This is a genomic window from Streptomyces sp. NPDC008125 (assembly GCF_042957125.1).
Lineage (GTDB): Bacteria > Actinomycetota > Actinomycetes > Streptomycetales > Streptomycetaceae > Streptomyces.
Map to the genome: position 1 here is coordinate 1 of NZ_JBIBHR010000028.1, position 57671 is coordinate 57671.

A 57671-nucleotide genomic window follows, 5' to 3' on the forward strand; every position below is an offset into this window, starting at 1 on the left:
CCGGCACGTCTCCCACACGTCCGGCCCGACGCTCTCCCCGACCCGCTCACCCATCGCCACACAACGAGTCTGGCCCTGCCGCTCACGCGGCAGGGCCAGAAGCCTAAGATCTTCATCAGTCTTCTAGGCCGTGTCTGATAATTCGCGTCGGTTCGGCGGGCGGTGTCCGGTGCGGTGCATCGCAAGGCGGAGGATCGCCTGTGTACTGGATGTACTCGGGCGGTCCGACAACGCCGCGAGGTGCCGTGCCGGGCGCCGCCCGCCCGGCGGGAATTGTCAGACACGGCCTAGTCGTCGCGCGGCACGGGGACTGCCGGAGATCTGCGGGCCGGTGTCCCCTCGGCCCGACGAGCGCGTCGCTCGTGGGCCGGGGGGACCCGTGCGCCTGGTACCGCGGCAGACGACCGGGGGGCAGAAGCATCAGGTACCGGTCCGTGCTCTCCGGCCGGCGCGGACCGGGTCCGACGGCCGTCGCGCGGCACGTGGTCACGACGGCAGAGGGTTACGACGCCTTGCAGTTCACCTTGATCGGAGCGGCGGCGGCGTGCCGGTTGCCGGAGGTCTTTCCGCGGTTCTCCAGCACGATGGAGATCTTGCCCGTGCTCACCGGGAACGTTCCGGCGTTGACCCACTGACCCAGGTGCGAGGGCTGGTCGATCTCGAAGGTGCCGATCTGGGTGCTCGGCTTGGCCTCGAAGTAGCGGTGGACGGCGTAGTGGGCCGGGTTGCCGCCGACCCGGGTGATGTCCTTGACGTTCGGGACGTAGACAGAGACCTGGCAGGTGCCATTGGTCACCGACCCGGTGGGGAACTTCCACTGGGCGTAGCCGTTGGACGTCGAGGTGCTGTTGGACAGCGGAACGCTGTAGTAGAAGCCGCTGCACCCGTAGGACGTCTGGCTGCCGGTTCTGCCGACCCAGCCCTGGAGGCCGTCGCGCCACTGGTCGGACGTGGCGAAGCCGGGGGTGTCGCAACCGGGGCCGATGAGGTGGCTGTACGTGACCGCGGCCACCGGCTCCCGCTGGGGCGACACCGGTTTGGCGGCGCTGCTCTTCGTCGGGGCCGGGGCGTCGGCGGCTCCTGATTCGGCGTTCTTCCCGGATGCGGCCCTCTCAGCCCCAGGGCTCGGGGTCACTTCGGCCGTGCCCCGGGGGAGGTTCTCCGTGCCGGCCTCGTGGATCGCGTCCGTCGCCGTTCCGCCCGTACCGGAGCGGTCTGCCGCGGAGCCGGTGGTGGACGTGCCGTCGGACTGGCCGCCGGACTTCTGCGGGTTGCCACCGGGGGCGTTCTGCCGGCCCGGCACGAAGCCCGGGCCGGAGCCGTCGGGGCCCATCCGGCTGCCCGCGGGCGCGAGCGCGGCGGGTACGGAGGTGTCGTCGGATCCGGACAGGCCGGAGATCAGGAAGGGCACACCGACCAGGACCAGCCCGCCGGCCACGGCTGCGGCGATCAGCGGCTTGCCGGGACGGCCCAGGGGCAGCACACCGGTACGGCGGGCGCGGGCAGCACCGGCGGTCGCCGCCACGGTGGTGCTCCCGGCGGATTCGGCCGTACTCGCCCCGGCGGCAGCGGGGACGGTCGAGCCGGCGGCGGCAGTGACCGCTTCCGGCCCGGGCTCGGACCCGGGCTGCTCTGCGGTCTCCGCTCCGGGCTGCGCCTCGGCCGCTGTCCGGGGCGCTTCGGCTTCCTCGCCCTCGCCTCCGGCGGCCGGGGCTGCGGAACCGGACACCGTGGCGGGGGTACCGCTGCCGCCCGGCGCCGCGGCGACCCCGGCCGTAGGCCTCACCGGGAACAGCCCGGTGGACGGCTCCTCGGCCAGGACCGTGACTGCCGCTGCGCGGGGGACCGGTGAGCCGGGAGTGCCGGACTCCGCACCGGCTGGGGCGGACTCGGCTGCGGCTGACTCGCTGGGTGCCATGAGATGCCTCTCGGACGGTTCAGGATGGGGAGCGGGAAAACGGGCGGTGGCGTGCGACCGCCGGCTCAGGTACGGCACGGGAAGTGGCCGGTGCAGCGGGCGGGCCATCCCGAGGCCGGCCCGCCCGCGTCCTGGCGGGCCGCCTCGTCGAGCCGGGCGACCGCCTCGTCCGACGGAGGCCGGAACTGGGTCGCCCCGCCCGGGATTTCCGCCAGCAGCACGCGCGCCGGTGCCTCCTCGGACGCCTCGTGCCTGGCCAGTACGGAGAACTCGGTACCCGCCGCGAAGACCGCCGTCGCGCTGCCCGCACCCGGGGCCGCGAGCACCGAGGTACGACGCGCGGTCACCGGCCTTATGACGTAACGGACATGGCCGGGCGGCGGCGCGGGCGCACCCTTCTGCTCGCGGTGCACGACGTCGAGCGGCGCGTCGCAGCGCAGCACGGCACCAGGAACGGCGTCGTCCGTGATCCCGGGCCCCGGCACGGCCCGGATCAGCGTGCCCCGCAGCGCGGGCAGCCTCCGCAGTCCCGAGGCGAGGCAGGCGGCGTACGGCGCCAGCTCGCCGCCCCTCGCACCCGCGTCGGCCGCGAGCGCGAGCGCTCCGAACCGTCCGTCGGGTGCCGACATGAGATACAGGTGGACGGCGACGAGGTCGGCCTGTGCCTGCTCCTCCTTGGGGCCGCGCAGGGCGGGCAGTTGCACGAGAGCCCGGTTGACCGCGCCGGTGTGCTCCTCCCAGACCGACGCGGCCAGCTCGCGGAAGGCGGCTCGGTCCGCGCCACTGCTGAAGCCGGTCGGAGCCGAGGCAGGGGCGAGGAGCCGGCGGGACGCGACGGCGACGGGGGCCGGAGGCGGCGCAGGTGTCGGAGCAGGCGGGCGCGGAGCCGGCGTCGGTGTCGGATTCGGCGTCGGATCGTGGGGCGCGGGCGTGCTCGGAACTGAGGCGACCTGCGGGGCGGTGCGGCCGGGCTGCGGAGCATCCGGGGGCGCTCCGGCTCCCGTCGCGGGGGGCTTCGGCGGTCCGGCGTGGCGGCTGCTGGTGGCCGGGCGAGTGGCCGGGGCCGCAGCCTGGCCGTGTGCGGGAGCGAGGACCGGAGCCTGGGCCGGGGGTGTCGTCGTGGTGCGCGCCTCTGCGGGGACCGGCCGGGGCGCGTGCGCGGCGGGTACGGGAGTGGCGGGCGCGGGCGCGGGTGCGGCGGGTGCCGGCGCGACAGGTGCGGGCGACGGTGCGTTCGCCGCGACTGCGGGACGCGGGCTCGGCGCGGCGAACATCAGCGCGTTCCGTACCGCGAAGCGCCGCAACGCGTCCACCGTCTCGGACCCCGCACCGGCGGGCGGGGCGATCTCGGCGTACTCGCGTACCTGACCGTCCAGCTCCGGCAACAGGGCGGCGAGTGCCTTCAGGAGTGCGCTCCGGGTCGGTCCGTCATCGCCCGCGTCCCCCACCTCGATGCGCATCGCGCGCTCCTCGGCGGGCCGCTCCCGGACCTCGGCCGGAGGAACGGGGGAGCGGCCCACCCACAGGCCGGCCCGCACCGCCACCACGTACGATCCGCCGGGCAGACGGCCCACGGCGGGTTCCGGATCAGGGCCGGTCACCGCGTCGGGCAGCAGCCAGTGCACCGGACGCGGGGCCGGCCGTGGGGCGCCCGGTCCGGCTTCCCCGGCTTCCTCCTCCGCCGGGGCGCAGCTCACCGCGGTGAGCAGGGCGGGCCAGGTGTACTCGCCCTCGGCCGACACCAGCCGTATCCGCTCCTGACGCGCGTCCCCCGACGCGTCCGGCACGGACAACGGGAGTCCCGTGCAGACCGTCACCTCCGTGCCGAGCAGGTCCGCCACACGCTGGGCGACGGGCAGCAGATCGGGCCCGCCGCCCGGGGCCAGCCGCACCCGGTCACGCAGTTCCGCAGGCAGCCGGGCGAGCAGTGTGGCCAGGTCCTCCGCGAGGTCGTCCCGGCTCTGCGCGCCGTTCACCAGCACGGTCAGCCGGTCCGGGTGCACGGCGAGGGCGAACGCCAGATCGCCGGGGCGGGGCGCAGCCTCGCCGGTGGGGTGCAGCAGCAGCCCCGCGGGTATCTGCCGGACCGTGTGGTCGCCCAGTTCGCCCAGCGGTACCCGGGCGAGCGCGCGCTGCCAGTGCGGGGCGGGCAGGCGTGCGCCCAGAGCCACGGGTTCCGTGCCCGGTGCGAAGCGCCACCAGCCGCCCGCCGGGGTCGCCGGCTCGCTCACGTACAGCCCGCCGCCGGGCAGCAGGACCGCTGCGGCGTCGGGCGCCTCGATCTCGAAGTCCCAACCGTCGGCGAGCCGTTGCGCCAGGGGGAGCCGGCCGTCGGGCTTCCGTGCGGCGGCGCCGGACATCACCAGCCGGGCTGCGGAGCGATGGTCGTCCCGCAGCCGGGCGAGCAGCCCGCCCAGCTCCTCGCCGAGGTTCCCCGCCGCGTCCGCGGCCACGTCGACGACGATCACCGGGCGTTCCCGCTCGACACGCAGGCGGGTGGCCAGCTCCCGCACGGAGGTACGGCGGTCGGCGGAGGAACGCAGCAGGAATCCGGACGCGCCGCCGGGGCCGGATCCCGCGCCGAGCTCGTCGAGGACCGTATGGGGGCCCTCCGGGTCACGGGCGACGGGGCCGGACCCGGCACGGCCGGGGGAGGGTTCCGCCGCCGAGTGCCGTCCGCGCCAGCGAGGCAGCCGCGAGGCCAGTCCGCTCACCGGGAGCCCTCCCGACGGGTGAAGCTGCTGCGCTGCACTGACCCTCCATCAATGATTGTGCCTGGTTGCGACGCTGACCCTAGCTCCCGGGACTTCATGCGGGACCCGCAGGGCCCGTGGTGGACCCGCCGGTGAGGATGTGCAGGGCGAGGTCCGAGAGCGCGGAGTGCGTGGGTCCGTGTTCCGGATGCTCCGCGGTGGTCTTCTTCGAGGACTCCGGCCCGGGCTCCGGCTCCGTCGCCGTCTGAGCGGCCGGTGTGGTGTGCAGCGGTACGACGGCGTTGTCACTGACTCGTTCGATGGTGGCGAGGTAGTCGTACGGGAGGTGTTCCAGACTCTCCTGGCGGGTGTGCGCCATCAGGCCCTCACCGCGCACCCCGCCGGCGTCGTCGGTACGCCGGAAGAGATGCGGGTCCTTCTCGGAGGCTTCGGAGTACTCGTCGGCGAGACCGAGGTAGTGGAGCAGTTCATGGACGATGACGGCTTCGTCGTCGTTGATGTCCCAGTGCGACTGGTCGGCGCGCCCAGGCACCGAATCGTTCGAGAGAGCCACTGCCTCGTCGTGCGTGGGCGCGTGCGAGAACTCGACGGTCACGCGCAACTGGTCGCCCGACTCGGGCAGCCGGTAGCCACGGTTGACGTGCGTGTCGAGGGTCTCCTGCACAAGCGCCTGGTGGAGGGAGAGATCGGCCGGGGTGAGCCCTTCCGCGAGCCGGAAGGGCAGGGCGACGACGAAGTGGCGCACGATGCGTCCGTCGGCGGTCTGCTCCCGGCGGACGCGGTAGCGGATGAGCGTGTCGGAACCGTCGAGGATTCCCGGCCGCCGGTCCAGCTGGAGCAGCTTCGGGTCGAACCGCTCGGTACGCACGGCGGCGGTGGCCGCGCCCTGGAACGCGGTCCGGTCTCCTGGTGGTACGGGGTTCTCCACGAGCTCGGCGCGCCTGCGGGGGCTGGTTGCGGGCGGGGCGGTGTTCCCGGCGGGGGCCCACGGCGGGCGCGGACCCCGCTCGACCTTCTTGCCCTTGTCCCCGGGGGTCCCGCTGTCGCCCGGGCCGGACGCCCCGGAGCCCCCGCTGTCCTCCGTGTCGGCCGACCAGCCCTCGCCCGCCCGCCAGCTGACGCGGAGCGGAGCGAGGTCCGTGGCGGGCCCGAGGGTGTGGATCCTCCCGTCGGGCCCCGTGACCTGGAGGCCGCGTCCGAGGGAGCTCGCGTAGAGGCCCAGCAGGAAGCGCGCGGAGTCGTCGATGGTGAACGTGACCGCGGTGGGCGTCGACAGGCCGGCCCCGGATTCAGCCCGTCCGCCGATGTACTCGTCGAGGACGTGGCCCATGGGGTGGACGCGGCCGGTGAACAGCCGGGTGGTCAGGTCCTCGACCGTCAGTCCCTGCCGTGCGGCGTCCGCGAGCAGTCGCTGGGCGCTGGGGGTGGTGGCGTACTCCTGCTGGAGGCTGACGAGCATCTGCCGCACGGTGTCGTCGAGGGGGACGGGGAAGGCGGAGGAGAGGGGATCCTGCCGCGCGGCCGTCCGAGCGCCGGGGTCCAGCGCCTGGGCGAGGGCGGCGAAGAACGATCCGGGCCGCGTGGTCAGGGTGAGGTCACCGGTCGGGGCGAGGTAGGTGGACGCGATTTCGTGGAAGCTCCTCTGAAGCACTCCCGCGTCGGTTCCGTACAGCAGGTTCATCGCGTACGTGTACGCGTTCAGCGCGCCCGGCTGGAGTCCGGCCCACAGGCCGCCCGGGGACGGCAGCGGTGTCGACAGCCTTTCCAGCAGATTCCGTCGCGCGAGGTCATCAAGGATCGTCGGTGTCCGGTTGACGTCCTCGGAGGAGGACGGCCGGGGCGGATTCGTCAGCGGCACCCCGGATTCGCGCAGGTCGGCCAGCGCCTGGTAAGTGGCGCTTTTCGACAGGGGCTTCTCGGCCGAAGGCTCCGGCTCCTGGAAGAGTTTCCCGTACGGGACCGGGTTGAGGTGGCTCTGCGGAACGCGCAGCCGGTGCCGGCTGATCTGCGACTCGGTGAGATGAGGCGACGGCTGGGGCGCCGACGTGCGCCGGGACTGGAGCATGCCGAAATACAGCCGGGACAGGTCGGTCTGTGTCGCGGCGTTCTCGAAGTCGATCACGAAGGCGGTGCCGCGCACGGCGGGACGCAGCATTTCGGCAGCCGTCCTCAGCGATCCGTCGGGATCCGTCCCGTGGTCCTGGACGATCTCCCAGGCCGCGAGGTGCATCAGAGACAGGGCCAGGCCGTTGAACTCGGCGCTGCCCGTGCTGAAGCGGACCGGCGGCGGCGTCGGTCCCGCACCTTCCAGCAGCGTGGCCAGCCCGTCGACGAAGAGGTTCGGCTCCGGTGAGTAGGCCTGGAACGGTGCCTGACCGGACATGCGGGCCCTGGCCCGCATGTCCTCCCTGATCTCCCGGTCGAACTCCTCGACCATCTCCGCCAGGTCTGCCGGAGGTTCCCCGAGACTCCTGTTCGGATTCTCCGCGTTGTACCGCTGCCACCGCTCGCGTGTCTCCCTGACGAGCTGGGCGCGCCCCGCGGCGTCGGTCCTGACGGGAATCCGGTAGCCGCCCGACATCAGCAACGGCCGCAACGGCGGTATCGACCCGGTGGAGCCGGTCGTCGCGTGCGGGGGGAAGGCGAGCTCGCGCGCGAAGTGGTCGAAGATGTGCGGGCCGGAGGGCACGGTGTGCGGGTACTCGTCGAAGTCCATGAAGGACAGGTAGGGGTGGCTGTTCCGTGCGACGAGGCCGTGCAGGGCCTGCCGGGTGGCGTCGCTCGTCAGGGTCGTGTTGCGCGCCTCCCCGAAGGGGAACGCCCTGGAGTTCCACCGCATGGGCACGGCGACGACGGCCAGCGGGACCGGTGAGTCGATGTTCTGGCTTCCGGCGGCGATGGCGTCGTGGAGCCGCGACAGTTCGTGCGGGGAAGTGACCCGCCCGTTGACCCCGATGACGATGACCGTGCGCCGACGCATCTCGGGTGACAGCCCGCGCAGCACCGAGTCGACGAAGCTCTGGAGCCGGCCTTCCTGCGCGAACGTCTGTCCGTCCACGATCGCGTTCACCACGTACGAGGCCGGGCGTCCCTGCCCGACGCTGGCGGCCACGTGGGCGCGGTAGCTCCCCGGTGTGAGGGTGCCGCGTCCGGCGGTGCCCCTGGTGAGGGCGGTGAAGGAGGCGTTGCGGTAGCGGACCTCCGGCACCAGTGGGGGCCGGGGCGTGGGAACCGGGTGAGGGGTCGCGTTGTTGGCGCCGCCCCTCCCGCGTCCTCCTCTCCCTCCACGTGAGCCGTTGGCGGCGCCTCGCGGCCTGTCGGGGGGCGACTGGCTGCTGGGCCGGCCGACGGTGCTCTCCGGGGCCAGCCGGGACTCGGGTCCCCGCGCCGCACCCTGCCGACCGGTGCCGGTGGTCGACGGCAGGGACTCCGTGAGCAGATGCGCGACCGATTGCGTCTCCGCGTTACGGGCACGCAGGATGTCGTGGCGCTCGTGTCCCGTTTCCGGGCCGAAGAGCGCGGAGAACTCCGCGAGGACCGTGTCCAGCTCTTCCTGCGCCGTGCGCAGCCGCTCCTCCAGTGCGGCTTTGCGCTGTTGGCCCTGCGGACTCTGCGCGCCCTTCGCGCGCGCGGCCTTCGCGATGTCCTGCTTCAGGCCCTCGACCGCGATGTGCTCCGTGTGGGCACGCTGCCCGATGTCCCGCACCTGCTCCCGCAGGCCGGTGGGGATGCCGTCACCGGGGTCGCCCGTCTTCAGGAAGGCGTCGAAGTTGGCGAGGTCCTCGTCGGTGAACCCCTTCGGCCGGGACGTGGTCAGGTGCTTGGCGAGTTTGTCCTCGACATGCCACCGCGCGTGCTTCTCCTGCTTCGCGCGCACGGACAGGTCCAGAGTCTTCTGGTGCTGCCCGGAGCGGGTGGGGGGCCTGCTCACCATGAGGCGTTCGTAGTTCGGGGCGAGGCCTCCCAGTACGGTGCGCCCAGAACCGTCCGGCCCGGTCCCGGCGGTGTGCCAGACGGTCATCCGATCGCCGCCCATCTCGCTGTTGGGCTCCTCCAGATAGCGGACGGGGAAGCCCATGAGCGCCATGGCTTCGAGGTTGCCGCTGCGGAAGCCGAGGTGCCGGGCCGTCGAGTGACGGTCGAGATAGTCGAACAGCCGGAACTGTCCGGTGCGGGTGGTGCCTCCCCAGGCGGCGGCCCCGGGGTCGTTCCAGAACTCGGTGAGGTCGACCACGCGCGCATTGAACGCGTCGTGGCGCACCCGCTCGTCGCTGCCGGGGAGTTCTCCCTCGTTGAAGTACGCCGCCATGGAACGGAACTTCTCCTTGCCGGGAGACAGCTTCTCCCCCCGGCCCGGCTCGGCGCCGGAGTCCCCCACGATCAGCACGGCCTTGACGTCACCGAGGCCCGCGATGATCTCTGCGATGCCGATGTAACCGGTGTCGTGCTCGATGTGCACTTCACCCTTCTTGCCGCTGAACCGCGACCACAGCACCGCGACCCGGTCGGTCCCGTCGAGGGTGACGCCCTTCGTCGCCAACCAGGACTCCACGGCCGTGTCTTGCTCCTGATCCAGGTTCCAGGACTGCTTGACGGTCTCGCGCAGCTCCGTACTGAACTGCTTCCCCACGATCCGGGTGGCGTCTCCGACCCCCAGGACCCGGTTTCCCCTCTCCTTGCTGCTCAGCTTCAGGTCATCGACGAACGCCTTGAAGAAGGCCTTGGAGTCGGCGGCGGGCATCACCTGGATCCGGTCGGCGGGGATTCCGGATTCCAGGTAGAACTTCCGGATCGTCTCCGCCTTCCGCCGGCTGCTGCCGGAGGTGCCGGTGTCCGTCGAAGCGGACTGCTCCTCTTCGAAGGTGATGACGACCGACAGCTTTTCGTCTGCCATGAGCGCCGCGGCGATGGCGAACTGGTCGCCCGAGGCGTAGTGCGGCTGCTTGAGGTAGGTCCGGCCGTCGTCCTGCTGCGGACTGTGGCTGACACTCTGCTGCGACGCGTCGCCGGGGTTGTCGTCCGGGTGACGGCCGCTCTCGTGGAACGCGGGCTCGTCGTCGTCACCGGAGAGTACGAGGCTCAGCGGGACGACCGCGTTCTCACTGACCCGCTCGATGGTGGCGAGGTAGTCGCTCGGAAGGTTCTCCAGGCTCTCCTGGAGGGTGTTCACCATCAGACCCTCGCGGCGCACCCCGCTCGCCCGGTCGTCGCGCCGGAACAGGTGGCGGTCCTCGCGCTGCTCCCGGGCATCGGAGTACTCGTCGGCCAGGCCCAGGTAGTGCAGGATCTCGTGCGTGAGCACCGCGTCGCCGTGCCCGACGTCCCACCTGCGCTGGTCGGCGCGGACCGGCGGACCGTCCGACTGCGAGAGCGTCACCGCCTCGCCGTGCTCGGGCGCCTGCACGAGCTCCACCGTGACGTGCAGTTGGTCGCCGGATTCCGGGAGGACGTATCCGGTGTTGACGTGGGCGTCCAGGGTCGACTGAAGGCGGGTCTGCAACGCGGCCAGGTCCTGCGCGCTCAATCCGTCGGTGAGCCGCACGGGCAGGGCCACGTAGAACTGCCGGACGGTCCGTCCGTCCCGCATGCGAATCCGCCGCACGTGGTTGCGGATCAGGGTCAGCGAACCGTCGAGGAGTCCCTCCCGGCTACGGGTCTGCTCCAGCTTCGGATCAAAGCGCTCGGTGTTCACGGCGGCCGTCTTCGTCTCCGGGAGCGCGGCCACCTCGTGCGGAAGCACCGGGTTCTCCGTCCGCCGGCCCACCTCGCGGGAACCGCCGGTTCCGGTCGGGGCCGGCGCCGCACTGTCGTCCGGGGTCCGGGGGGACGGCCACCGAGGGGTGAGCGAGGCGAGCGACTGGGTGGCCGGGTCCGAGAGCGGTGGCACCGGGAGGCCGGGCACCTCGGTACCACCGGCCCGGTGCGCCCGCGCGATGGCGGCGGCGAGCGTGAGCTGCTCCACCCCGATCTCGACGAGCCGTGCGTTCGCCCGCTCGACGCTCCGCGTCAGCCCGTGCCACTGGAGCTCCAGCTGGGCGGCTCGCTCTGTCAGCAGTGTCTCGTCCAGCAGGGTTTCGGCCGTGTGCCTGGACTCGCCGGTCACCCCGAGATCGTCGTACGCCGCGACGGTCCGCTCCAGCCGGGCCACCGCTTCGAGCAGTGTGGTCCGATGCGTGGTCAGCGTCCCGACCCGGTCGGGGGCCGCCGCGGCGAGCCGCTTGCTGGTGGACTCCAGCAGACGGGTGGCCTTCCGCAGGGCATCGCGCGCCTCGGTCTCCGTGCGGTCGAAGCCCGCCACGAGAGCCACCTGTTCCGCGTGGGCCCGCCGCGCCCGCTGGACGGCGAGATCGGCGGCGGTACGGAGCTCGGTGGCCTGCCGCAGTGCTTCCCACGGATTCTGGACCGGGGCGGGCGGCCGGCCGTGCTCCTGCTCGAATATCTCCAACTGCTCGCGTGCGTAACGCAGTTGTTCTCGCGCGCCGTCCCGGTCGGGAAACACGTCGCTGTCCGGGGCCAGGGTCCAGACGCGGGTGCCGTCGCCGTCGCGCAGCGCCAGCTCCAGGGTCTGCCCGCTCTCCTTGGCGATGGACTGCGCCCGGTGGAGCGCCACGAAGCGCTCGTCCGGGGTGGGGTTCGTCCCCAGATCGAGCCACAGCTGCACCACGGCTCCCTGAGGCAGCACGTCGTCGGAGGCGGTGATCAGCTGCGCGACCTGTGAGGCGGTCCGGCCCCGCACGTCCGGTGCGGACAGGTCCCACACCCCCTCGCCGCGGTGTGCTTCGGGGAGCACGCCGAGGCCCAGCAGATCGCGTTCGGGTACCCGCAGCAACGCGGTGCCCGTCGCGTACCGCACCTTCCCGTCCGGGCCGGTCAGCGTGGTGACGGTGTCGACCTCGACCTCGTGCGTGACCAGCCCCTGGTCGGCGCCGGGCATGCCTGCGGTACCGCTCTTCTCCCAGTGCCGGGCGAGTGCCGACACCCCGCCGCCCTGACCGCCCGGGACGGACTGGTACGAGAGCAGGGGCACCGATCCGCCGGCCTCGAAGCCGCCATCCGCGGTCAGGGTTCCGGACACACCCAGCGTGAAGGCGCTGCTGCGGGAGGTCGAGGAGCCGGCGCTCGCGCTGAATCCGGTCACCCGCACCCGGTCGACCGTCACGTTCCTGGTGGTGTCGATCACGCGCGGCCGGAACACCTGCGTCGACAGGGTGACCCGGGGGTGCTTCGCGGTCCCGGTGACGGTCCCTCCCGCTCCGGCCGCCTCCCGCACCGGGTCCATGGTGATGCTGCCGCCGTGCAGCAGCTCGGTCAGCCGCACCGCGGCCGCCTCCGACGAGCTTCCGGAGCCGGTACCCTTGCCGGCCAGCTCGGGCGCCAGCTCCTGCACCGCGTTCAGGAGGTCCTGCTGGTTGCTGAGCGCGTACGCGACCTCGTGCCCGGTGGGGCGGAGCGGTTTCGCCGTGGCCAGCGGACCGGAGAGCCTCGGGTCCTTGGTGCCGACCTCCTGGGGAACTTTCCCCGTCGGCTTCTTCGGGGCCTGCTCGCGGGAGGTGTCCCCGGAGAACCGCAGGGTGACCCGTCCGTCGACTTCCTCGGACGGACGCTTGGCGGGGTCGTTGCCTTCGACGTGCAGATCGGCGGTGAAGGTGTACGCGAGGGTGAACTCGTTGCCGCCCTCGACGCGTTGCCACAGTCGATCCTCGGCGGTGAGTGTCCTGCTCACGGTGTCCGAACGGGTCGTCGAGCCGCCGGCGGAAGGGCTCAGGATCGCCTTGCGGGATGTCTCGACGGACGTCGGCAGCACGATGCTGCCCGGCACGGTGAAGCCCACGCGGGTGGTACGAACCCGGCTCTCGGTGACGTTCGCGGGGGCGTGGGCGGAGAAGTTCTCCACCCCCGCACCCGCGTCGCCGCTGCGGCCGGTCACCAGGCGGAGCTGTTCCTTCGTCCACGCGGGCCTGCCATGCACCCGCACGGTGACGGTACGGGTGATCGGGCCGCCCGTGTACGGGAAGCTGAAGCTCAGCGCTCCGTCGGCGCCGCGCCCGGGCAGCGCGCCGAGAGCGGCGGGGGAGGTGTAGTCCGCGATGCGCTGGGCCAGCCCGGGGACGTAGTTCCGGTGGCCTGGGGTGAGGCTGCCCGGCGCGTGCTTCCGGACCAGGTCGGTGAGCTTCTCGCGCAGCAGATGGGGTTGACGCGGGTCACCGTCAAAGGGTTCCGGCTCCTCGGCCGTCTGCTCGGCGGAGCTCTGCTCCTGGGATGTGTTCTCGTCGGCCTGGGCCGGATGCGGATGCGGCTTCGACAGGAGCGTCGCCTCCAGCACCGCCGCCAGTCCGAGCGCGCCGTGCTCGACGAAGCGGTACGGCAGCCGGGCGGTGTCGGGGCGGGGCGCCCCCGTCTCCTCGCCGGCGATCGGCGCCAGCTTCGGTCCGCCGCGCCGGAGCTGATCGGCCGTGGCGAGGAACGTGATGCCGCCCGGCACGTGGACCGTGCGCGTCACCGAGTCCGCGGTCCGGTTCAGCGGGGAGACCCGCCGGTGTCCCCGGTGGACGGTCACCTCGTAGGTGATGTCCGCGCTGATCCGGTGGTGGGTACCGCTCTCGGTGGGGACCCGCGTCATGCTGGTCGACGCCGACGTCGTCACCGAGCTGCTGTTCCCCCGCCCGTAGACGCCCTTTACGCCGGCGCCGCCCGTGACCGGCTTCGATGCGCCGGGCGCGGACGGATCGGTGGCGGCAGGCTTGGCAGCGGCCTGTTCGGCCTCCTCCAGGCTCTGGCCGTACTTCGCCGTGAAGCCGGGGCCGCCCTGGTGCGAGGAGGTCTCCGTGACCTGGTGGGAGGCGCTGTCGGTGGCTCCGATGTCGGTCTCGCCGTACTGCTGGACCGTACCCAGATCCTGCGGATTGGTGAGTACGGCCTTCACCTCGACGACCAGGTCGGTGCCGCCCCACACCCCCGGCGCGAACAGGTCGTCGATGACGAAGACCCCCTTCACCATCTGGTGCGCGCGCGACATCAGCGCGGCGGGCGTCAGCTGCGCGTGCAGAGCCTCGTGCAGCAGCATGCCCTGGTCGGTGCGGTCCCCGGTGGACATGGTCTGCCGGACCACCGTGGCCATGGACAGCACCGAGTCGACGACGGACATCGCGGCCCCGGTCGCCGCCCCCCACCAGGTCGACGCCGGAGAGGTGTCGGCCCGGGCCCCGCCCACCGGAACGTCCGTGCGGAAAAAGGGCAGGGCCGGGCCGTGGCCGGGACCGCCGGAGTTGCCCAACTCGTTCAGCTCGACGTCGTCGGTGCGCTCCTGCTCCGCCTGGGGGGTCGAGAGGTCGCCCAGCATCGCGTCGACCGCCTCGTACAACTGCTTGCTGCCGCGCACGACGTCGACGAGAGAGCTGTCGGGGAGCAGGAACGTCTGCGCCTTTGGAGGCAGCTTGGTGCCCTGCGGCTGGAGCACCGCCTCCCCGTACGTCTGCGAGAAATTTTCGGTCCGCTTCTCCGGCACCGCCAGGTCGATGGTGACGGGTTCGGGCCGGGGCCCGCTCTGGGGCTCGGTGGCGGACGTGTACGTGGTGGCGGGCAGCGGACCGGACCCATCGGTGATCTCGACCGCGAACACGGCCGGGACCCGGAAGACCTCCGTCGTCTGCTGGGTGGTGATGATCATCTGGGAGTGCGAGACTCCCGCGGCGGTCGTCGAGGTGTCCGTCGTCTGCCAGGTGCCCTTGTAGTCGGCGGTGAACGCGCCCCTGCCGTGGCCTGCTGCGAAACCGGTCATCTGGGCGGCCACCTGGAAGGTGCCGGCACGGCCCGACGACTCCTGGCTGGTTCCGGGCACGGTCAGGCTGCTGGTGCTCGGCAGATGGACATGGTCCAGCGAGGTGCGATGGGTGGGGACGGTGGTGTCCCCGGGAGCGCGGTCCAGGGTGAAGCGGAGCCGGACGCGGTCCACACCGCCGCCGAACTTGGGCTTGTTGAAGTGCAGCACGAGGCCGCCGTCGACCAGCTCGTCCATGGCGCCGAGCAGGCCGTGCTGGGAACCCAGCAGGGAGAGTTTGCGCAGGTTCTCCAGACGGGCCTTGACCAGGCCCTCGCCCGTCAAGATGCTGCCCTGCAGGCCCTCACGCGGGAGGTAGCCGTTGTCCAGAAGCCAGGTCCGGGCCTGTTCGAGTACGTCGGTGACGCCCTTGCCGTGCACCGCCAGGGGGGTGGTGGTCAGGCCGATCGCGTCGAGCCGCGCCACCTCCGGGGGGGCCTGCTTCTGCGTGGCCGTCGTGGGTACGGTGCCGCTCACGGTCTGCGGGGTGAGCATCCTGAGCCGGACCCGGGTGGGTGACATCGACAGCGGACCTGTCCCCTTCCCGTCCGCCGCGATGAACTCCACACGGTAGACCACGTTCGCCGGGGTGAGTACGTGGCCGCTGTTGGTGCGGATGTTGTGTGTCACGCCGTGTGTGGCGCCCGCGCCGAGACTCTGGTCCTTCTGTCGGCCGTGACCGCCCTTGGGCAGCACGGAGCCGCCGAGATGGAAGTCCCGGAACGCTTTGTCGGCCTCCTCCGGCATCGCGTTGAACACGCCGCCGAATCCGCCCTCGATGTCGAACCCCCGGGACACCTTCGACAGCGAGTCGGTCTTCAGCTGACGTTCCAGGAAGCGCTCCAGGCTGTACTTCGGACCGACCAGGATCTCCCTGCCCCTGCGGTGGGTCACCTCCGCCGTGACCTTGAACAGGCCGATGGCGTTGCCGCTCTTGTCCAGCAGGACCGGCGACCACGTGCCCGTACTGCCGCCGGGGCGGCCTGTCGCCCGCTGCAGAGGCAGCGCCCCGAGGAGGTGTTCGGCGCCGAGGAACTTCTCCACGGTGGCGAGCGAGCCGGCGTCGAGGGAGCCGAACTGCTCGCCGAAACGGGTCCGGACCTCGCGCAGCAGGCTGCCGGGGTCGGCCATCGAGTCCATCACCCACAGCGGCGAATCGTCGAGTTGTTCCTGGAAACCGGCCGCCTCCATGTGGTTGAAGCCCTTGCGGGCCGCCGCGTCGTAGCCGGGTACGGCCAGATGTTCGGGGAACCACGCGGACACCGTGCCGAGTTCCCGCACGTCCGCCCGGTTCTGCGAGATCTCCTGGAACGGGAGCGGGGAAGCCTCCCGGACCCGGCCCAGCGCGGTGTAGTCGAAGGGGCTGGCCGGCTCGGAACTACGGAGCAGGCTGGTGGAGTTGACCGCACTGCTCACCGTCGTCGACAGAGTCTTCTGCTGATGGGTGATGTTGAAGTTCAGCGAGGCGGGCACGCCGGTGAGGAAGCCCTTGAGCACGCTGAAGGTGTTCGAGAACGGAGTCGGGGAGATCGTACGAACGGCGGTGGTGGATGCGGTGGATGTGCTGTCGAACGCGGCCGCGTGCCGCTGCTCGTTGTTGTGCGGCGGCATACGGTTGCCGACGCCGAACAGCGTGGAGGGCTTGGGGTTCTCCAGTCGCAGCTGTACGGCCAGCGAGCGCGGCTTGCCGCCGACGGTCAGGGTGATCGGGTGGCCGTCCTTGCTGAGCAGCATCAGACGGTTGTCCTGGAGCGCCTGCGGGGAGAGCAGCCCGGCCAGCTGCTCGCGCGCTTCCGCACGCTGTGCGTCGGTGAGGCGGCCGTTGGCCGGCTCCAGCGTGTCGAGCGCCTGCTGCTGGAGAGCCGTGGCGACCTGGTCCGAGATCGGCGCGAGGTGGACGCCGCTGACGCCTTCGGAGGCATCCGTACCGAAGCGTCGCACCTCGTCGGACAGCCACACATTCGACGGAGGCGGCGGCGGAGGAGGCGGAGGCGGTGGTGTGGAGTTGCTCGCGCCTTCGTGGGCGTGGCTGACGATGTTGGTGTTGGTGCTGGTGCTGGTGCTGGTGCTGGTGTCCGTGCTCGTGTTGTTGTCGGGTTCGATGGTGATGGCCGTGTGGGGCGGTCCCCCCGGTGCGTTACTGCTCGGATGGGCGGGGGCGCCCGTGTTGTCGGCGAGACGGGATTCGGCGGAATCGGGGACACCGGGCTGCGAGAGCGTCCGCGGCGTGGAGTTCTGCGTCGTGGGCGGGGAGGGCTTCTCCTGCTCCTCGTGCCGTTCCTGGTCCTGGTCCTGCTTCGGGTCCTTCTCCGGCTGTGCATGCTCCTGCGCGGCAACGGCCTCCGTAGAGGTCGTGTTCGGGCCGGTCGTCGGACCGCTGGTGCCCGAAGTGGTGTTCTGCTGGGTCGAACTCGTCGTCTTGGGGCCGCTGTTGGCCTGAACGGGCGCCGGTGGCGCCGCAGGAGTCTTCGGTGGTGCCGTGGCCTGGGCGTTGGTGCCCTGGGGCGTCGTCGGCGATGCGGTCACGACGGGCTGCTTCGCGCCCTTGCCGGTGGTGTCGCTCTCGTTGTCCTGCGACTGCCGACTCGCAGAGCCGGAGTTGTCCGTCAGGGCGCTGTCGTCGATCGCGGACGACAGGGGCAAGGTGGTGCTCCGATCAGGGATCGGAGCGGTGTCTTCCTCGCTCGTGCCTGCCGGGGCGTCCGTACCGCCGGCCATGGCGGTACCCGTGCCGCCGCCGGACTCCGGCCCCGTGTGTCCGCCCGAGGACTCCGGACCGGCGCCGGGCAGCCTGAACCCGGCCTCCAGCGTCTGGTTGCGCAGACTGGCCCCGAGCTTGTCGCCCGCGCCTTCGAGTATGTGTCCGACGCGGCCCTCCACCATGCCCGATCCGAAGGTCAGGCCCGAGGTGCTGAAGGTGTGGTCGTCGCTGAAGAACAGGTTGTAGAAGCCCTCGGAGACCGCCGCGTGCGCCCCCTCGGACACGCCCTCCGTGATGCCGTGGACGCCGGACTGGGCCATCGCCCGGATGGCGCTCCTGCCCAGCTGGTCGGCCGCGCCCTGGCCGAGGATCTTGCCCAAGGCGCCGTCGCCCTCCTTGGCGAGCGGCTTGAGCGCGTCTTCGAGCAGTTTGGGGAGGTCCTTCTTGCCGGTGTTCTCCAGCAGCGTCCTCGCCCAGTCGCGGCCGACGGCTCCCGCCTCGGGGCCGCCCAGGTGGTCGCTGAAGGTCTTGCCGATGTTGCGGACGAACTTGTCCCCGGCCGCCTTGCCACCGGGCCCGACGGTGGGGGGCAGGTCGTTCGCGAAGTTCTTGGCGAAGTCCTCACCGAACGTCTTCGGGGCCTTCGGCCCGGCGCCCTTCGGCCCCTTGGGGCCCTGCACGGGCGGCTGCGGGAACGCGTTGTCGAGCTCCTTGCCCAGCTGCTTCCCGCCCCCCTTGCCGAAGATGTCGGCGAGCCTCTTGCCCAGCTTGCTGCCCAGGAACTGGAACGGACCGGCCAGGAGCCCCTGGATCATGCCGGACAGTGCCGCACCCTTGGTCAGGTCGCCCTCGTACTCGTCGCGCGTGCCCTTGTTGAGCTGCGTCCACTGGACCAGCAGGTCCATCGCGACGCCCATGCCCACGTTGATCAGCTGGTGCATCAACAACGTCATCAGCGCCCGGCCGAGCCACGAACGGATCAGGAACCGGACGATCGCGCACTTCGCCAGGTAGGCCTGGATCGACGCCCCGAAGAAGAACGCCAGCGCCGCCGCGACGATCGCCTCGAACAGCAGCTCCACCAGCTGGGCGATGATCATGTACTTGGTGTACTGGAGCTGGGTGGCGGCCTTGCGGGTGAACGTCGCGAGCAGCTGCGCCTGGTCGGCGACCGCGTCGAAGTAGTTGAGCCCCTCCTCGCCGATGAAGCTCTTCATCGCCGCCTGGTACATCGCGGCGGCGTCACCGTCGAAGCTCTCGCTGGTGTAGCCGAGGGCAGCGGCGATCTGCTGCTTCATGTCGTTGTTCAGCTTGCCGTGCAGGTCCTTGTGGACCTCGGCCAAGGCGAACAGCTTGTCCTCGTCACCGTTCGGCGGTACTTCACCGGTCAGCGCGGCGAACAGCCAGGCGCAGTCGGGAGGGAACTCCAGGGACAAGGGTCAGCTCTTCCCGGTCTTGTGCTGGCCGAGCGAGTCGGTGATGTCGGTCTGGAGGTTGCCGAAGTCCGTCGAGGCGTCGCGCAGGCTCTGCCCGCTGCCGACCAGCGCGTCGCTCAGCGCGGTGATGCCCGTCTTGGCGTCCTCGACCGCGGGCAGGTACTTCTCCGCGAAGGTCATGCCGAACTTGTCCGTGCCCCAACACCCGTGGTACGAGGTGATCTTGTCCAGGTAGTCGTCGCGGATCAGCTTGATGTGGTCGGCCACCTGGTCCAGGTTCTCGCCGCTCTGGTCGAGTCCGTCCGTGTCGACGTCGAGCCCGCTCATCGCTGGGCTCCCCTGTCCGGGCCGGCCGCGTCGTCCTCTTCGACGATCTCGTCGAGCAGCGCGCCACCGGACGACGAGGCCGGCGCCTTCGACGGGGGTACCGGCAGCCCTTCCTCGCGGAGCGGGGCGAACAGGGCGTCCCAGTCCAGCTCCTGGAAGCCACCCTCGCCGGTCGGTGACAGGCCGGGTATGGGGCCGAACGGCCGGTACACGTCCGCGAGTTGCTCGGCCGCCTGGGCGCGGGCCGATCCGATGGTGGCCATCAGCACGCCGGCGAGCTGGGCCGGAGGCATGGTCCGGTACCTCGCGGTGGGGAAACGCAGGTTCGTCAACTCGCCCTGCGGCCCGACCGTGGCCTCCACGGAGCGGTCCTTCGCCATGACGGTCGCGGAGATCCGGGCGGCGGCGGCCCCGGCCTCGGTCAGCTTGGTCCTGGCCACCTCGAACTCGGCCAGCGCCTCGGCCAGGTGCTCTTCCATCGGGTTGCTCATCCGCGTTCCGCGCCCTTCATCCCGCTCATGACACTCGGTCCCTTCCTCCGGCTGGTAGCGGCTGTCACCGCCCGATCACCGCCGCCACGCCGCCCTCGTCCGTGCCCCAGGTTTCCTCGTCCTCACTCACCCAGGTGGACCGCTCGCGTTCGTCGCTCTGGGTGTTGCCGCCCGCACCGCCGCCCATGCCACCGCCCATCGGCGGCATCATCGGGGTGCTGCCGGACGAGGTGGTGCTGGGCCGCCGGCTCGCCGCCGCGGCCTCCTCCGCCGCGAGCTGGGCGGACTTGGCGTTCCGCGCCGCGGATGCCTCTCCGGTGGCTATCGCCCGGCCACGTTCCGCGGCCGGTCCGGTTCCGGCGGCGCCCGCCGAGGCGCCCGTGCCGCCTCCGGGCATGAGTCCCTGATTGCCGAGCGGGTTCAGCGGGAGGCTGCCGGACCCGCCGGCGCCGGTGTCACCGTAACCGCCCCCGCCCAGGGGGGAGTCGTCGCTTCCGTCGTCCGGGTAGTCGTAGTAGTCGAAGTCGCTGAGACCGCCACCGGTCTTGTTCGTTCCGAGCCCGGAGGTACCGCCCGTCGTGCCGGTCGTCCGTCCGTACGCGTCGGTGGTGACCGTGCGCCCGTCCGGGTAACTGATCTGGTGGCCGCCGTCCTTGAGCGTCTTGTCGACGGTGCCGTCCGGGTAGGTCGTCGTGGACGAGCCGTCCGCGTTGTGCGTCGTCCGCGTCTGCGAACCACTGCTGCCGGTGGTGTCGAGGTGCTCGGTCTGCTTGTGGCCGTCGGCGTCGGTGGTGGTGTACGTACCGTCGGGGCCCAGCTTGGTGGTGCTGCCGTCCTTGTACGTGGTGGACACCGTGCCGTCCTTGCCCACCTGGGACACCGAGCCGTCGGCGTACTGGACGGTGGAGGTGCCCTTGCCCAGGTGCGAGACGGTCTTGGTGCCGTCGGGGTCGATCGTGGTCACGGTGCCGTTCGCCGAGACGGAGGTCTTCGTGCCGTCCTCGTGCGTGGTGGTGGTCGTGCCGTCCTCGCCGTACGCCGTGGACGAACCGTCCGCGTTGTGCACGGTCGAACCGGGCAGCGGATGGCTGGTGGTGCTGTGGCCCTGGGCGTCGGTGCTGGTGAGCGTGCCGTTCGGGGCGAGCTTCGTCGAGGTGCCGTCCGGATACTGCGTGACCGTCGTACCGTCCGGGCCGATCGTGGCCTTCGTGCCGTCCTGGTAGGTGATGGTCTCGCTGCCGTCCTTGTTCAGGACCGTCTTCGAGCCGTCGGGATTGTTCGTGACGGAGGTGCCGTCGGGGTTGACGGTGGTGGTCGTGCCGTCCTTGTGCGTGGTGGTGCGTGAACCGTCGGCGTTGTACGAAGTGGTGCTGCCGTCGGGGCCCTTGACCGTCTTGACGGGATAGCTGCCGCTGTTGCCGCCCGTGATGTTGGGGGACAGGACAGGCGGGACGACGCCCGCGGGCGTGATCTCCTTGTGGCCGTCGGGGTAGGTGGTGGTGGTCGAACCGTCCGGGTTCACGAGGCTGGTGGAGCCGTCGGGGTTGGTGATCGGGAGGGTCGTGCCGCCCAGGCCGCTGCCATCGCCCGTACCGTTCAGGCCGATCGTGGGCGGGGGGACGATGCCGCTGCCGGTGTTCTGGCCGTCCAGGCCGAGGTCGCTGCCCGCCCCACCGCCGCCGAACTCACCACCGGTGTCGTTCTCCCCGATCTGCGGGGGGAGGTCGACGTCGCCGGCTCCGCCGTTGCCGTCCGCGTCCTGGTTGAGCTTGTCCATCTCGTTCTGGGCGTCCTCCTTCTGCTGCTCCGCCTCCTTCTCCGCCGCTTCCTTCTCCTTCTCCGCCTCCTCCTTGGCGAGCGCCGCCTCGTCGCCCGCGTTCGCCTGCGTGAGGCTGCCCGTACCGGCCTTGAACGGGAAGGACGAATCCGAGTTCATCCCGACCATGGCCTGGTTGAGTTCCAGCATGGCCTTGTTCGCTGCCAGATCGAGAGGAGCGAGGGTGGCGAGCCAGTTCGTGCAGGCCCGCGTGGCGAGGTTCTTCCAGTCGCTCTCGACGGTGAGGTTGCCGTAGACCGGGTGGATGTGCAGGAATCCGTCACCTGGGCGGTTGTAGCCGAAGTTCTGGCGCATCTTCATGATGTTGTTCTCGTTCAGCCACAACGCCAGATCGTCGAGCAGCGCGTCCAGGTGGGACGTGCCGAGCCACACGTTCGCCGGTCGGGCCCTGAGACCGGTGTACGCCTGGTCGACCGCGGTCTGCACGCCCGGGTCCGAGTTGTTCTGCCAGCCGTTCCAGGCCGTGGCGAGCTGGTCGGCCGCCGTCCAGATGGCCAGTTCGGCGTCGACGAGCTTGTCACCGACCACGGAGCGGGAGGTGTAGTCCTTGTTGCTCTTGAACTCCCTGCCGCCGCCCGGCTGGACCGCGCCGGTCTTCGGGGCGATCAGGGTGAGGAAGTCCTTGTAGCCGATGCCCACCGCGTCGATCAGATCGCGGAACACGTCGGCGCCGCTGCCCTGATAGGACGAGAACTCGCCGTCGAGCTCCTTCACCCATCTTTCGAGGTCGACGGATTTGGCGGAGAAGTAGTCGACGACCCTGTTGAACGCCTCGGCGATGGGGCTGAATTCCTTGAGATTGACCGCGTCGGCCGTGACGACCGCCGGGGTGTGCTCGTAACCACCGCCGAAACCGTCCGTGGTGAAGGTGTCCCGCAGCGCCTCCAGCGCCTTTCCGTAGCCCCAGTCGTAGGCCCCGGCGTTCCCGGTGTTGCTCCAGTCGGCGCCGCTCGACGAACTCCAGGGCAGTGAGATGGTCGCCTTGTAGACGTCGAGGTAGGTGCTGGACTGCCCGTCGGAGGGGCCGTAGAACTGGATGACCCGTTCGGGCGTCTCGCCCGCCTGCACCTCGTCCGTGGTGTTGCGGTCGTCGGACACGCCCGCCTTGGTGACCTTCTCGACCGTGACCCGCATCCACTCGCTGCCGGTTCCCGTCTTCGCGTCGGCACCGCCCACGGCCGCGACGTTGGCCCTGGTGCCGCCGTCGAAACCGGTGAGCTGCTTGACGACGGATTCCCAGCGTGAATCAACTGCCACGGGCAGGACTCTCCTTGTGCGACGAGCGGAGACGAGTGGAGACGAAAGGTGAGGGTCAGGTCTTCTGGGTCGGGGCGAGGTCCCCGTCGACATCGCCCAGGTCGTTCAGGAACTCCTGGCTCTTGATGTCCTCCAGGCTGCCCGCCTGGTTCTTCTTCATCGTCTCCAGCACCGTCCTCATGTTCTTCTGGATGTCGTTGAAGAGCTTGAGCTGGGCGCTGATGACGTCCGCCTGGGACCCTGCCGCGCCCGTGAGGTACTCCACCAGCGGATTCGCGCTCAGCGGGGTCGCGTCCTTCCCGACCAGCTTGCCGAGCTTGAGCACATGGCTGCTGAGGCCCACTTCGGGAGAGGCCATCTGGGCGCTGAGGAACTTCAACGAGGAGATCCCACCCTTCTCGGCATCCTTCTCCAGCGCGGTCAGCAGGTCGATGAACTCCTGCACGTCGGTGTCGATGAATTTCTGGAGGGAGTCCGTGTCCAGGTGCGACAGATTGGCCGGGTCGGCCGCCATGGCTGCTCACAATCGTCGGGGGTGGCGGGTCGTCTGGCGGAAGGCAGCGGTCCGGGCAGGCGGTGGTTCACCCGCCGACGCGGATGTTCCCCCACTCCGAGGCGCTGCGGTTCTCGTGCCTGCGGTACTGGTCCGAGATGTCGCTCAGTGTGGCGCTGTGCTTCGTCAGGACCTGACCCAGCTGTGTGGTGGCCTGGTTCCACTGGTTCTGCAGAGCGGCATACGTCGCCGCGTCCGCACCCTGCCAGGCGCCGTGCAGCCCGGCCAGCTCCTCGTTGAGGGTCTGCACCAGGGACTGGATGCGGTTGGTCTGCAGGCGCATGTCCTCGACGGCCTTGTCCACCCCGCCGTACTCGACGTGGATGATGCCGGAGGGATCGTTCGGGGTGGTCATGGCGAACTCCTGGAGAGGGGGAAGGGGCTGGGACGTGAAGCGGAGGGCGTCGGACGGGTGATCAGGTCAGCTGGCCGAAGACGTCGTTCGACCGGTTGCTGGTCAGGATGGTCTCCGTGGTCTGCCCCTGAAGTTGCTGCTGGAGCACGCCGGTCTCCTGGAGCTGTTCCATCATCTGGTTGATGTTTCTGGTGATGACGTCGACCTGGCCGCTCCAGTCCGCGAGCAGCCGCTGGTACGCCCCGCCGTCCTGGCCCCCGTACGCGGACGTGAGGGCGCTCATGGTCGTGCGCACCTCCTCCTGGGCCTGCTTGATACCGCTCTGCCCCTTGCTGAGGGCGTTGTAGCCCTTCTGGTTCTCGGACTGGGACGACGTCTGGAGGTTGCCGGGAGGGGCGGGGGGGTTCGACATGTCAGGTGTCCTTTCCAGAACGTGAGCGTCTGTCGATGCTAGGGATGGCGGTGTGGCGCAAGCAATGGTCTGAGGCGAGATCTGAGCTGAAATTGATCATTGCCCAACCGGGAAGGCTCTTGACGGCCCCGAGGGTGACTGGATCTGACGGCCTGGCCCGAAGTGGACGCCGCCCATCGACCGGCTTTCACCCGCAGGACTTCTCCGACGGGACGGCGGAAGCCGCTCGCTCACCGTCGGCCACCGCCGCGTCGAGCACCGGCCCCGTCGGCAGCATGTCCAGCAGCCGGGACGGCACCGCCTGCGCGTGCCCGCCCTTGAGGCCCAGCCGCTCCACCGACTCCGCGTCCGGCAGCCGGTACTTGATGCCCACATCGGTGACCAGATACGTCGTCGTGCCGATGACGGAGCCCCCCGCGCCCAGCGCCTGCACGAGCGCACCGCCCCCGGGCCGTACCTCCAGACCGTCCACGGCCAGGCACGCCCGCCGGATCTCGGGGCCGGAGGCGACCGGAGCCGCCCGTGCCGCCGTCGGCACGAGCGCCAGGGCCACCCGGGGCGCGGACCCCTCCGGCTGGATCCGGGCGCAGACCGACGTGCCGGGACCCGGGTCCCGTACGACGGGCGTACGGGACGGCCAGCCCGCCGGGTCTCCGGTCGCCTCGCCGGCCGGCGCCCGGTGCTGGGCCAGCTGGTCCGCGGTGAGCGGGAGCGCGACCGGGACCGACCCCTTGTAGGCCAGCTTCGCCGTCCGGTCGTCCCCCAGTACGAGGGCTGCCCCGGGAGTGCTCAGCGGGCGCAGGCCGCCCTTCTCCAGAAGGAAGTGCTGGGTGGTGGCGCCCGGCGACGCCAGTGCGTACACCTGGCCCGTCCGCCCGACGAGGCCGTCGATCCGGGGGCCGGCCGCGCCCCGGCCGTCCACCTCCGGCGCGGTCAGATCGGGTCCGGCCGGCACGCTGTCGAGGAAGGCCGCGGAGACGGGCACCGGCGTCACCCCGGAGTAGCCCAGCGCCTCGGCCGCACCGTGCTTGCCGAGCCGCAGCCGGTGATCGCCCCACAGGAGGTGCGTGGCTCCGTCCGGGCCCTGGACGAGGACGGCGCGGTCGTCTCCGGGGGAGACCCCGTCGGCGGGGATGCCCACGCGGAGCGACGTGACGGAGCGCCGTCCGGTGCGGTCGGCGCCCGTGCGGTCCGGTTCCTCCGCGCAGACCTGCCACGCCCCCTGCTCCAGGTCTCCGGGGCCGGGCAGCGCGTCGGGGGCGCCGGGGATGCCGACCGGGGTGCCGTGCCGCTCGCCCGCCAGGGACGCCCCGGACACGGAGACCACCTTGAGGTCGTCGGCCGCGATCAGCTTCGCCGAAGCCCAGTTGCGCACCGGGCGCAGCGTCTTGTCGAGATACAGGAAGCGGGTACCGGTGTCCTTCTGCACGATCAGGTTCGAGTCCTGCTGCCAGGTCTTGGAACCCGCGGGCGAGATCATGCCGAAGAGCAGGAACCCGACGGTGAGGACGACTCCGAGGCCGATTCCCCAGGCCATGCCCCGGTTCGTGCGGCCCACCGGGGACTCCGGGGAGTCCGGGTCGCTCCGCAGCATGCCGCTGGTCAGCCGCCCCATGACGAAGAGGTGGGCCTGGACCTGGTCCTTCCTGGACTGCATGTCGTCCCCCTCAGCCGTTGGCGGTGCGCAGGGCCGTGTACACGCCCAACACCCACAGGGACAGCGGGATCAGGGCGACGGCGAGCAGGGTGTGCAGGACGTCGGCCGCCCGGCCCCAGTAGGGCAGCATCCGGCGGCCGGGCACCGACCACGAGGCGATGGCCGCCGACACGGCGACCGCGACGAGCGCCGCGATCAGGAACGGGCGCTGCCCGGCGTCCAGCGAACCGGCGGCCCGCACCGCCATCAGGACCAGGCCGTACAGTCCCGGAAGCATGACCGCGGGCCGCTGCCACACGTTGCCGATGCCGCGCGCGTGCAGGAGCAGGAGCAGGCACAGGACTGCGGCGGTGACCACGGCGGCGGTGTCCGGGCGGATCATGACGAGGGCGGTCAGGACCACCGCGCAGACCAGGCCGGTCCCCGCGTACAGGGCGGTCATCCATTCCTCGGCGAGCGCGGTGCGGCTCACCACGATCTGGCTGGGGTGCGGTTCGATCCCTTCCTGGAGCTGCTCCGCGTTGGTCGGCAGGGCGGGCAGCCGCAGCCCGGACAGCCGGAACGCGATGCCCGGGACGAGGCCGCCGAAGACGACCGCCAGGACCGCGAGGACGCTCGCCGCGTGCGCGGCCGGCCAGTCGGTGACCAGTATCAGCGCACCCCACAGGGCACCCGCGAGCGCGACCGCCGCCGCGCTCAGCAGCAGTGGCACGAAGGCCGCGACGGCGGCCACCGCCAGCACCGCCCCGCCCGCTGCCGCCGCCGAACCGGCGAGCAGCCGCGCCCCCGTCAGGTGCGCGTCCGCGTCACCACTGGGCAGCAGCGCACCGGCCAGCCCCAGATACGGCGCGACCAGGACGCCGAGTGCGGCGCCCGCCGCGGAGTCGCCCACCGCCCGGCTCGCCGTGGCGGCGCCGAAAAGCACCAGCAGTCCGGTGCCGGCCGCGACCGCGGCCCGCAGCGGTGCGGAGCCGCCCGGCAGCGCCAGCACCAGCAGCCCCGCCGCGAGGAGCACCACCGCTGTGCCGCGCAGCAGCCACCGGCTGGTCCGGGCCTCCCAGCCGTGCGGGCGGTCGCGCATCGTCTCGGCGACCCCGTCCACCAGGTCGTCGAAGTGGACTGGCGGCAGCGCCTCGGCGCGAGGGCGGAGGAACAGCGTCTCGCCGTCCCGCAGCGCCAGGCTCTCCGGGGTGCGCTCGACGTCCAGGGGCTCCTCGCCCAGGCGTTGCAGCACCCAGCCGCCGTGTTCGATCCCCTTCTCCGCGAGGTCGTGGCCCGCGTGGTCGAGGAGGATGGGCAGCAGGTCGGACACGGGCACGTCGGCGGGAACCGCCAGATCGATGACCCGTTCCCGGGTTCTCACCGTGATCCGGCACAGGCCGGGGGCGGATATGTCTGTCATGCGGCGGGGCCACACCTCTCCGAGGGGCGGGGATACCAAAGTTGATGACCGCACACTACCTTTGATCTTGGGTCAGGCCGTCTGCCACTGGTGAGACCGTCCCGAGCGGCGCATTCGCGCCCTTTGTGCCGAACCGTCTGGACCCCCGCCTCCCCACCGCCTCAGAGGCGACGAGCCCGAGGAGTAATTCCGCGTGAGCACCGTTCTGTTCCGTCGTCCCGCCCGCAGGCGGGGCCCCGACATGCCGGACGGCGAGATCAGCCTCCAGGAACCGCCCGCCCTCCCGGAGGCGGAGCCGAACACCTCGGCCATGTGGATGTACCTCCCCATGGGCCTGACGTCGATCGCCATGATGATGATGTTCATCAGACCCGGCCAGGCCACCACCTTCAGCTACCTGGCCATCGGGCTGATGCTGCTCTCGTCCGTCGCGATGATCGTCGGACAGCTGATGCGCAGCGCGGGCGAACGCAAGCGCAAGCTCAAAGGAGAGCGACGGGACTACCTGCGGTACCTGGCCCAGACCCGGCGCAGGATCCGCCGCGCGGTGGCGGATCAGCAAAAGGCCCTGGCCTGGCGTCACCCGGACCCGGCCGGACTGTGGGCGCTGACCGGCACCAGCCGGCAGTGGGAACGCCGCCCCGCCGACGAGGACTTCGCAGAGGTACGTGTCGCCGTCGGCGAGCAGAAGCTCGGCACCCGGCTCGCCCCGCTGGCCACCAAGCCCGTCGAAGACCTGGAACCGCTCACCGCCCACGCCCTGCGCAGCTTCATCCGCGCGTACGGAACCGTGCCGGGCCAGCCCATCGCCCTCTACCTGCGCGCCTGGTCGCGGATTCTCGTGCACGGCGACGACGAGCGGGCCCGTTCCCTCGCCCGCGCCCTGATCGCCCAGCTCGCGGCCTTCCACGCCCCCGAGGAACTCACCGTCGCGCTCTGCGTCTCCGACGCGCGGCGCGCCGACTGGGAGTGGGTGAAATGGCTGCCGCACGCCCAGCACGCCTACCAGCGCGACGGCGCGGGCCAGGCCCGTACCGTCGCGGCGGGGCTCGTGGAGCTGGACGAGCTGCTCGGTGCGGACTTCACCGAACGCCCGCCCTTCGACCCGGAGACCGCGCCCGGCCGCGACGAGCCCTTCACCGTCGTCGTCGTGGACGGCGGCACCGTGCCGGGCGGCCACCGCCTCGAAGGAGCCGGGTACCGCAACGCCGTCGTCGTCGACCTGTCGCAGACGCTGGCCTGGAAGCCCGCCCGCGGCACCCTGCGGCTGCGCATCGACGACGACGGACTCCATCTGGTGCGCACCGACCGCGAACGCAAGGAGCAGTCCACCCTGCTGGGTGAACCCGACACGCTCGGTCCGCTCGCCGCCCGTACGCTGGCCGCCCGGCTCGCCCCGTACCGCCTCGGCGGTGGTGCGGTCTCGGCCGAGCCGTTCGTCTCCGACACCGAACTCACCTCTCTGCTCGGCATCGCGGACCTGCGCCGCCACGACCCCGCCAAGCTGTGGGACAGCCGTCCGCTGGAGAGCCGTGGCCGGCTGCGGGTACCGATAGCCGTCGGCGAGGACGGACTGCCCGTCGAACTCGACATCAAGGAGTCCGCCCAGGGCGGCATGGGCCCGCACGGCATGCTCATCGGCGCCACCGGCTCCGGCAAGAGCGAACTGCTGCGCACCCTGGTGCTGGGCCTGGCGCTCACCCACTCGTCCGAGACCCTCAACTTCGTGCTCGTCGACTTCAAGGGCGGCGCCACCTTCCTCGGAATGGACGAACTGCCGCACACCTCGGCCGTCATCACGAACCTGGCGGAGGAACTCCCCCTCGTCGGGCGCATGCAGGACGCCCTGCACGGCGAACTGATGAGGCGCCAGGAACTCCTCCGCCGGGCGGGGAACTACTCCTCCGTGCTGGAGTACGAGAAGGCCCGCGCCTCCGGTACTCCGCTGGCACCGCTGCCCTCCCTCTTCATTGTCGTCGACGAGTTCTCCGAGCTCCTCTCCGCACACCGTGACTTCATGGAACTCTTCGTGATGATCGGCCGCCTCGGGCGCTCGCTCGGCGTCCACCTCCTGCTGGCCTCGCAACGGCTGGAGGAGGGCCGCATGCACCAGTTGGAGTCCCACCTCTCCTACCGCATCGGGCTGCGTACCTTCTCGGCGATCGAGAGCCGCGGCGTGCTCGGTGTCCCCGACGCCTACCACCTGCCGCCCACCCCCGGCAGCGGCTACCTGAAGAGCGGCGTGGAAGCGCTGACCCGGTTCCGGGCCGCGTACGTCTCCGGGGCGTACACGAGCAGGCGCGGTGCCGCCCAACAGGCGCAGATAGCCCGCCAGGTCGTGCCGTGGGGCACCGACTGGGTGGTGCCGCGCACCCTGCCCGCCGCCCCCGAACCGGTGACCGAGGAGCCCGGCCCGGGCGAGTCCCTCCTCGCGCTCGCCCTCGGCCGGCTGCGCGACAGCGGGCCGCCCGCCCGCCAGGTGTGGCTGCCTCCGCTGGGCGCCCCGCCCGCCCTCGACGCACTGCTGCCACCCCTGGTCCCGGACCCCGACTTCGGCCTCACCACGACGGGTTGGGCCGACCGGGGCAAGCTGCGCGTTCCCGTCGGCATCGTCGACAAGCCCTTCGACCAGGTGCGCGACCTGCTCATCGCCGACTTCTCCGGCGCGGGCGGACACCTCGCCGTCGCAGGAGGCCCGCAGAGCGGCAAGTCCACCGTGCTGCGGACCCTCATCGCCGCGCTCGCCCTCACCCACACCCCCCGCGAAGTGCAGTTCTACTGCCTGGACTTCGGGGGCGGCGCGCTGCTCGGCCTGTCCGGACTGCCGCACGTCGGCGGGGTCGCCGGCCGTCTCGACCGGGAACGGATCTCCCGCACCCTCGCCGAGGTCACCTCGCTGCTCAACCGGCGGGAGCTGTTCTTCCAGGAGCAGGGCATCGACTCCATGGCCACCTACCGCAGGCGGCGGGCCGAAGGACAGTACCCCGACGAGCCGCTGGGCGACGTCTTCCTCGTCGTGGACGGCTGGTCCACGGTCCGCAGCGACATGTTCGACGACATCGCGGTCTTCAACGGCATCGCCACCCGGGGCCTCAACTACGGCGTCCACCTCATGGTCAGCACCTCCCGCTGGGTGGAGCTCTCCGCCGCCCTCCGCGACCAGGTCGGCACCCGCCTGGAGCTGCGGATGGGCGACCCGATGGACTCCGCCGTCGACATCCGCAAGGCCGGCACCGTGCCCGCCGTGCCCGGACGCGGTCTGAGCAACGAGAAGCTCCACTTCCTCGCCGCACTCCCGCGCATCGACGGCGGCGAGGACGCGGAGGACCTCACGGACGCCCTCGCGGACCTCGTCGAGGCCGTCGCGGAGAACTGGGACGCCCCGCCTGCCCCGCCCGTCCGCATGCTGCCGGCCCACCTCACCACCGCCGACCTGCCGCCGGCGGACCCGGAGCGGCCGCTGCGCGTCCCGTTCGGCCGGGACGAAGCCGAACTGGCCCCCGTCTGGCACGACTTCGCCCAGAACCCGCACCTGATGCTGGTCGGTGACACGGAGAGCGGCAAGACCAGTGCGCTGAGGCTGCTCGTCCAGCAGATCGTCGCGAACCACACCCCCGAGCAGGCGCGCATCCTGGTGGTCGACTACCGCCGCGAGCTCGTCGAGGCGGTCCCCGAGGAGTACCGGCTCGGTCACGCGGTGGCGGCGGACCCATTGCGCGAACTCGTCGACGGTGTCACCCGGGCGATGGTCGTCCGCGCCCCGGGCGAGGACATCTCCCCGGCCCGGATGCGGCGGGCCGACTGGTGGACCGGGCCGCGCGTGTTCGTGCTCGTCGACGACTACGAGATGGTCGGCACCGGCTTCAGCGGCCCCTTCGAACCGCTGCTGCCGCACATTCCGCTCGGCTACGAGGTCGGCCTCCACCTGGTCGTGGCCCGCGCGTCGACCGGCGCGTCACGCATGGACCCCCTGATGCGCAAGCTCCAGGAGGTCAACTCCCCGGCCCTCCAGCTGTCCTGCCCGCCCTCGGAGGGCTACGTCTTCGACAGCGTCAATCCGCGGATTCTGCCGCCGGGGCGTGCGCTGCGGATCGCCCGCCGCAAGGCCGCGCTGGTCCAGATCGCGCTTCCCCGTGAGGTGGCGCCGCCGAAGGAGGAACGGGAGGAGTAGCCGTCAGGCGCTGCCGCCGCTCCCGCGTGCGTCCCCGGTGCCCAGCCGGCCCGGCCGCCAGCCCCTGGCCCGCCCCCGCGGCATCACCACCGCGAGGAACGCCACGAGCAGCGCCACCCCCGCGGCGCCCGCCGTGACCAGCAGCGCGGTGTTCGTGGCGCCCGCGGTGTCCGGCGGCGGTACGGGCCGCACCGGGTCCGGGCGGCCGGCCGCCGCTCGCGCGGCCGGGGCCTGGGCGCCCGCCACCGCGCCGTAGGGGTCCAGCGCGGGCAGGTCCGCCGGGTACGCCGTGCGCACCAGCCTCTCCCGCACCTGGGCCGCGTCCAGCTCCGGGTGGTAGGAGCGCACCAGCGCCGCCGCGCCCGCCGTCACCGCCGCCGCCAGTGACGCGCCGGAGCCCGTCCACATGCCGCCGCCCACCGGGCCGGGGCCGACGAGCGCGTCACCGGGCGCGGTGAGGTCGGCGCGCGTGTAGGGCGGGGCATCGTCCGGACGGGTGCCCTGCGGGCCGGTGTCCAGTACGGCGAGGACGTTCTCCGGAGGGGCGGGAGCGGGTTTGGCCGGCGCGTCGGTGCCGGTGGACAGCGGCACACTGTCCGCCGCCGCCGGGGCCACCACCAGCGAGTCCTTTGCCGCGGCCACAGCCAGAGCCGCCCGTACCGCCTTGTCCGCGCCGTTCAGCGGCGCTGACACGACGATCACACCGGCCCCGCGCTCCGCCGCCGCCCGCACCCCGGCCGCCAGCCGGGCCGGATCGGGTTCGCCACGGACGCCCGTGCCCCGTACGGCCAGGATCCTCGCCTGTGGGGCGACCCCGGCAAAGCCCTGGCCGGGAGTGGCCGCCCCCGCGACGAGACCCGCCTGGAAGGTCCCCCGTCCCACGCAGTCCTCGTCCGCGTCGTCCACCGCGTCGACCCGGCCGGCCAGCACGGCGGGCCCGTCGCTCACCCCGGTGCCGACGATCGCGACCGTCACGCCCCGCCCCTGCGACAAGGTCCACACCTGGTCCAGGCCGAGCGCCTGGCGCGTCCAGGGGGCGTCGGAGGTGGCACGGCCCTCGGCGGTCGTGCACGCCTGCTGGGAGGACAGGCGCTCGGGTACCCCCGGCAGCACCACCTGTCCGTCGCCGTCGTCCGCGAAGGCGAGCCGGACCGGCAGGGCGGTGAGAGCGGTGCAGAGCAGCAGAACGGTCGTACGGCGGAGCATGCGGGGCGTTCCTCGGTTCCGTGAGGTCCAGGATGTACGGGGATCCGGAAGGTCCGGGGAGGACTGCGCGGCGGGGCGGCCGGGCGGCCTCAGGAGGGCTGCGGCAGACCGGTCAGGTCCTCCGGCAGCAGGAGCTGCAGATCCTCCAGGCTCGGCGCCGCGATTGCGCTCAGCCGCCCGGCCTGACGCGTCATCATCTCCTCCAGGGTCTGCCGCGCGAGACGTGCGTTGCCGAACGTGCGCCCCCTGGGCAGCCCGTCGAAGTGCGCGCGCAGCGCGGTGGCGGCACCGGGCGCGCACTCGTAGCCGTTGTCGACGGCGTGCTGGCGCACGATCGTGACCAGCTCGTCGGAGGAGTAGTCGGGGAACTCGACGTGCCGGGGGAAACGGGACGCGAGACCCGGGTTGGAGCCCAGGAAGCGCGCCATCTCCTCGGTGTAGCCCGCCGCGATCACCACCACCTCGTCGCGGTGGTCCTCCATCAGCTTCAGGAGGGTGTCCACGGCCTCCTGGCCGAAGTCGGACGAACCGCCGCTCCCCGCGGGAGTGAGGGTGTACGCCTCGTCGATGAACAGCACACCGCCGAGCGCCCGCGTGAACACCTCCTTCGTGAGCTGCGCGGTGTGCCCGACCCACCGGCCCACCAGATCGGCCCGCGACACCTCGACCAGCTGGCCGCGCGGCAGCACACCGAGTGAGGCCAGCAGTTCCCCGTACAGCCGGGCCACCGTCGTCTTGCCGGTTCCGGGCGGGCCCGCGAAGACCAGGTGGTTGCTGATGCGAGGTGCGGGCAGCCCGGCCTCGGCGCGGCGGCGTGCGGTGGCCAGCAGATTGACCAGGTCGCCCACCTCCCGCTTGACCGCGGCGAGCCCCACCAGTGCGTCCAGCCGCAGCAGCGGGTCGTCGTCGGCCTTGGGGTCCACGGCCGCGCTCACGCCGACGTCCTTCGCCGTCAGTACCGCCAGATCGCGTTCGTTGACCTCCGCCATGCCCGCCAGCCGGGACGCCTGACGGTCCACCATCTCCTCGAACACCTTGCGCGCGGTGCGCCCGTTGCCGAACGACGCGTCGCGCGGAAGGGCGTCGAAGTGGCCGTGCAAGGCGGTCCTGGCCGCCGGTTCGAGCTCGTAGCGGTGCCCCGAGCACATCCGCTCGACGATGGTGACCAACTCGTCCGAGGTGTAGTCGGTGAACTCCACGGTGCGGGTGAACCGGGATGCCAGACCGGGGTTGGAGGTGAGGAAACCGGTCATCTCCTCCGGGTAGCCGGCCGCCACGACCACCACGTCCTCCCGGTGGTCCTCCATCAGCTTCACCAGTGTGTCGATGGCCTCCCGGCCGAAGTCCGCGCCCGAACCACCGCCGTCGGACACCAGGGTGTACGCCTCGTCGACGAACAGCACCCCGCCCAGCGCCTTGTTGAACGTCTCGGTGGTCTTGATCGCGGTGCCGCCGACGATCTGGGCCACCAGGTCGGCCCGCGAGACCTCCACCAAGTGCCCGCTGCGCAGCACTCCGAGCGACGCGAGGATCGACCCGTACAGCCGGGCCACCGTCGTCTTGCCGGTTCCGGGCGGGCCCGCGAACACCAGATGGCGGCTCATCGGCGGGGCGGGCATGCCGAGGCTGGCGCGCCGCTGGGCCAGCCGGTTCAGGTTGATCAGCGTCAGGACCTGTTGCTTCACGTCGGCGAGACCGATCAGGGACTCCAGCTCGGCCACCGGGCCGGTGTCGTTGTCCGGTTCCGACTTCATCGGGACCGCGCCTCCCGGGAGGCGTCCGTCGCCCGCCGCCTCGGCACCCGCGGCGCTGCCCCAGGCATCCGGAGCGCCGTTGTCCGCACTGGTCAGGCCGTCGACGGCGAGCCGGTCGCCGGGCACCGCCTGGCGCAGTCCGCTGCCCCGGTTGTCCCGTACCGTGCAGCCGGTCAGCGAGGCCGGGTCGGTCCCCTCGACCCGTACGCCGTCGGCGGCGGAGCCGGACACCTCACAGGATTTCAGGGCCGCCCGCGCGCCCGCAGCGACCAGCACCCCGTGTTCACCCGCGCCGGTGACCCGCACCCGCGCGGCGGACAGCTCGCCCTCCGGATCGATGCGGACGCCCGCACCGGACGCGCCCTCGACGACGGTGTCGCGCAGGGTGACCGTGCCGAGCGCCCCGACGTGCACGCCCGACTCGGCCGCCGCCCGCAGCGTGCTGCCGCCGACGTACAGGCTGCCGTGTCCCGAGACGTGCACGGCCGAGCCGGCCGACGCCTCGACGACGCACTCCTCGAGCCGGCCTCGCCCGTCCTTGGCGACCTCCACCCCGTGCGACCCCGGCCGGGTGACGGTGGCGCGGCGCAGCAGCGGGTTGGCACCGGTACGGACGACGATGCCGGACCCGCCCGCGTCCCGTACCTCCAGGCGGTCGAACTCACCCGCCGAGTCCTCGTCGAGCAGCACTCCGACGGCCTCCGCGTCCGCCACGACGGTCCCGGTCAGTACCGGCGAGGAGAACCCGTTGACGCGGATCCCCGCGTCCCGCGCGGAGGTGAACACGCAGTCCTTGAAAGTGCCCCGGCTGCGTTCGGTCACGAACAGCCCGTGGCCCGCCGTCCGTTCCGTACGGCAGGCGGTGAGAGCGGGGGAGCTGCCGGCGCCCAGCACGAATCCGTGCCCGGTCGTGTCGGTGACCGTCACCTCCTCCAGCACGGTCTGCCCGGTCGAGCTGACGTACACCCCGACCACCGCCTGCCGGACCGAACCGCGCACCATGCGCACCGTGCTGTCCTCCTCGACGGCGACCCCGGGCTTGTCCGCCGCGGATATCTCGCAGTCCTCCAGGTGCAGGTACGCCTGGCCGTTCGTCAGCACCCCGTTGCCGCGGGTGTCGCGCAGCCTGCCGCCGCGTACGGTGATCCGCCCGTGTTCGCCGGCCACCACCGCGGAGGTGCCCAGATGCTCGACGACACAGTCCTCGACGAAGCTCTCGTTCCCGGACGTCGAGACCACACCTGCGCCCGCCGGATTGCTGACCCGGCACTCGCGCAGGACGAGGGACCCGCTGCCCCGCGCGAACAGCGCCGCCCACGCCGAGCCGTGCACCTCGCACCGGTCCATCGCGATCTGCCCGCGCGGTGAGTCGATGACCGGCAGTTCGTCGTCGTGGCCGCGCAGCACCAGATCGCTCACCATCACGGCGTCGCCGGTGAGGGTCAGCGCGGTCCCGCGCCGGGGCGCCAGTTCCACCGTTCCGGCACCCTCGGACGCGGTCAGCGTGATCGCGGTGGCAACGGTGAGGGACTCCTGGTAGCGGCCGGGGCCGATGCTGACGACGGCTCCGTTCCGGGCCCGTGCGACGGCCTCCGCGACGGTACGGAAATCGCCCGAACCGTCCACTGCGACGGTGAGCATCTGGCGTGACACGTATCTGACCTCCCGGCCCCCGGGGCCGGTGGGGCGACGGGGACACGCGGCATGTAAGGGGGTGTGCGGAACTTGAGTCCCCATCATGCCTGTTGCCGCAGGTCGACCGCCATGGTGGTCCAGGTCCGGCCAACCGTGCGGGCCCCGCTCCCGGGTGGCGGACGCGGAGAGCCGCGCGAGGACCTCACTGCCGGCCGCAGAGGAGACGACGGCCACGCCTGGCCCGCCGGAAGCAGCACGAGGGTCGTCAGCACGGCCGGTCCTGGGCCCGCCGCGGGGGCGCCCCGGCCGTGTTGCCGTACGCCTCGGAGAAGCTCCCCGTCCGAGCCCCGCGGCAGCGGCTGCCACGTCGCGGCGAGGCCGACGGCCGGATCACCGGCGCGGCGCCCTCGGCAGGAGCCGGTTCGCCCGGTGCTCCGCAGTGACCAGCACACTGTGTTCCTGAAGGCGCGGAACGGGTGGGCGCCCGGCGCCCGGGCAGCATGCGGCCCCGATGCTCAGGGCTCGTCGCGGACCAGGCCGGCGTCCCGCAGCTCGCTGACCCATATGTCCATGTCGGTCCGGGTGTTCTCGGGGTCGGTGTACCAGAGCGCGGCCAGCATCTCGGCGGCCGGGCCGAGTTCGCCGTTGTGCTGGCGCAGCGCGATCCACATGGCAGCGGCGACGGGGCTGCACCGGTAGATGGCGCCGTCCGCCGTGGTGAGGAATTCGAGGCACCCGTCCTCGGTGACGCGTGAGGTGACGCCGTGCTCTGGTCGTACCGGCATTCTGGCCTCCGTAGTCGATAGCCGGTCAGTGACGGCCAACCGGGGAGGAGGCGTGACCGTGTACACGGGGCGAAGATCGGTGTCTGTCCGGGCGGCGTAAGTCGCCGGCATTTCCCGGGACTGTCTCGCGCATCGGCTTGTTGAGGGCTGTCCCGCAGTTCCTGGCGGGCGCGTCACGACAGCCGCGGCACCTCGCCGCCCTGCCGGAACACCCGAGTACGTCCGATAGGTGAGCAACCCTCCGTCTTGCGATGTGCCGCATCCGATGCCGAGCGCTGGTTCGTCGGGAGTCGAGGGACAGCCCTTGGGGCGGGCTGTCCGACGCCGCGATAGACGCTAGTCTAGTACGTCCGTCTAGATTCTGGAGAGGGAAGCGGAACTCCGCCGCAACTCTGTCCGGAATACACTGCCCACTACATGAAGTCGGCCTGCCCCGGAAGCGATTCCGAGGCAGGCGGGAGTGGGTCCAGGAAGCGGACGCCGGTCACCGGCGCCCCGTGTGGAGCTCACCGGCGAGTGACCGGGACCGGCGGGCGGACGGCCCGCCGGTCCCGGTCACTCACGATCCGACCGCCGACGCGCTCATGCGGGCGCGGATCAGTTCGAGGACCGTGGCCACGTGGGAGTCGAGGAAGAAGTGGCCGCCGGGGAACACCTTCAGCTCGAACGAGGCCGTGGTGTGCTCGCGCCACGCTTCCGCCTCGTCGACCGTCACCTGCTGGTCCGCGTCACCGACGAGTGCGACGACGTCCAGCCCGAGCGGCGGTCCCGGTCGGTAGCGATAGGTCTCCGCGGCCTTGTAGTCGCTACGGATGGCCGGAAGGATCATGCGCAGGATCTCGGGATCGCCGAGCACCGCGGAATCCGTGCCGCTCAGCTGGGTGATGTCGGCGATGAGACGGTCGTCTCCCGCCTGGTGCACGCGCTCGTCGCGTACCCGGGAGGGTGCCCGGCGGCCGGAGGCGAAAAGCGTGACCGGCGGTGTCCCCCCGGCCTCCAGTCTGCGGGCCACCTCGAACGCGAGCGTGGCCCCCATGCTGTGGCCGAACAGAGTCAGCGGCAGGTCCCGCCAGGAGTCCAGCTCCCCGACGACGAGATCGGCCAGCTTCTCGATGTCCTCGACGCAGGGCTCGTGCCTCCGGTCCTGACGGCCGGGGTACTGGATGGCGAGAACATCGATCGCCGGGGACAGCGCACGCGACACCGGGAAGTAATAGGTGGCCGATCCGCCCGCGTGGGGGAAGCAGACCAGGCGGTTGCGGGCCGCGGGAGCCGGATGGAAGCGCCGGATCCAGGGGCCGGTCTCCCGTGATTCATCCGTCATCAGTGCTCTACGTCCTTCTGCTGTGGCTGTTGGTCGGAGCGGCCGAGGGGGCAGGGGTGGGGCAGCGCCGCGTCCTGCCTCACCGTGCCGCCCAGCTTCCGGGCGGCCGGTAGTGAAGTGGTGCGCTCCACCGGGGCGTCACGTCCCGGCGGATGCCGGGGACGGCTGTCGGAGCACGGTGCAGGCTCAGCAGCGCGGCCGTCACCGCGGCGATCTCCTCGACGGACGGCGCACCGCGGAGGAAGCGCAGCGCCGCTCCGGTGCGGTCCGGGGCCGCGGCGCCCGGTGCGGGGGAGTGGGGGGCAGTGGTCATGGTCGGTCCTCACGGGCTCAGGTCGGGGGGTTGCCGTGCTTGCGGGCCGGTACGGGTGCGTCCTTGGTCCGCAGCATCGCCAGGGAACGCACCAGCACCGCACGGGTCTCGGCCGGATCGATCACGTCGTCGACCAGGCCGCGCTCAGCCGCGTAGTACGGGTGCATCAGCTCCTGCCGGTACTCCTTGATCCGCAGCTCGCGGGCCGCCGCGGGGTCCGGCGCTGCGGCGATCTCCCGGCGGAAGACGATGTTCGCGGCGCCCTCCGCGCCCATCACCGCGATCTCGTTCGTCGGCCATGCGAAGGACAGGTCGGCTCCGATGGAACGCGAGTCCATCACGATGTACGCCCCGCCGTACGCCTTGCGAAGGATGACCTGGACACGGGGGACGGTCGCGTCGCAGTAGGCGTAGAGCAGCTTCGCGCCGTGCCGGATGATGCCCTGGTGTTCCTGGTCGGTGCCCGGCAGGAAGCCCGGCACGTCCACCAGAGTGATCAGGGGAATGCTGAACGCGTCGCAGGTCTGGACGAACCGTGCCGCCTTCTCCGACGCGTGGATGTCCAGCACCCCGGCCTGCGAAGCGGGCTGGTTCGCCACGATGCCGACCGTGTGGCCGTCCAGCCGGGCCAGCGCGCAGATGATGTTGGTGGCCCACAGCGCGTGGACCTCGAAGAAGTCCTCGTCGTCGACGATTTCCCGGATCACCGCACGCATGTCGTACGACTGGTTGGCGTGTTGCGGCACCAGGCTCAGCAGTGCCTCGCACCGCCGGTCCGCGGGGTCCTCGGTCGGCGCCTCGGGCGGGAGCTCGCGGTTGTTCGCGGGCAGCAGCGAGAGCAGGTGCCTGACCTCGTCCAGGCACTCCGCCTCGTCGTCGTACATGAAACCGGCCGCGCCGGAGACCGTCGCGTGGACCTGTGCCCCGCCGAGTTCCTCGTGCGTCACGCGTTCGTTGGTGACGGCCTGGACCACGTCGGGCCCGGTGATGTACATCTGCGAGATGTCCCGCACCATGAAGACGAAATCGGTGAGCGCGGGGGAGTAGGTGGCACCGCCCGCGCAGGGCCCGAGGATCACGCTGATCTGAGGGATCACCCCGGACGCCCGGACATTGCGGCGGAAGATCCCGCCGTATCCGGCGAGCGCCGTCACACCCTCCTGGATGCGTGCGCCGGCGCCGTCGCTCAGCCCCACCAGTGGCGCGCCGGCCGAGATCGCCAGGTCCATCACCTTGTGGATCTTCTGCGCGTGAGCCTCGCCCAGCGAGCCGCCGAAGACCCGGAAGTCATGCGCGTACGCGAACACCGTACGGCCGTGCACCTGGCCCCATCCGGTGATCACCCCGTCCCCGCTCGGCCGCCGGTGCTCCAGGCCGAACCCTGAGGACCGGTGCCGCCGCAGTGACTCCACCTCCTGGAACGTACCCGGGTCGAAGAGCAGCTCCAGACGCTCGGGCGCGGTCAACTTGCCCCGGGCATGCTGCTGTTCCGTCGAGCGCGGCCCCATACCCTCACGCGCCGCGTTCTTCAGCTCCGTCGCGTGAGCCACCAGAGAGCGCAGGTCCGGCCGGTGCTCCGCGGGGGTATCACCACCGCTGTCCGACGGGGCGTCCTGAATGACTGTCATGGTCCCACCCATCCACATGTCGACGGTGCGCGGTGGCTGCTCGCACCGGCGCAGGATGCGGTCAACCGTCCCTCATCGAAGGCCCGGTGCGATCCCCGCGTCCGCCCCTAAGTTGTCCGGAACCCCCCTAACCTCGCCGTTCCGGGGCCGAGCACGTCCGGGGCCACGCGAGTCGTCATCGCCTCGCCGCTCCGGCGCGGACCGAAACCCTTAGGGGCTCTACGGGGTGTCGCACGGTGGAAGCGAAGTGCCTTTGCGCCGCCTCGACGGCGGTGTGCCGGAGGCCGGAAGCGAGCGGGCGTCAACGGAATTCGGACCCGCGAACTTAGGGGTTTTGGCGGCAGCGGGCAGACCCCAGCCTGGGTCCCGACCGGTTCGGACACGAAGCGGCCCCACGGGCTGATCGCTCCTGAACGACGTGCTGAAGGGCAGGACACCATGAGACACGACCTCCGCACCGGTGGTGCGCTGGTCTTCCCCGGCATGAGCCCCACGCGCTTTCAGGACTCCGCCAAGTTCATGCTGATCAACCCGGTGGCCCGGCGGCTCGTCGCCGAGGCCGACGACGTGCTCGGCTACTCGCTCGTCGACCGCTACCGCGACACGGAGGGCGACTACAGCGAGTACGCGCAGGTCGCGTTCCTCGTCAACTGCCTTGCCCTCGCCACCTGGGCGCGGGACCGGTTCGACCCGGAACCCGCTCTCTGCGTCGGCCCCAGCTTCGGCGGAAAGACCGCGGCGGCCCACACCGGCGTCCTGGACTTCGCCGACGCGGTGCGCCTGACCGCCGGCTGGGCCAGGCTCCTGGAATCCTGGTTCGCGGAGAACCACCAGGACGTCGTCACCCACTCCTTCACCCGCGTCCCGCGCACCGAACTCGACCGGGTGCTCGCCGAACTCGACGAGCGCGGTGAGTGGTACGAGATCGCCTGCCACGTCGACGAAGACTTCTACATGGTGTCGCTGCGCGAGACCGTGCTGGAGTGGCTCGGCAAGCGGCTGCGTTCGGTCGGCGGCCTGCCGCTGTACACGATGCGCCCGCCCATGCACGCGAGCGTCTTCGAGCCCCTGCGCCGGCGGGCCGAGGAGGAACTCTTCGCCCCGCTGACCTTCCACGATCCCCGGATACCGGTCGTCGCCGACCAGGACGGCGCCCTGCTGACCACCGGCGACCAGGTCCGCACCATGCTCCTGGACGGCTTCGTCCGTCCCGTCCGCTGGCCCGCCGTCGTCGAAGCCCTGCTCGGACACGGTGTCCGCAGGCTGTACGTCGCCGGGCCGGACAGCCTCTTCGGCCGGGTTCCCGTCACCACCGGGAACTTCGATGTCGTCGCGGTGGACCCGAGGACAGCCCTTCAGCCCGTCCGCCGGAACCTCGCCGCCTGAGCGAGCCCCGGTCGACCCGGCCCCGACGCACACACACCCGGCGGGACGCGCCCAGGCCGGCGCCGCGCCCCTGCCGTCTCCACCAGGACCGGCCGCGGACTCACGAGCGAGAGGTACACCATGACCCTTCTGACCAGGACCGACCTGGGCTTCGCCTATCTGCAGCTGACCGGGTCGGCCTGGCAGGAGCCCGTCCGGTACACACTGGAAGAGCGCCTGGCGGCGCTGGCCGAGAACAACTGCGTCTCGATGGGCATGGGTGTCGAGGAGCTGGAGGCGTTCCTGGCCGAACACTCCGCGGACAAGCTGCGCGGCCTGCTCACCGAGTACGGGGTCCGGCTGCACGAGCTGGAGGTCCTGTTCGGCTGGAACGCCGGGCCGGAGGAGAGCGGCCCCGCCCTGGAGTCGGAGAACCGCCTGTTCGAACTGGCTGTCCTGGCCGGCATTCCGGCGGTCAAGTCCTGCGCCGTCTACCCGACGGGCGTGGAGATGCCCCCCACCGAGGTCCTCGCCGAGCGCTTCGGCGCGATGTGCGACCGTGCCGCCGCACGCGGGCTGAACATCTCCCTGGAAGCCATGGCCGTGATGCCCGGCTTCACCTACCAGGTCGCCTCCGACATCATCGTCGCCGCCGACCGTCCCAACGCCGGTCTCCTCATCGACATGTGGCACCTTTTCCGCGACCCGACGGGCGTCGGCGCGGTCGACCAGCTCACCGGCGCGCAGATCGCGGCCGTGGAGTTCGCGGACGCCCCGCGCACCCCGTCGCCCGACGTCATGAACGAGGTCCTCAGCGGCCGCCTGCTGCCCGGCGACGGCGACTGCGACATCACCGGGCTGCTGCACACGCTGGACGCGAAGGGTGTCGACGTCACCCCGTCCGTGGAAGTCCTCTCCGCCGAGCTGCGGGCGCTGCCGCTCAGCGAGAACATCGCCCGCACCGTCGCCGCCGTACGCGCCTCCCTCGAGAAGGCCCGCGGCTGAGAGAGCCGCCCCCTACCCACCGAGCGCAGAGACCTCTGGAGAAGGAACCATGTCCGATCTCGTCGACGCATGTCCGCACGCCCAGCCCCGCCCGTTCCCCCTGGAGCGCACCGGCTGTCCCCTGGACCCGGCACCGGAGTACGCGGTGCTGCGGGAGACCGAGCCGGTCTCCCGGGTCAAGCTCAAGTTCAACGGCCGTGAGGCATGGCTGCTCACCCGCTACGAGGACGTCCGGCAGATGCTGGTCGACCCGCGGTTCAGCTCCAACATGGCCGACCCCGGCTACCCACTCCAGTTCCACTTCCCCATGGAGCTCCTCGGCAAGGTCAAGCCGGCCCTGCTCCACATGGACCCGCCGGAGCACACCGCGCACCGCATGATGCTCATGCCGGAACTCAGCGTGAAGCGCGTCGAGGCGATGCGGCCGCGTACCCAGGAGATCGTCGACGAGTGCATCGACGCGATGCTGGAGCAGGGCGGACCGGTGGACCTCGTGTCCATGCTGTCGATGCCCGTGCCGTCCATCGGCATGTGCGAACTGACCGGTGTACCGCACGAGTCGCGCGACCTGTTCCACCGCTGGGTCACCCTCCTCGTCACCCAGGGCAGCGCCGAGGAGCACGCCTCGGCCAACGCCGAGGTCGAGGTGCTGCTCTACGAGCTGATCGCCGAGCGCCAGAAGAACCCGGGCGACGACCTGATCAGCAGCCTGCTCCAGCGCAACGACCGGAAGAAGGAACTGGAGCCGTCCGACATCAGCGCCCTGGTACGGGCCATGATCGCCGCCGGCCACGAGAGCACCGTCAACGGCATCACCATCGGTACCCTGGTCCTCCTCCAGCACCCCGAGCAGGCCGACTGGCTGCGCGCGCACCCCGAACTGTCGGGCCAGGCCGTCGACGAGCTGTCGCGCTACTCCAGCATCTCCGACCACGGCACCGTCCGTGTCGCGCTGGAGGACGCCGAGATCGGCGGCCAGCTGATCCGCAAGGGCGAGGGTGTCATCTGCTCGCTCTCCGCCTCCAACCACGACCCGGCGGTCTTCAAGGACCCCAACACCCTCGACCTGACCCGCCGCGAGGCACGCCACAACGTGGCCTTCGGCTTCGGACGCCACCAGTGCGCGGGCCAGATGCTCGTCCGTATGCAGCTGGAGGTCGTCTTCACGACCCTGCTGCGTCGCATTCCCGGGCTGCGCCTCGACGCGGCCCTGGACGAACTGCCCTTCAAGGCCAACGCCCTCATCGACGGCGTGCACGAGCTGCCGGTGACCTGGTAAAGGAGTTTTCCCATGCGTGTGATCGTTGACAAAGAGCGCTGCGTCGCGGCCGGTTCCTGTGTGATCACGTCACCCGCCGTCTTCGACCAGAACGACGAAGACGGCAAGGTGGTCCTGCTGATCGAAACGCCGGACGACAGGCTGCGCGAGGAAGTCACGGAGTCCGTCAACGTCTGCCCGGTCGGGGCACTGAGCATCGCCGACTAGGGCGTGTGTCGAAAGTGGCGCCGTTCGCCCGGAGGGCGGGTCCGGCGACGTCCGGTGCGTGCGATCGCAAGGCGGAGGGTCGCCCCGATACTGGATGTATCGGGGTGATCCCGACAACGCGGCGAGCGTGCGTGCCGGGCGCCGTCGGACAGGCGGGACTTTCGATACACGCCCCAGGGCGTGTCTGACAACGCCGCGAGGTGCCGTGCCGGGCGCCGACCGCCCGGCGGGAATTGTCAGACACGTCCTGGGGAACCGACCACCCCCGGACCCCGGGGCACGGACCCCCCCCAGGTCCGTGCCCCGGCCGCACCGGGACCTCCCCACGCCCCACGAGCCGACCCCTCGCGCGACGACGCGGTCGGCTCGCCACCCACTCCCGAAAGCGACGTTGGAACCGTGGAGAATCCGAACACCACTTGCGCGCCGACGGCGCACGGGAACGGCGGGACGGTCCATTCCCTGCTCGACGAGGCGGTCGCGGACACCCCGGACGGGGAGTGCCTGCACGACGCCGCCGGCCAGGTGACGTACCGCCGGATGGCCGAACTCAGCCATGGCTTCGCCGCCTGGCTCACCGAACAGGGCGCGGTACGCGGTGACCGCCTGCTCGTGCAGCTCCCCAGCCGGCGCGAACTGGTGGCCATGGTCTACGGGGCCTCGCGCGCCGGTGTGATGCTGGTGCCGCTCAACCCCGCGATGAAGGAGTACCACCTCCGGTCCGTCATCGAGGACGCCGAACCGTCCCTGATCATCGGCGAGGGCGCCACCACCGAGGTGCTCGGCCGGGCCGCGAACCTCCCCGTGCACGACCTCGCGGCGATCTGGCCCCAGGTGGAGGAGGCCGCGGGGCGCCCGGCAGCCGCCCCCCTCGACATCGGCACCGACGACATCGCGTTCCTCGTCTACACCTCGGGCAGCACCGCCGCGCCCAAGGCCGTGGTGTGCCCGCACGCCCAGGTCACCTTCGCCTCCCGCGCCATCCAGCAGGTACTCGGGTACCGGCCGGACGACGTCGTCTTCTGCCGCTTCCCGATCTCCTGGGACTACGGCCTGTACAAGGTGCTGCTCACCTGTCTGGGACGCTCCCAGCTGGTCCTGGACGGCGGCGAGTCCGATCTCGTACTGCTGCGACGGATGCGCGAGACCGGCGCCACCGTGGTCCCCATCGTGCCGTCGCTGGCCACGATGATCGGCACCCTCGCCGCCCGCGACCCCCAGGACCCGCCGCCGGTACGGATGTTCACCAATACCGGTGCCGCGCTTCCCGACCACGCGGTCGACGCCCTGCGCGAGGCGTTCCCCGGCGTGCGGGTGGTCCGCCAGTTCGGACAGACCGAGTGCAAACGCGTCAGCATCATGCCGCCGGACCAGGAGAACGAGCGTCCGCGCTCGGTGGGCCTGCCGCTGCCCGGCACCACCGTCCTGATCCTGGACGCGCAGGGCAGGACCCTGCCGGCCGGGGAGACCGGCGAGATCGTCGCCGTGGGACCGCACGTCATGCCCGGCTACTGGCGCCGGCCCGAACTCTCGGCGCGCACCTTCCGCACCGACCCGGAGACCGGGGCGCTGCGGCTGCACACCGGCGACTACGGCCGGCTCGACGAGGACGGTTACCTCTATTTCGAGGGCCGTCGCGACGACATGTTCAAGCGCAAGGGCATCCGGATGAGCACGGTGGAGATCGAGGCCGCCGCCATGGACATCCCCGGCGTCCGCACCGCCACGGCGCTGCCGCCCACCGACACCCGCGACCTGGTCATCTTCGCCGAGACCGAACTGCCGCCCCACACCGTGCTGAAGGAACTGGCCCAGCGGCTGGAGTCGGCCAAGGTGCCCGCCCTGTGCCGGGTCCTGGACGAACTGCCGTTGAGCCTGCACGGGAAGAACGCCCGGCAGATACTGACCGAGATGATCGACGGGGAAGGACGATGAGCCGCTACCAGGCACTGGCCGAACGCTACGGCACACCTCTGTACGTGTACGACCTCGACGAGGTCGACGCGGCACGGCAGCAGCTGTTCGAGGCCCTGCCCGAGGAGTTCACCCTCTTCTACGCACTCAAGGCCAACCCCCACCCGGACCTGGTCCGGGCCCTGCGGGAGGGCGAAGGCCGTCACTGCCGGCCCGAGATCAGCTCCACCGGCGAGCTGGAGTCCGCCCTCGCGGCCGGATTCCGCGGCGAGGACTGCCTCTACACCGGCCCCGGCAAAACACCGGGCGAGCTGGACGAGGCGATCCGTCTGGGAGTCCGCGTCTTCTCCACCGACTCGGTCTCCGACGTCCGCCACGTGGCCGACGCCGCCCGGGCGCACGGCGCCACCGCCGACTGCCTGCTGCGCGTCAACAGCGCGACCGCCAGCGCCACCAGCAGCATCCGGATGACCGGCACCCCCTCCCAGTTCGGCTTCGACAGCGAGACGCTGGCCGGTGTCCTCCCCGAGCTGCGCACCATCGAGGGCGTCCGCATCACCGGGATGCACTTCTTCCCGCTGAGCAACGCCAAGGACGAGGAGAGCCTCCTCGGCGAGTTCCGGCACACCATCGAACTGGCCGCCCGCCTCCAGGACGAACTCGGACTTCCCCTGCGCTTCCTCGACATCGGCGGCGGATTCACCGTGCCGTACGCCGTTCCCGGCGTCCGGGGCGCGTACCCCAAGCTGCGCGGCGAGCTCGCCGCCGCACTGGACACCCACCTCCCGCGGTGGCGGACCGAGGGCCCCGAGATCGCCTGCGAATCGGGCCGCTACCTCGTCGGGGCGAGCGGCACCCTGGTCGCCTCCGTCAGCAACGTCAAGATCAGCCGGGGCCGCAAGTTCGTCATCCTCGACGCGGGCATCAACACCTTCGGCGGAATGTCGGGCCTCGGCCGGCTGCTGCCCGTCGCCGTCGGGACCGATGCGGGGGAGTGTGTCGAATCCGCCAGTCTGGTGGGCCCGTTGTGCACCCCCGGTGACATCCTCGGCCGGGAGATCGACCTCCCGGCACTGGCCCCGGGCGACCTGGTGACCATCCCCAACGCGGGCGCCTACGGGCCGACCGCCAGCCTCTTGATGTTCCTGGGCCGCCCGGCCCCCACCGAGGTGGTGGTGCGGGGCGACACGGTGCTGTCCGTCTCGCGGATCGAGCACAGCCGCAGCTACGCGGCCGTGGACCGGGCGACCGCGCACACCGCTGCGGGAGGGACCGCATGAGCTCCGGCCTGATGCACGGCGTCACGGACACCGTGAGCTCCGCGGGCGCCCGGCGCGGCACCGTGGTCGTCACGACCGTGGCCTCCGACTCGCACACCTGGAACCTCGTCTTCCTCCAGCTGCTCATCGAGGAGCTGGGCTACGAGGTGATCAACCTGGGCCCGTGCACCCCGGACCACGTCCTCGTGGACGCCTGCCGGGAGACGGCCCCCGACCTGGTGGTGATCAGCAGCGTCAACGGGCACGGCCACCAGGACGGTCTGCGCGTCATCGAGGCGTTGCGCGCCTGCGGTGAGCTGGCCTCGACCCCGGTGGTCATCGGCGGCAAGCTCGGCGTCGCCGGGCAGCAGAGCGAGGCGGCGATCGGCGCGCTGCTGTCCGCCGGGTTCGACGCCGTCTTCGACGACGCCTCCACCACCATGGCGGAGTTCACCCGCTTCGCCGGTGCGCTGCCCGTGGCCGACCGCGCCGTGGAGCGTACCGAGGTCGTGGCGTGAGACCGGGCGCGCACCCGCTCCGGCGGACGGCCGGGGGCGCGCGCCCGGTGGACTTCGGAGCCTTCGTCCGGGCGCGAAGCCGCACCGGCGACCTCGTGGTGCAGCCCCGCATGGGATTCAGCGACCCCGTCACCATGCGCGCGGGGCTGGCCGCCACCAGGGCCGCCGATGCGGCGACGGTCGGCACGATCACTCTCGACAGCTATACGAGGGTCGGAGAACTGGCGTCCGTGGAGAACGCGCTGCGAGCCGGCGCCGGTCTCAACGGCTACCCCATCGTCACCCACGACCGGTCCGTGACCGAGCAGGTCCTCGCGGGCATCAGGGACGAGACGTTCCCGGTCCAGGTCCGGCACGGATCGGCCGTTCCCGGGGACATCTTCGCCGCGCTGCGCACCACGCTGATCAACGCCACCGAGGGAGGCCCCGTCTCCTACTGTCTCCCCTACGGACGTACTCCGCTGGACGAGTCGGTACGCAACTGGGTCCGCTGCACCGAGGATTTCGCGCAGTTGCGGGAATCGGGAGTGGAACCGCATCTGGAGACGTTCGGCGGCTGCATGCTCGGGCAATTGTGCCCACCGAGCCAACTGGTGGCGATGAGCGTGCTCGAAGCGCTCTTCTTCTGCCAGCACGGCATACGCAGTGTGTCGCTCAGCTATGCCCAGCAGACCCACCCGGGACAGGACCGGGAGGCGGTGGCGGCTCTGCGGCGGCTCTGCGGCGAACTGCTTCCGACGACCAATTGGCACGTGGTCATCTACGCCTACATGGGCGTGTACCCGACCACGGACGAGGGCGCCTATCTACTGCTCGACGAGGCGACGCGGCTCGCCGTCGCCTCCGGCTCGGAGCGGCTCATCGTGAAGACGGTGGCGGAGTCACGCCGGATCCCCACCGTCGCCGAGAACGTCGCCGCCCTGGAGGCGGCGGCCCGGACCGCGCGGACAACGGCGCCCGGCGGCCCGCCCTCCACCGAGTCCGACTCACAGACGTACCTGGAGGCCAGAGCCCTGATCGAGGGCGTGCTCGAACTGTCCCAGGACGTCGGGCACGCCTTCGAACTCGCCTTCCGGCAGGGGGCCCTGGACATCCCCTACTGCCTGCACCCGGACAACCACGGCCGGGCCCGCAGCTACATCGACGGGGACGGCAGGCTGCGGTGGGCGGGCATCGGAAGGCTGCCGCTGGCCGGGCTCGTCGGCCCGGCCCGCTCCCGCGACGTGACCTCGTCGGGGCTGATCGCCGACCTCTCCTACGTACAACGGGCGTTCGACAGAAGAGCGGTGGAATCCCCTGGCATCCGGGGCCGCGGCCGCGCGGATGTCGCGCTGCCGGATTCCAGTTTCTCTTAGGGGGGCTCTAGGGGCTGTGCGCGGCCCCGCGCCTTCATAGCGTGATCCGCATTGGTGCGGTTCCTTGGTGAATTCCGTCCGGCGACGGGCGACAATTGTGTGGAGTGCAGATGACTGAGTCGGGAAACTTCGTCTCTGGCACCGACGGTGTGCCGGACGGGGGCACAGAGCGGCAGGCCGCACTCGTGCGTGAGCTGGAATCCCTCCCCACCTCGGAGCAGACCCGGGTGCTGCTGGACCTGGTGCGCGAGAACACCGCGGCCGTCCTGCGGCAGACCCGGCCGGACACCACGCAGACCGTGGACCGGGAGCGCGCCTTCCGCGAGCTGGGGCTCGACTCCGTGGCCCTGGTGGCCCTGCACGCGCGGCTGATCGCGGCCACCGGGCTCGCACTGCCCCCTACCGTCGTCTTCGACCACCCCTCACCGGCCGCCCTCGCCGCCCATCTGCGCACCGAGGCCCTGGGGTTGCCCGACCTGCCCGACCCGGTCCTCGCGCCGGGCCACGCCACCGATGATCCGATCGCCGTCGTCGGCATCGGCTGCCGCTACCCCGGTGACGTGTCGTCGCCCGAGGACCTGTGGCGCCTGGTCGCCGAAGGCACCCACATCCGCGACGACTTCCCCGCCGACCGGGGCTGGGACCTCGACCGTCTCTTCGACGACGACCCCACGACCCCCGGCACCACCTACGCCCGGCACGGCGGATTCCTCTCCGGAGCCGCCGAGTTCGACGCCGAGTTCTTCTCCATCAGCCCCCGCGAAGCCCTCGCCATGGACCCGCAGCAGCGTCTCGTGCTGGAGACCGTGTGGGAGGCCGTGGAACGGGCCGGGATCGACGCGCGGACCCTGCGCTCCAGCCGGACCGGCGTCTTCGTCGCGGCGGAGCCCCAGGAGTACGCGATGCGCCTGCACGAGGCGCCGGACGGTCTGGACGGATATCTGCTCAGCGGCAACGCACCCAGCGTGGTGTCCGGCCGGGTCGCCTACACGCTCGGTCTGGAAGGGCCCGCGGTGACCGTCGACACCGCCTGCTCCGGTTCGCTGGTCGGCCTCCACCTCGCCGTCCAGTCGCTGCGGCGCGGCGAGTGCTCCCTCGCCCTGGCCGGCGGGGTCGCCGTCATGGGGAGCCCCGGCGTGTTCACCGCGTTCAGCAGGCAGCGCGGTCTCGCGGCCGACGGCACGGTCAAGGCGTTCGCCGCCGCGGCGGACGGCACCGCGTTCGCCGAAGGCGCCGGTGTGTTCGTCCTGGAACGCCTCTCCGACGCACGGGCCAACAACCACCCGGTCTTCGCCGTCGTACGCGGTACGGCCATCAACCAGGACGGCGCGTCCAACGGCCTGACCGCACCGAGCGGCCGGGCCCAGCGCCAGGTCATCCGCCAGGCGCTCGCGGACGCCGGACTCACCGCCGGTGAGGTCGACGCCGTCGAGGCGCACGGCACCGGCACGACGCTCGGCGACCCCATCGAGGCCCAGGCGCTGCTCGCCACCTACGGGCAGGGACGCACCGCGGGGCCGGCCTGGCTCGGTTCGGTGAAGTCCAACATCGGGCACACCCAGGCGGCGGCGGGCTCGGCCGGGCTGATCAAGATGATCATGGCTATGCGCCATCGTCTGCTGCCCGCGACGCTGCACGTGGACGCGCCCTCACCCAACGTCGACTGGTCGGCGGGAGAGGTCCGGCTGCTGACCGAACCCGTGCCATGGGAACCGGGCGAGCGCCCCCGCCGGGCCGCCGTCTCCTCCTTCGGCGTCAGCGGCACCAACGCACACATCGTCGTGGAGGAACCGCCGGCCCAGGACGCAGGGAGCGAAGGCGAAGGCTCCGGCGTCCCGGACGAGGACGGCAGGCCGCTGCCGTCGGTGCTCTCGGCGAAGAGCGAGGCCGCTCTGCGCGACCAGGCGAGACGCCTGCTGACGCACATCGACAACACCCCGGGCGCCCGGCCGCTCGACCTCGCCCACTCCCTCGCGACCACCCGTTCCGCACTGCCCCACCGTGCCGTGGTGCTCGCCGGGGACCGCGCGGGGCTCCTCGACGGACTGCGCGCCGTGGCGGACGGCCGCGACACCCCCGACGTGTTCACCTCGGTCTCCGCGAGCGGCGGCACCGCGTTCCTCTTCACGGGTCAGGGCAGCCAGCGCCTGGCCATGGGACGTCGTCTGTACGACGCCTACCCCGTCTACGCCAAGGCCCTCGACAACGCCATCGGCTATCTCGACCTCCAGCTCGACCAGTCCCTGTGGGACGTCCTGTTCGCCGACGAGGACACCCCCGAGGCGGCCCTGCTGGACCACACCGCGTACGCCCAGGCCGCGCTCTTCGCCGTCGAGGTCGCTCTGTTCAGGCTCCTGGAGTCCTGGGGCGTCCGGCCCGACTACGTGGCCGGGCACTCCGTCGGTGAGCTGACCGCCGCCCATGTCGCCGGAGTGCTCTCGCTCGACGACGCCGCCACTCTCGTCGCCGCACGCGGCCGGCTGATGCAGGCACTGCCCGAGGGCGGCGCCATGATCGCCGTGGAGGCCGCCGAAGAGACGGTGGAGCCGCTTCTCACGGACTGCCGCGACACCGTCAGCATCGCCGCGGTCAACGGACCCCGCTCGGTCGTCCTGTCCGGTGACGAGGACACCGTCACCGCCCTCGCCGCCCGGCTGGAGGCCGACGGCCACCGCACCAAGCGGCTCCGGGTCAGCCACGCGTTCCACTCCCCGCTCATGGCACCGATGCTCGAAGAGTTCCGGCAGGTCGCCCGGATCCTCACCTACCGCGCGCCGAAGCTCCCCGTCGTCTCCGCCCTCACCGGCCGGCTCGCCACCGCCGGTGAACTCACCGACCCCGAGCACTGGGTGCGGCACATCTGCGCGCCCGTACGCTTCCACGACGCCGTCGCCTCGCTCACCGAACGGGACGTCGCCACCTTCCTCGAACTCGGGCCCGACCCGGTGCTCTGCGCCATGGGCCGTGCCGGCGCCGACCCGTCCGCCGTCTTCGCCCCTCTGCTGCGACGCGGACACGACGAACCTCGCCAGGTGCTCGGCGCCCTGGCCGTCGCCCACACGCGTGGCACCCGCGTCGACTGGCACGCCTTCTTCTCCGGGACCGGCGCCCACCGCGTCGACCTGCCCACCTACGCCTTCCAGCGCGAGCGGTACTGGCTGAGCGCCCCCGGCGCCGCCCAGGACGCGACCGCCCTCGGCCAGATGGCCGCCGACCACCCCCTTCTGGGCGCGGTGGTGGGGCTCGCGGACACCGGCGGCGCCGTCCTCACCGGACGGGTCTCCCTGCGCTCGCATCCGTGGCTCGCCGACCACGTGATCGACGGCCACGTCCTGCTGCCCGGCACCGCGTTCGTCGATCTCGCGGTCCGGGCCGGTGAACGGACCGGCTGCGAACACCTCGACGAGCTCGTCATGGCGGCCCCCCTGACCCTGCCCGCCACGGGCGGCGTCGCCCTCCAGATCGTCGTCGACGCCCCCGACCCCGCCGGCCTTCGCGCCATCACCTTCTACTCCCGCGACGAGGACGCCCCCGCCGACGCCCCGTGGATCCGTCACGCCACCGGCCGACTCGCCCCTCACGGCCCCGCCGGGCAGCGGGCCGAGAACTTCGCGGCGGGCACCTGGCCGCCCCCCGGCGCCGAGCCCATCGACATCACCGGCCTCTACGGAGACCTGGCCGCGCAGGGGTACGGGTACGGTCCCGCCTTCCACGGACTGAGAGCCGTCTGGAGGACCGGAGAGGGCGAGGTGTGCGCGGAGGTCCGGCTGCCCGACACGGCCGGGGACCCCGCCTCCGCCTACGGACTCCACCCCGCGCTCCTCGACGCGGTCCTGCACGCCACCGACTTCGCCACGGCGGCAGCCACCGACACCCCGGACAACCGCGTCCTGCTGCCCTTCGCCTGGACCGGAGTCACCCTGCACGCCGCCGGTGCCACCGCGTTGCGGGCCCGCGTCACCGCCACCGGCACCGACGAGGTCGCCATCGAACTGGCCGATGCCACCGGCGCCCCGGTGGCCTCCGTCGACTCCTTCCTCGTCAGGCCCGTCGCCGCCGGCCAACTGGCCGCCACCGCCCACCCCGACGCGCTCCACCACATCCGGTGGACCCCGCTGCCGGCCCCCGCCGCCACCGGGCCGGACCCCGACGCCCGCCTCCATGTCTGCCCGGAACCCACGGGGCCCGACATCGCGGCCGACGTCCGTACCGTCCTCGGCGCCACACTGACGGCCGTACGGGGCTGGCTTGCCGACGAGACATCAGCCACCGCCCGGCTGACCGTCCTCACCAGGGGCGCGGTCGCCGCCGCCGAGGGGGAGCCGGCCGCACTCGCCCAGGCGCCCGTCTGGGGCCTGGTGCGCTCGGCCCAGGCCGAACACCCCGGCCGCTTCCTCCTGCTCGACACCGACGGCTCCCTCGGCACGGACGAACTGCTGCGCCTCACGGCCGGCACCGACGAGCCAGAAATCGCTCTGCGCGAGGGTCAGTTGTATGTCCCGCGGCTGACCCGCACCACACAGGCACCGGACCCCGCCGCCCCCTGGCGCACCGACGGCACCGTCCTGATCACCGGCGGCACCGGCGGTGTCGGTGCCACGGTCGCCCGGCACCTGGTCGCCGCGCACGGCGTACGCGGACTGCTGCTCACCGGCCGCCGGGGCGCGGACGCGCCGGGCGCCGAGGAGCTCCGGGCCGAGCTGACCGCGCTGGGCGCCGAGGTCGTGATCGCCGCCTGTGACGCCGCCGACCGTGACGCGATGGCCGGCGCCCTGGCCGCCGTACCGGAAGGGCTGCCGCTGAGTGCCGTGGTGCATGCGGCGGGGGTGCTGGACGACGCCCTGGTCGACTCCCTCGACGACGCCCGCCTGGACACCGTCCTGCGGCCCAAGGCCGACGGTGCCTGGAACCTGCACGAACTCACCCGCGACAGCGACCTGTCGGCGTTCGTCCTGTTCTCCTCCACCGCCACGGTCCTGGACGGCGCAGGCCAGGGCAACTACGCCGCCGCCAATGTCTTTCTCGACGCGCTCGCCACCCACCGCGCCGCCCTCGGTCTTCCCGCGACCTCGCTCGCCTGGGGGCTGTGGACCGGCACCGGCGGCATGGGCGGAAGCCTCGACGAAGCCGCGCTGCGGCGCATCGAACGCCTCGGCCTCCAGCCGCTGTCCGTCGCGGAGAACCTCGCGCTGCTCGACCGTGCGACCACCACCGCGGACCACCCGGCCGTCCTGCCCGTACGGCTGAACCTGCGCACGCTCAACGCCCGCGGCGGTGACGTCCCGGCCCTTCTTCGCGCCCTGGTCCGTGCGCCGCGCCGCGTCGTCGGAGGCGGCGGGGTCAGCGTCGAGCAGTCCCTCGCGCGCGGCCTGGCCGGTCTGACCCGCGCGCAGCGCGGCGAGGCCCTCCTCGACCTGGTCCGCACCCAGGTGGCCGCGGTCCTCGGACACGACGGACCCGATCGTGTCGTCACCACGCGGGCCTTCAACGAGATGGGCTTCGACTCCCTGGCGGCCGTCGAACTCCGCAACCGCCTCGGCTCCGCCACGGGTCTGCCCCTGACGGCCACTCTCGTCTTCGACTACCCCTCGCCCGGTTCTCTCGCCGACCACCTGGCCTCCCGGCTCGGCGGCGACGCGGAACGGCAGGCCGGCCTGCCCGCCCGGGCCGCCGCCACCGTCTCCGACGACGACCCGATCGCCATCGTCTCCATGGCCTGCCGCTACCCCGGCGGAGTGACCTCGCCCGAGGAGCTGTGGCAGCTCGTGGCGGAGGGGCGCGACGTCGTCTCGGCGTTCCCCGCCGACCGCGGCTGGGCCACCGACATCCACGACAGCGTGCCCGGCACACCCGGCAAGAGCCTCACCGACCAGGGCGGATTCCTCTACGGGGCGGCGGACTTCGACGCCGAGTTCTTCGGCATCAGCCCTCGCGAGGCGCAGGCCATGGACCCCCAGCAGCGACTGCTGCTGGAGATCGCCTGGGAGACCGTCGAACGCGCGGGCATCGACCCGCACGCCCTGCGCGGCAGCGACACCGGCGTCTTCGCCGGCGTGATGTACCACGACTGGGGACTCCGGCTCGGTCCGCTGCCGGAGCAGGTGGCCGGCTACCACGGCAACGGAAGCCTCGCCAGCGTGGTGTCCGGACGGGTCGCCTACACGCTGGGCATCGAAGGCCCGGCGGTCACCGTCGACACCGCCTGCTCGTCCTCCCTCGTCGCCCTCCACTGGGCCGCCCAGGCCCTGCGCCGCGGCGACTGCAGCCTCGCCCTCGCGGGCGGTGTCACCGTCATGTCCACCCCCGACACCTTCGTCGACATGAGCCGGCAGCGCGGCCTGGCCGCGGACGGGCGGTGCAAGTCGTTCGGCAGCGGCGCCGACGGCACCGGCTGGGGCGAGGGCGTCGGCATGCTCCTGCTGGAGCGGCTCTCCGACGCCGAGCGCAACGGTCACCAGGTCCTCGGTATCGTCCGCGGCTCGGCCGTGAACTCCGACGGAGCCTCCAACGGCCTCACCGCACCCAATGGTCCGGCCCAACAGCGCGTCATACGGCGTGCGTTGAGCGTCGCCGGGCTGACCCCGGCCGACGTCGACGCCGTCGAGGGCCATGGCACCGGCACCGTCCTCGGCGACCCGATCGAGGCCCAGGCGCTGCTGGAGACCTACGGCCAGGAGCGCCCGTCCGACGGCAGCCCCCTGCTGCTCGGCTCCATCAAGTCCAACATGGGCCACACCCAGGCGGCGGCCGGTGTGGCGGGCATCATCAAGATGGTGCAGGCCATGCGCCACGGCACCCTGCCCGCGACCCTCCACGCCGACGAGCCGTCACCTCAGGTGGACTGGGATTCCGGCGCCGTCGCCCTGCTGACCGGGGCCACCGCCTGGCCCGCGCACGACCGTCCGCGTCGCGCCGGGGTGTCGTCCTTCGGCATCAGCGGCACCAACGCCCACGTGATCATCGAGGAGCCGCCCGCCGCCACCGCCACGCCGGACGAGTCCGAGCCGGCCGCGCCCACCCCCGGACTGATCACCTGGCCGCTCTCGGCAAGGACCCCGGACGCGCTGAACGCCCAGGCGACGCGCCTGCTCGACCACCTCGCGTCCGTCCCCGACGACGCCCTCGCCGCGACGGGCCACGCCCTCGCGACGACCCGCGCCGCCCTGGACCACCGGGCCGTGGCGCTCGGCGCCGACCGCGGCGAACTCGCCGCCTCGCTCCAGGCGCTGGCCTCCGGAACCGGACCGGTGCGGGACACGGTCAGCGAGGGCAAGGTGGCGTTCCTGTTCACGGGTCAGGGTGCGCAGCGCCTGGGGATGGGCCGGGAGCTGTACGAGTCCTACCCGGTGTTCGCGGCGGCGTTCGACGCCGTCGTGGCGGAACTGGACGCCCGGCTGGGGCGTCCGCTCCGCGAGGTGGTGTGGGGTGAGGATGCGGGTCTGCTGAACGGGACGATGTTCGCGCAGGCCGCTCTGTTCGCGGTCGAGACCTCGCTGTTCCGGCTGCTGGAGTCCTGGGGCGTCCGTCCGGACTTCCTGGTGGGCCATTCGGTCGGTGAGATCGCTGCCGCGCATGTGGCGGGGGTGTTGTCTCTCGGGGATGCGGCGGAACTCGTCGTCGCGCGTGGTCGGTTGATGCAGGCGTTGCCGGCTGGTGGGTCGATGGTGGCGGTGGAGGCTTCGGAGGCGGAGGTCCTTCCGCTGCTGAACGCCCAAGTGGGCGTCGCGGCGGTGAACGGGCCGCGTTCCGTCGTCGTCTCGGGCACCGAGGCGGCGGTTCGCGAGCTCGTGGCGACGTTCACGGAACAGGGCCGCAGGGCGACCACGCTGCGGGTCTCGCACGCCTTCCACTCGCCGCTGATGGAGCCGATGCTGGCCGAGTTCGGCGCCGTGGTGGCCGGGCTGTCGACCGGGGCCGCGTCGATTCCCGTGGTGTCGGCCGTGTCCGGGGACCTGACGCAGGAATGGGGCGCGGCGGACTACTGGGTGCGGCACGTCCGTGAAGCGGTGCGCTTCGCGGACGCGATCCGGTTCCTGGAGGACCGCGGCGTCACCTCGTACATCGAGATCGGCCCGGACGCCGTGCTCAGCGGGATGGCTCAGGACTGCGTCCAGGACACGGACGGGACGGCCTTCATCCCCTCGCTGCGACGAAACCGGCCCGAGGCCCGCGAAGTCCTGACCGCCGCCGGCAGAGCCCACACGCGCGGGCTCACCGTCGACCGGAACACCTTCTTCGGCCCCCGCGGCACCGGTCCGAGCCCGGACCTGCCCACGTACGCCTTCCAGCACCAGCGCTACTGGCTCGACCTGACCGCCGCCCCGGGCGACCTCGACGCGGCCGGTCTGGAAGCGGTCACCCACCCCCTGCTGAGCGCCGCGGTGGCGACGCCGGACGACGGAGGCGTCGTCCTCACCGGGCGGCTCGCCACCGGCACCCAACCGTGGCTCGCGGACCACGGCGTGCTGGGCAGCGTGCTGCTGCCGGGCACCGGTTTCGTCGAACTGGCGATCCGGGCGGGCGACCACGTCGGCTGCGGGCGTATCGAGGAACTGCTCCTCGAAGCCCCGCTGACACTGCCGGCCCGGGGCGGCGTCGCCCTGCGTGTCGTCGTCGGCGCCCCGGACCCCTCCGGGGCCCGCACGGTCGGCATCCACTCGCGCGCTTCCTCGGACCCCGACGCCCCATGGACCCGGCATGCCCACGGCACCCTGACCCGCGAAGCGCCCGAAGCCGCCTTCGACCTCACCCAGTGGCCGCCGGCCGGCGCCACCCCGGTCGACGTCGACTCCGCCTACGAGCGGCTGAGCGAGCGCGGCTACGCCTACGGCCCCGCCTTCCAGGGCCTGCGCGCGGCGTGGCGGCGCGGCGACGACGTGTTCGGCGAGGTCGCCCTCGACGGCCCCGCCCGCGACGAGGCGGTGGACTTCGGCCTGCACCCTGCCCTCCTCGACGCGGCCATGCACGCCGACCTGCTGACGGACCCGTCCGACGACGCGGCCACCCTGCTGCCCTTCTCCTGGAACGGTGTCACCCTGCACGCCGCCGGGACCTCCTCGCTGCGCGTCCACATCCG

27 protein-coding genes (1 of these 27 running past the window's edge) are annotated in these 57671 nt (G+C 71.8%); 10 read left to right on the top strand and 17 right to left on the bottom strand.

The features are described from left to right. Positions 1 to 502 precede the first annotated feature (502 nt). The 11 genes from ACFZAX_RS32310 to eccD all read right to left on the bottom strand — a co-directional run bounded on the left by ACFZAX_RS32310 (position 503) and on the right by eccD (position 26877). Positions 503 to 1918, bottom strand: a complete 1416-nt coding sequence (locus ACFZAX_RS32310) for a hypothetical protein (RefSeq protein WP_390966043.1) — start codon at positions 1916 to 1918, stop codon at positions 503 to 505. Between the two features lie 65 nt (positions 1919 to 1983). Next, the gene (locus ACFZAX_RS32315; protein ID WP_390966045.1) at positions 1984 to 4632 is read right to left on the bottom strand and encodes a hypothetical protein; all 2649 of its coding nucleotides are present in this window, start codon (positions 4630 to 4632) and stop codon (positions 1984 to 1986) included. Positions 4633 to 4726: 94 nt separating this feature from the next. Further along, the gene (locus tag ACFZAX_RS32320; RefSeq protein WP_390966047.1) at positions 4727 to 18586 is read right to left on the bottom strand and encodes a hypothetical protein; all 13860 of its coding nucleotides are present in this window, start codon (positions 18584 to 18586) and stop codon (positions 4727 to 4729) included. Positions 18587 to 18589: 3 nt separating this feature from the next. After that, positions 18590 to 18913, bottom strand: coding sequence for a WXG100 family type VII secretion target (locus ACFZAX_RS32325; protein ID WP_390966049.1), 324 nt, complete (start codon positions 18911 to 18913; stop codon positions 18590 to 18592). Beyond that, positions 18910 to 19404: a YbaB/EbfC family DNA-binding protein gene (locus tag ACFZAX_RS32330; protein WP_390966051.1), complete on the bottom strand. Its 495-nt coding sequence runs from the start codon at positions 19402 to 19404 to the stop codon at positions 18910 to 18912. The genes ACFZAX_RS32325 and ACFZAX_RS32330 overlap by 4 nt, the downstream gene beginning before the upstream one ends. A 64-nt stretch (positions 19405 to 19468) precedes the next feature. Continuing rightward, positions 19469 to 22498 carry an AAWKG family protein gene (locus tag ACFZAX_RS32335; protein ID WP_390966053.1) on the bottom strand — a complete coding sequence of 1010 codons (3030 nt, stop codon included), beginning with the start codon at positions 22496 to 22498 and terminating at the stop codon, positions 19469 to 19471. Positions 22499 to 22553: 55 nt separating this feature from the next. Next, a complete protein-coding gene (locus tag ACFZAX_RS32340; protein ID WP_390966054.1) occupies positions 22554 to 23012 on the bottom strand; it encodes a type VII secretion system-associated protein in 459 nt (152 codons plus the stop codon). 67 nt (positions 23013 to 23079) lie between these two features. Beyond that, positions 23080 to 23406, bottom strand: coding sequence for a WXG100 family type VII secretion target (locus ACFZAX_RS32345; protein ID WP_390966056.1), 327 nt, complete (start codon positions 23404 to 23406; stop codon positions 23080 to 23082). Between the two features lie 61 nt (positions 23407 to 23467). Next, complete coding sequence (locus ACFZAX_RS32350) at positions 23468 to 23818, bottom strand: hypothetical protein (RefSeq protein ID WP_390966058.1); 351 nt, start codon at positions 23816 to 23818, stop codon at positions 23468 to 23470. Positions 23819 to 24005: 187 nt separating this feature from the next. Next, the gene (eccB, locus tag ACFZAX_RS32355) at positions 24006 to 25475 is read right to left on the bottom strand and encodes a type VII secretion protein EccB (RefSeq protein ID WP_390966060.1); all 1470 of its coding nucleotides are present in this window, start codon (positions 25473 to 25475) and stop codon (positions 24006 to 24008) included. Positions 25476 to 25485: 10 nt separating this feature from the next. Continuing rightward, entirely contained in the window at positions 25486 to 26877 is a 1392-nt protein-coding gene (eccD, locus tag ACFZAX_RS32360; protein ID WP_390966062.1) for a type VII secretion integral membrane protein EccD, read from the bottom strand. Between the two features lie 193 nt (positions 26878 to 27070). On the opposite strand from eccD, the gene eccCa reads away from it, so the two are divergent. Beyond that, positions 27071 to 31048, top strand: a complete 3978-nt coding sequence (eccCa, locus tag ACFZAX_RS32365; RefSeq protein WP_390966064.1) for a type VII secretion protein EccCa — start codon at positions 27071 to 27073, stop codon at positions 31046 to 31048. A 3-nt stretch (positions 31049 to 31051) separates the two neighbouring features. Here eccCa and ACFZAX_RS32370 read toward each other — a convergent pair whose 3' ends face one another. From ACFZAX_RS32370 to ACFZAX_RS32395, 6 genes are all read right to left on the bottom strand, one after another. Next, positions 31052 to 32254, bottom strand: coding sequence for a S8 family serine peptidase (locus tag ACFZAX_RS32370; RefSeq protein ID WP_390966066.1), 1203 nt, complete (start codon positions 32252 to 32254; stop codon positions 31052 to 31054). An 89-nt stretch (positions 32255 to 32343) separates the two neighbouring features. Further along, complete coding sequence (locus ACFZAX_RS32375; RefSeq protein ID WP_390966088.1) at positions 32344 to 35649, bottom strand: right-handed parallel beta-helix repeat-containing protein; 3306 nt, start codon at positions 35647 to 35649, stop codon at positions 32344 to 32346. 509 nt (positions 35650 to 36158) lie between these two features. Further along, a complete protein-coding gene (locus ACFZAX_RS32380; RefSeq protein WP_390966068.1) occupies positions 36159 to 36428 on the bottom strand; it encodes a PqqD family protein in 270 nt (89 codons plus the stop codon). Positions 36429 to 36987: 559 nt separating this feature from the next. Next, complete coding sequence (locus tag ACFZAX_RS32385) at positions 36988 to 37752, bottom strand: alpha/beta fold hydrolase (protein WP_390966070.1); 765 nt, start codon at positions 37750 to 37752, stop codon at positions 36988 to 36990. A 79-nt stretch (positions 37753 to 37831) separates the two neighbouring features. After that, complete coding sequence (locus ACFZAX_RS32390) at positions 37832 to 38065, bottom strand: acyl-CoA carboxylase epsilon subunit (protein WP_390966071.1); 234 nt, start codon at positions 38063 to 38065, stop codon at positions 37832 to 37834. Between the two features lie 17 nt (positions 38066 to 38082). Beyond that, the gene (locus ACFZAX_RS32395) at positions 38083 to 39693 is read right to left on the bottom strand and encodes a carboxyl transferase domain-containing protein (RefSeq protein ID WP_390966073.1); all 1611 of its coding nucleotides are present in this window, start codon (positions 39691 to 39693) and stop codon (positions 38083 to 38085) included. Between the two features lie 519 nt (positions 39694 to 40212). On the opposite strand from ACFZAX_RS32395, the gene ACFZAX_RS32400 reads away from it, so the two are divergent. The 9 genes from ACFZAX_RS32400 to ACFZAX_RS32440 all read left to right on the top strand — a co-directional run. Continuing rightward, a complete protein-coding gene (locus tag ACFZAX_RS32400; RefSeq protein ID WP_390966090.1) occupies positions 40213 to 41079 on the top strand; it encodes an ACP S-malonyltransferase in 867 nt (288 codons plus the stop codon). Positions 41080 to 41199: 120 nt separating this feature from the next. Then, positions 41200 to 42063: a TIM barrel protein gene (locus ACFZAX_RS32405; RefSeq protein ID WP_390966075.1), complete on the top strand. Its 864-nt coding sequence runs from the start codon at positions 41200 to 41202 to the stop codon at positions 42061 to 42063. Positions 42064 to 42112: 49 nt separating this feature from the next. Further along, entirely contained in the window at positions 42113 to 43342 is a 1230-nt protein-coding gene (locus ACFZAX_RS32410; RefSeq protein ID WP_390966077.1) for a cytochrome P450, read from the top strand. Between the two features lie 12 nt (positions 43343 to 43354). Continuing rightward, complete coding sequence (locus ACFZAX_RS32415; protein WP_266776245.1) at positions 43355 to 43549, top strand: ferredoxin; 195 nt, start codon at positions 43355 to 43357, stop codon at positions 43547 to 43549. A 399-nt stretch (positions 43550 to 43948) separates the two neighbouring features. Then, positions 43949 to 45484 carry an AMP-binding protein gene (locus ACFZAX_RS32420; RefSeq protein ID WP_390966079.1) on the top strand — a complete coding sequence of 512 codons (1536 nt, stop codon included), beginning with the start codon at positions 43949 to 43951 and terminating at the stop codon, positions 45482 to 45484. Then, positions 45481 to 46743 carry a type III PLP-dependent enzyme gene (locus tag ACFZAX_RS32425; protein ID WP_390966081.1) on the top strand — a complete coding sequence of 421 codons (1263 nt, stop codon included), beginning with the start codon at positions 45481 to 45483 and terminating at the stop codon, positions 46741 to 46743. The genes ACFZAX_RS32420 and ACFZAX_RS32425 overlap by 4 nt, the downstream gene beginning before the upstream one ends. Further along, complete coding sequence (locus ACFZAX_RS32430; protein WP_390966083.1) at positions 46740 to 47240, top strand: cobalamin-dependent protein; 501 nt, start codon at positions 46740 to 46742, stop codon at positions 47238 to 47240. Before ACFZAX_RS32425 ends, ACFZAX_RS32430 begins: the two co-directional genes overlap by 4 nt. Then, a complete protein-coding gene (locus tag ACFZAX_RS32435; RefSeq protein ID WP_390966084.1) occupies positions 47237 to 48595 on the top strand; it encodes a methylaspartate mutase in 1359 nt (452 codons plus the stop codon). Before ACFZAX_RS32430 ends, ACFZAX_RS32435 begins: the two co-directional genes overlap by 4 nt. 110 nt (positions 48596 to 48705) lie before the next feature. After that, the coding region annotated (locus ACFZAX_RS32440; RefSeq protein WP_390966086.1) for an SDR family NAD(P)-dependent oxidoreductase crosses the window boundary (this coding region is incomplete at its 3' end): on the top strand, positions 48706 to 57671 show 8966 of its 12220 nt. The annotated region continues 3254 nt past the right edge of the window.

Coding starts and splice junctions, on each gene's coding strand:
- ACFZAX_RS32310 (WP_390966043.1), bottom strand. CDS start 1,918: ATGGCACCCAGCGAGTCAGCCGCAGCCGAGTCCGCCCCAGCCGGTGCG.
- ACFZAX_RS32325 (WP_390966049.1), bottom strand. CDS start 18,913: ATGAGCGGGCTCGACGTCGACACGGACGGACTCGACCAGAGCGGCGAG.
- ACFZAX_RS32330 (WP_390966051.1), bottom strand. CDS start 19,404: ATGAGCAACCCGATGGAAGAGCACCTGGCCGAGGCGCTGGCCGAGTTC.
- ACFZAX_RS32340 (WP_390966054.1), bottom strand. CDS start 23,012: ATGGCGGCCGACCCGGCCAATCTGTCGCACCTGGACACGGACTCCCTC.
- ACFZAX_RS32345 (WP_390966056.1), bottom strand. CDS start 23,406: ATGACCACCCCGAACGATCCCTCCGGCATCATCCACGTCGAGTACGGC.
- ACFZAX_RS32350 (WP_390966058.1), bottom strand. CDS start 23,818: ATGTCGAACCCCCCCGCCCCTCCCGGCAACCTCCAGACGTCGTCCCAG.
- eccB (WP_390966060.1), bottom strand. CDS start 25,475: ATGCAGTCCAGGAAGGACCAGGTCCAGGCCCACCTCTTCGTCATGGGG.
- eccD (WP_390966062.1), bottom strand. CDS start 26,877: ATGACAGACATATCCGCCCCCGGCCTGTGCCGGATCACGGTGAGAACC.
- ACFZAX_RS32370 (WP_390966066.1), bottom strand. CDS start 32,254: ATGCTCCGCCGTACGACCGTTCTGCTGCTCTGCACCGCTCTCACCGCC.
- ACFZAX_RS32375 (WP_390966088.1), bottom strand. CDS start 35,649: ATGCTCACCGTCGCAGTGGACGGTTCGGGCGATTTCCGTACCGTCGCG.
- ACFZAX_RS32380 (WP_390966068.1), bottom strand. CDS start 36,428: ATGCCGGTACGACCAGAGCACGGCGTCACCTCACGCGTCACCGAGGAC.
- ACFZAX_RS32385 (WP_390966070.1), bottom strand. CDS start 37,752: ATGACGGATGAATCACGGGAGACCGGCCCCTGGATCCGGCGCTTCCAT.
- ACFZAX_RS32390 (WP_390966071.1), bottom strand. CDS start 38,065: ATGACCACTGCCCCCCACTCCCCCGCACCGGGCGCCGCGGCCCCGGAC.
- ACFZAX_RS32395 (WP_390966073.1), bottom strand. CDS start 39,693: ATGACAGTCATTCAGGACGCCCCGTCGGACAGCGGTGGTGATACCCCC.
- ACFZAX_RS32400 (WP_390966090.1), top strand. CDS start 40,213: ATGCTGATCAACCCGGTGGCCCGGCGGCTCGTCGCCGAGGCCGACGAC.
- ACFZAX_RS32405 (WP_390966075.1), top strand. CDS start 41,200: ATGACCCTTCTGACCAGGACCGACCTGGGCTTCGCCTATCTGCAGCTG.
- ACFZAX_RS32410 (WP_390966077.1), top strand. CDS start 42,113: ATGTCCGATCTCGTCGACGCATGTCCGCACGCCCAGCCCCGCCCGTTC.
- ACFZAX_RS32415 (WP_266776245.1), top strand. CDS start 43,355: ATGCGTGTGATCGTTGACAAAGAGCGCTGCGTCGCGGCCGGTTCCTGT.
- ACFZAX_RS32425 (WP_390966081.1), top strand. CDS start 45,481: ATGAGCCGCTACCAGGCACTGGCCGAACGCTACGGCACACCTCTGTAC.
- ACFZAX_RS32430 (WP_390966083.1), top strand. CDS start 46,740: ATGAGCTCCGGCCTGATGCACGGCGTCACGGACACCGTGAGCTCCGCG.